Origin of the sequence: Flavobacterium xanthum (assembly GCF_900142695.1) — a bacterium.
Taxonomy (GTDB): Bacteria; Bacteroidota; Bacteroidia; order Flavobacteriales; family Flavobacteriaceae; genus Flavobacterium; species Flavobacterium xanthum.
In genome coordinates, this window is the sequence record NZ_FRBU01000013.1 from 1 (window position 1) to 57,671 (window position 57,671).

Annotated in this window: 62 protein-coding genes (1 of these 62 running past the window's edge); 30 read left to right on the forward strand and 32 right to left on the reverse strand. The window is 33.7% G+C overall.

Translation table 11 applies throughout. The annotated features are described in order from the left end of the window. Positions 1-230 precede the first annotated feature (230 nt). The gene (locus BUC11_RS07165) at positions 231-1,118 is read left to right on the forward strand and encodes a carbon-nitrogen hydrolase (RefSeq protein WP_073352980.1); all 888 of its coding nucleotides are present in this window, start codon (positions 231-233) and stop codon (positions 1,116-1,118) included. 78 nt (positions 1,119-1,196) lie between these two features. On the opposite strand, the gene BUC11_RS07170 is transcribed toward BUC11_RS07165, so the two are convergent. Then, positions 1,197-2,723, reverse strand: coding sequence for a choice-of-anchor I family protein (locus BUC11_RS07170; protein WP_073352981.1), 1,527 nt, complete (start codon positions 2,721-2,723; stop codon positions 1,197-1,199). Positions 2,724-2,908: 185 nt separating this feature from the next. On the opposite strand from BUC11_RS07170, the gene BUC11_RS07175 reads away from it, so the two are divergent. Further along, entirely contained in the window at positions 2,909-3,949 is a 1,041-nt protein-coding gene (locus tag BUC11_RS07175; RefSeq protein WP_073352982.1) for an agmatine deiminase family protein, read from the forward strand. An 81-nt stretch (positions 3,950-4,030) separates the two neighbouring features. Here the strand turns inward: BUC11_RS07175 and BUC11_RS07180 are convergent, their stop codons facing one another. Then, the gene (locus BUC11_RS07180; RefSeq protein ID WP_073352983.1) at positions 4,031-6,301 is read right to left on the reverse strand and encodes a M1 family metallopeptidase; all 2,271 of its coding nucleotides are present in this window, start codon (positions 6,299-6,301) and stop codon (positions 4,031-4,033) included. A gap of 170 nt (positions 6,302-6,471) precedes the next feature. Here BUC11_RS07180 and BUC11_RS07185 point away from each other — a divergent pair, with 170 nt between their 5' ends. The 3 genes from BUC11_RS07185 to BUC11_RS07195 all read left to right on the forward strand — a co-directional run bounded on the left by BUC11_RS07185 (position 6,472) and on the right by BUC11_RS07195 (position 8,573). Next, entirely contained in the window at positions 6,472-7,323 is an 852-nt protein-coding gene (locus BUC11_RS07185; protein WP_073352984.1) for an aldose 1-epimerase family protein, read from the forward strand. Positions 7,324-7,337: 14 nt separating this feature from the next. Next, complete coding sequence (locus tag BUC11_RS07190; RefSeq protein WP_073352985.1) at positions 7,338-7,886, forward strand: GNAT family N-acetyltransferase; 549 nt, start codon at positions 7,338-7,340, stop codon at positions 7,884-7,886. Positions 7,887-8,021: 135 nt separating this feature from the next. After that, on the forward strand, positions 8,022-8,573 hold the full coding sequence (locus BUC11_RS07195) for a DUF3575 domain-containing protein (protein ID WP_073352986.1): 552 nt from the start codon (positions 8,022-8,024) through the stop codon (positions 8,571-8,573). On the opposite strand, the gene BUC11_RS07200 is transcribed toward BUC11_RS07195, so the two are convergent. Beyond that, positions 8,570-8,806, reverse strand: a complete 237-nt coding sequence (locus BUC11_RS07200) for a VF530 family protein (protein WP_073352987.1) — start codon at positions 8,804-8,806, stop codon at positions 8,570-8,572. The genes BUC11_RS07195 and BUC11_RS07200 overlap by 4 nt on opposite strands. A 49-nt stretch (positions 8,807-8,855) precedes the next feature. On the opposite strand from BUC11_RS07200, the gene BUC11_RS07205 reads away from it, so the two are divergent. Continuing rightward, positions 8,856-9,293, forward strand: coding sequence for a phosphoglycerate mutase family protein (locus BUC11_RS07205; RefSeq protein ID WP_084129558.1), 438 nt, complete (start codon positions 8,856-8,858; stop codon positions 9,291-9,293). A 136-nt stretch (positions 9,294-9,429) separates the two neighbouring features. On the opposite strand, the gene BUC11_RS07210 is transcribed toward BUC11_RS07205, so the two are convergent. Continuing rightward, positions 9,430-10,113 (reverse strand): OmpW/AlkL family protein, encoded by a 684-nt coding sequence (locus BUC11_RS07210; RefSeq protein ID WP_073352988.1) that lies wholly within the window; start codon positions 10,111-10,113, stop codon positions 9,430-9,432. 145 nt (positions 10,114-10,258) lie between these two features. Here BUC11_RS07210 and smpB point away from each other — a divergent pair, with 145 nt between their 5' ends. Together smpB and BUC11_RS07220 are read left to right on the forward strand one after the other, a co-directional pair. After that, positions 10,259-10,711 (forward strand): SsrA-binding protein SmpB, encoded by a 453-nt coding sequence (gene smpB / locus BUC11_RS07215; protein ID WP_066076948.1) that lies wholly within the window; start codon positions 10,259-10,261, stop codon positions 10,709-10,711. Positions 10,712-10,789: 78 nt separating this feature from the next. Beyond that, the gene (locus BUC11_RS07220; RefSeq protein ID WP_073352989.1) at positions 10,790-11,839 is read left to right on the forward strand and encodes a Fic family protein; all 1,050 of its coding nucleotides are present in this window, start codon (positions 10,790-10,792) and stop codon (positions 11,837-11,839) included. Between the two features lie 49 nt (positions 11,840-11,888). Here BUC11_RS07220 and BUC11_RS07225 read toward each other — a convergent pair whose 3' ends face one another. Then, complete coding sequence (locus BUC11_RS07225) at positions 11,889-12,530, reverse strand: protein-L-isoaspartate(D-aspartate) O-methyltransferase (protein ID WP_073353052.1); 642 nt, start codon at positions 12,528-12,530, stop codon at positions 11,889-11,891. A 155-nt stretch (positions 12,531-12,685) separates the two neighbouring features. Between BUC11_RS07225 and BUC11_RS07230 the strand changes: the two genes are divergently transcribed. The 8 genes from BUC11_RS07230 to BUC11_RS07265 all read left to right on the forward strand — a co-directional run bounded on the left by BUC11_RS07230 (position 12,686) and on the right by BUC11_RS07265 (position 20,938). Continuing rightward, on the forward strand, positions 12,686-13,651 hold the full coding sequence (locus BUC11_RS07230) for a Gfo/Idh/MocA family protein (protein ID WP_073352990.1): 966 nt from the start codon (positions 12,686-12,688) through the stop codon (positions 13,649-13,651). Positions 13,652-13,759: 108 nt separating this feature from the next. Then, on the forward strand, positions 13,760-14,647 hold the full coding sequence (locus BUC11_RS07235; RefSeq protein ID WP_073352991.1) for a 3-hydroxyacyl-CoA dehydrogenase family protein: 888 nt from the start codon (positions 13,760-13,762) through the stop codon (positions 14,645-14,647). 184 nt (positions 14,648-14,831) lie between these two features. Beyond that, positions 14,832-16,052 (forward strand): DUF1015 domain-containing protein, encoded by a 1,221-nt coding sequence (locus BUC11_RS07240; RefSeq protein WP_073352992.1) that lies wholly within the window; start codon positions 14,832-14,834, stop codon positions 16,050-16,052. Between the two features lie 37 nt (positions 16,053-16,089). Then, the gene (locus tag BUC11_RS07245; RefSeq protein WP_073352993.1) at positions 16,090-16,743 is read left to right on the forward strand and encodes a YggS family pyridoxal phosphate-dependent enzyme; all 654 of its coding nucleotides are present in this window, start codon (positions 16,090-16,092) and stop codon (positions 16,741-16,743) included. A 108-nt stretch (positions 16,744-16,851) separates the two neighbouring features. Next, on the forward strand, positions 16,852-18,213 hold the full coding sequence (locus BUC11_RS07250) for an exonuclease domain-containing protein (protein WP_073352994.1): 1,362 nt from the start codon (positions 16,852-16,854) through the stop codon (positions 18,211-18,213). A gap of 24 nt (positions 18,214-18,237) precedes the next feature. Then, positions 18,238-19,068: an ion transporter gene (locus BUC11_RS07255; RefSeq protein WP_073352995.1), complete on the forward strand. Its 831-nt coding sequence runs from the start codon at positions 18,238-18,240 to the stop codon at positions 19,066-19,068. 160 nt (positions 19,069-19,228) lie between these two features. Next, a complete protein-coding gene (gene miaA, locus BUC11_RS07260) occupies positions 19,229-20,146 on the forward strand; it encodes a tRNA (adenosine(37)-N6)-dimethylallyltransferase MiaA (protein WP_073352996.1) in 918 nt (305 codons plus the stop codon). A gap of 51 nt (positions 20,147-20,197) precedes the next feature. Beyond that, complete coding sequence (locus BUC11_RS07265) at positions 20,198-20,938, forward strand: acyl-[acyl-carrier-protein] thioesterase (RefSeq protein WP_073352997.1); 741 nt, start codon at positions 20,198-20,200, stop codon at positions 20,936-20,938. A gap of 188 nt (positions 20,939-21,126) precedes the next feature. Here the strand turns inward: BUC11_RS07265 and BUC11_RS07270 are convergent, their stop codons facing one another. From BUC11_RS07270 to BUC11_RS07330, 13 genes are all read right to left on the reverse strand, one after another. Beyond that, the gene (locus BUC11_RS07270; RefSeq protein WP_073352998.1) at positions 21,127-21,843 is read right to left on the reverse strand and encodes a response regulator transcription factor; all 717 of its coding nucleotides are present in this window, start codon (positions 21,841-21,843) and stop codon (positions 21,127-21,129) included. Positions 21,844-21,846: 3 nt separating this feature from the next. Beyond that, positions 21,847-23,430, reverse strand: coding sequence for a sensor histidine kinase (locus BUC11_RS07275; protein WP_073352999.1), 1,584 nt, complete (start codon positions 23,428-23,430; stop codon positions 21,847-21,849). 59 nt (positions 23,431-23,489) lie between these two features. Then, positions 23,490-24,086 carry a dephospho-CoA kinase gene (gene coaE, locus BUC11_RS07280; RefSeq protein ID WP_073353000.1) on the reverse strand — a complete coding sequence of 199 codons (597 nt, stop codon included), beginning with the start codon at positions 24,084-24,086 and terminating at the stop codon, positions 23,490-23,492. Position 24,087: 1 nt separating this feature from the next. Next, a complete protein-coding gene (locus BUC11_RS07285; RefSeq protein WP_073353001.1) occupies positions 24,088-25,089 on the reverse strand; it encodes a glycosyltransferase family 2 protein in 1,002 nt (333 codons plus the stop codon). Positions 25,090-25,241: 152 nt separating this feature from the next. Beyond that, positions 25,242-26,432 carry an enoyl-ACP reductase FabV gene (gene fabV, locus BUC11_RS07290; RefSeq protein ID WP_073353002.1) on the reverse strand — a complete coding sequence of 397 codons (1,191 nt, stop codon included), beginning with the start codon at positions 26,430-26,432 and terminating at the stop codon, positions 25,242-25,244. Positions 26,433-26,498: 66 nt separating this feature from the next. Beyond that, the gene (locus BUC11_RS07295) at positions 26,499-27,206 is read right to left on the reverse strand and encodes a hypothetical protein (protein ID WP_073353003.1); all 708 of its coding nucleotides are present in this window, start codon (positions 27,204-27,206) and stop codon (positions 26,499-26,501) included. Between the two features lie 78 nt (positions 27,207-27,284). Further along, a complete protein-coding gene (recN, locus tag BUC11_RS07300) occupies positions 27,285-28,937 on the reverse strand; it encodes a DNA repair protein RecN (RefSeq protein ID WP_073353004.1) in 1,653 nt (550 codons plus the stop codon). 53 nt (positions 28,938-28,990) lie between these two features. Continuing rightward, on the reverse strand, positions 28,991-29,875 hold the full coding sequence (porD, locus tag BUC11_RS07305) for a type IX secretion system protein PorD (protein ID WP_073353005.1): 885 nt from the start codon (positions 29,873-29,875) through the stop codon (positions 28,991-28,993). A 66-nt stretch (positions 29,876-29,941) separates the two neighbouring features. Continuing rightward, positions 29,942-31,159, reverse strand: a complete 1,218-nt coding sequence (gene coaBC, locus BUC11_RS07310) for a bifunctional phosphopantothenoylcysteine decarboxylase/phosphopantothenate--cysteine ligase CoaBC (RefSeq protein WP_073353053.1) — start codon at positions 31,157-31,159, stop codon at positions 29,942-29,944. A 7-nt stretch (positions 31,160-31,166) separates the two neighbouring features. Continuing rightward, positions 31,167-31,484, reverse strand: coding sequence for a DNA-directed RNA polymerase subunit omega (locus BUC11_RS07315; RefSeq protein ID WP_035671643.1), 318 nt, complete (start codon positions 31,482-31,484; stop codon positions 31,167-31,169). 8 nt (positions 31,485-31,492) lie between these two features. Next, complete coding sequence (locus tag BUC11_RS07320) at positions 31,493-32,287, reverse strand: outer membrane protein assembly factor BamD (protein WP_073353006.1); 795 nt, start codon at positions 32,285-32,287, stop codon at positions 31,493-31,495. Between the two features lie 128 nt (positions 32,288-32,415). Beyond that, entirely contained in the window at positions 32,416-33,303 is an 888-nt protein-coding gene (dapA, locus tag BUC11_RS07325) for a 4-hydroxy-tetrahydrodipicolinate synthase (protein ID WP_073353007.1), read from the reverse strand. 8 nt (positions 33,304-33,311) lie between these two features. After that, complete coding sequence (locus BUC11_RS07330) at positions 33,312-33,830, reverse strand: DUF6913 domain-containing protein (RefSeq protein ID WP_073353008.1); 519 nt, start codon at positions 33,828-33,830, stop codon at positions 33,312-33,314. A 47-nt stretch (positions 33,831-33,877) separates the two neighbouring features. Between BUC11_RS07330 and BUC11_RS07335 the strand changes: the two genes are divergently transcribed. Then, positions 33,878-34,657 (forward strand): 5'-nucleotidase C-terminal domain-containing protein, encoded by a 780-nt coding sequence (locus BUC11_RS07335; RefSeq protein ID WP_073353009.1) that lies wholly within the window; start codon positions 33,878-33,880, stop codon positions 34,655-34,657. A gap of 128 nt (positions 34,658-34,785) precedes the next feature. Further along, positions 34,786-35,697 carry a bifunctional metallophosphatase/5'-nucleotidase gene (locus BUC11_RS07340; RefSeq protein WP_073353054.1) on the forward strand — a complete coding sequence of 304 codons (912 nt, stop codon included), beginning with the start codon at positions 34,786-34,788 and terminating at the stop codon, positions 35,695-35,697. Positions 35,698-35,743: 46 nt separating this feature from the next. On the opposite strand, the gene BUC11_RS07345 is transcribed toward BUC11_RS07340, so the two are convergent. The 6 genes from BUC11_RS07345 to rpsF all read right to left on the reverse strand — a co-directional run bounded on the left by BUC11_RS07345 (position 35,744) and on the right by rpsF (position 40,297). Further along, entirely contained in the window at positions 35,744-36,460 is a 717-nt protein-coding gene (locus tag BUC11_RS07345; RefSeq protein WP_073353010.1) for a hypothetical protein, read from the reverse strand. Next, positions 36,444-38,462 carry an NAD-dependent DNA ligase LigA gene (ligA, locus tag BUC11_RS07350; protein ID WP_073353011.1) on the reverse strand — a complete coding sequence of 673 codons (2,019 nt, stop codon included), beginning with the start codon at positions 38,460-38,462 and terminating at the stop codon, positions 36,444-36,446. Before ligA ends, BUC11_RS07345 begins: the two co-directional genes overlap by 17 nt. 75 nt (positions 38,463-38,537) lie before the next feature. Beyond that, positions 38,538-39,011 (reverse strand): DUF6495 family protein, encoded by a 474-nt coding sequence (locus BUC11_RS07355; protein WP_073353012.1) that lies wholly within the window; start codon positions 39,009-39,011, stop codon positions 38,538-38,540. A 136-nt stretch (positions 39,012-39,147) separates the two neighbouring features. Beyond that, positions 39,148-39,591, reverse strand: a complete 444-nt coding sequence (rplI, locus tag BUC11_RS07360; protein ID WP_066077027.1) for a 50S ribosomal protein L9 — start codon at positions 39,589-39,591, stop codon at positions 39,148-39,150. 65 nt (positions 39,592-39,656) lie between these two features. After that, positions 39,657-39,953: a 30S ribosomal protein S18 gene (gene rpsR / locus BUC11_RS07365; RefSeq protein ID WP_066077030.1), complete on the reverse strand. Its 297-nt coding sequence runs from the start codon at positions 39,951-39,953 to the stop codon at positions 39,657-39,659. Between the two features lie 2 nt (positions 39,954-39,955). Further along, a complete protein-coding gene (rpsF, locus tag BUC11_RS07370) occupies positions 39,956-40,297 on the reverse strand; it encodes a 30S ribosomal protein S6 (RefSeq protein ID WP_066077033.1) in 342 nt (113 codons plus the stop codon). 165 nt (positions 40,298-40,462) lie between these two features. Here rpsF and BUC11_RS07375 point away from each other — a divergent pair, with 165 nt between their 5' ends. Next, complete coding sequence (locus BUC11_RS07375) at positions 40,463-41,158, forward strand: LytR/AlgR family response regulator transcription factor (RefSeq protein ID WP_066077037.1); 696 nt, start codon at positions 40,463-40,465, stop codon at positions 41,156-41,158. A gap of 9 nt (positions 41,159-41,167) precedes the next feature. Here the strand turns inward: BUC11_RS07375 and priA are convergent, their stop codons facing one another. The 4 genes from priA to nadC all read right to left on the reverse strand — a co-directional run bounded on the left by priA (position 41,168) and on the right by nadC (position 46,139). After that, entirely contained in the window at positions 41,168-43,618 is a 2,451-nt protein-coding gene (priA, locus tag BUC11_RS07380; protein ID WP_073353013.1) for a replication restart helicase PriA, read from the reverse strand. A gap of 206 nt (positions 43,619-43,824) precedes the next feature. Continuing rightward, on the reverse strand, positions 43,825-44,253 hold the full coding sequence (locus tag BUC11_RS07390) for a DUF2147 domain-containing protein (protein WP_073353015.1): 429 nt from the start codon (positions 44,251-44,253) through the stop codon (positions 43,825-43,827). 123 nt (positions 44,254-44,376) lie between these two features. After that, positions 44,377-45,285 (reverse strand): YihY/virulence factor BrkB family protein, encoded by a 909-nt coding sequence (locus tag BUC11_RS07395; RefSeq protein WP_073353016.1) that lies wholly within the window; start codon positions 45,283-45,285, stop codon positions 44,377-44,379. Next, positions 45,282-46,139, reverse strand: coding sequence for a carboxylating nicotinate-nucleotide diphosphorylase (gene nadC / locus BUC11_RS07400; protein WP_073353017.1), 858 nt, complete (start codon positions 46,137-46,139; stop codon positions 45,282-45,284). The genes BUC11_RS07395 and nadC overlap by 4 nt, the downstream gene beginning before the upstream one ends. 287 nt (positions 46,140-46,426) lie before the next feature. Here nadC and BUC11_RS07405 point away from each other — a divergent pair, with 287 nt between their 5' ends. The 3 genes from BUC11_RS07405 to rlmH all read left to right on the forward strand — a co-directional run bounded on the left by BUC11_RS07405 (position 46,427) and on the right by rlmH (position 47,945). Continuing rightward, positions 46,427-46,864, forward strand: a complete 438-nt coding sequence (locus tag BUC11_RS07405; RefSeq protein ID WP_073353018.1) for a hypothetical protein — start codon at positions 46,427-46,429, stop codon at positions 46,862-46,864. Positions 46,865-46,896: 32 nt separating this feature from the next. Continuing rightward, positions 46,897-47,388, forward strand: a complete 492-nt coding sequence (locus BUC11_RS07410) for a CIA30 family protein (RefSeq protein WP_073353019.1) — start codon at positions 46,897-46,899, stop codon at positions 47,386-47,388. Positions 47,389-47,471: 83 nt separating this feature from the next. Beyond that, a complete protein-coding gene (rlmH, locus tag BUC11_RS07415) occupies positions 47,472-47,945 on the forward strand; it encodes a 23S rRNA (pseudouridine(1915)-N(3))-methyltransferase RlmH (protein ID WP_073353020.1) in 474 nt (157 codons plus the stop codon). A 40-nt stretch (positions 47,946-47,985) separates the two neighbouring features. Here rlmH and BUC11_RS07420 read toward each other — a convergent pair whose 3' ends face one another. Next, positions 47,986-48,606 (reverse strand): hypothetical protein, encoded by a 621-nt coding sequence (locus BUC11_RS07420; protein WP_073353021.1) that lies wholly within the window; start codon positions 48,604-48,606, stop codon positions 47,986-47,988. Between the two features lie 2 nt (positions 48,607-48,608). After that, on the reverse strand, positions 48,609-49,433 hold the full coding sequence (folP, locus tag BUC11_RS07425; protein WP_073353022.1) for a dihydropteroate synthase: 825 nt from the start codon (positions 49,431-49,433) through the stop codon (positions 48,609-48,611). 88 nt (positions 49,434-49,521) lie between these two features. On the opposite strand from folP, the gene BUC11_RS07430 reads away from it, so the two are divergent. The 4 genes from BUC11_RS07430 to tpiA all read left to right on the forward strand — a co-directional run bounded on the left by BUC11_RS07430 (position 49,522) and on the right by tpiA (position 52,876). After that, entirely contained in the window at positions 49,522-50,067 is a 546-nt protein-coding gene (locus BUC11_RS07430; protein WP_073353023.1) for a DUF1599 domain-containing protein, read from the forward strand. A 20-nt stretch (positions 50,068-50,087) separates the two neighbouring features. Further along, positions 50,088-51,188 (forward strand): BT_3928 family protein, encoded by a 1,101-nt coding sequence (locus BUC11_RS07435; RefSeq protein WP_073353024.1) that lies wholly within the window; start codon positions 50,088-50,090, stop codon positions 51,186-51,188. A 357-nt stretch (positions 51,189-51,545) separates the two neighbouring features. Then, on the forward strand, positions 51,546-52,040 hold the full coding sequence (locus BUC11_RS07440) for a TlpA family protein disulfide reductase (RefSeq protein WP_073353055.1): 495 nt from the start codon (positions 51,546-51,548) through the stop codon (positions 52,038-52,040). Between the two features lie 83 nt (positions 52,041-52,123). Then, positions 52,124-52,876: a triose-phosphate isomerase gene (gene tpiA / locus BUC11_RS07445; protein ID WP_073353025.1), complete on the forward strand. Its 753-nt coding sequence runs from the start codon at positions 52,124-52,126 to the stop codon at positions 52,874-52,876. A 54-nt stretch (positions 52,877-52,930) separates the two neighbouring features. Here tpiA and BUC11_RS07450 read toward each other — a convergent pair whose 3' ends face one another. Beyond that, entirely contained in the window at positions 52,931-54,154 is a 1,224-nt protein-coding gene (locus BUC11_RS07450; protein ID WP_073353026.1) for a porin, read from the reverse strand. A gap of 94 nt (positions 54,155-54,248) precedes the next feature. Here BUC11_RS07450 and prmA point away from each other — a divergent pair, with 94 nt between their 5' ends. From prmA to BUC11_RS07470, 4 genes are all read left to right on the forward strand, one after another. Next, entirely contained in the window at positions 54,249-55,109 is an 861-nt protein-coding gene (prmA, locus tag BUC11_RS07455) for a 50S ribosomal protein L11 methyltransferase (protein WP_073353027.1), read from the forward strand. 46 nt (positions 55,110-55,155) lie between these two features. Continuing rightward, a complete protein-coding gene (locus tag BUC11_RS07460; protein WP_066077086.1) occupies positions 55,156-55,431 on the forward strand; it encodes an ATP-dependent Clp protease adaptor ClpS in 276 nt (91 codons plus the stop codon). A 95-nt stretch (positions 55,432-55,526) separates the two neighbouring features. Then, positions 55,527-56,798, forward strand: coding sequence for a sterol desaturase family protein (locus tag BUC11_RS07465; RefSeq protein WP_073353028.1), 1,272 nt, complete (start codon positions 55,527-55,529; stop codon positions 56,796-56,798). A gap of 9 nt (positions 56,799-56,807) precedes the next feature. After that, positions 56,808-57,479 (forward strand): lysoplasmalogenase, encoded by a 672-nt coding sequence (locus BUC11_RS07470; protein ID WP_073353029.1) that lies wholly within the window; start codon positions 56,808-56,810, stop codon positions 57,477-57,479. Between the two features lie 44 nt (positions 57,480-57,523). Here BUC11_RS07470 and BUC11_RS07475 read toward each other — a convergent pair whose 3' ends face one another. After that, positions 57,524-57,671, reverse strand: the 3' end of a protein-coding gene (locus tag BUC11_RS07475; RefSeq protein WP_073353030.1) for a DUF6691 family protein. It continues 269 nt past the right edge of the window; the window shows 148 of its 417 coding nt (coding positions 270-417); the start codon falls outside the window, past its right edge; its stop codon occupies positions 57,524-57,526.

A 57,671-nucleotide genomic window follows, 5' to 3' on the forward strand; every position in this document is an offset into this window, starting at 1 on the left:
GTTATTTCCGATTTTAGCCTAGAAAATAGAAATGAAAACTTAAAAAACTATCTTAAGTTTCTAAAAAAGTTGCATCGCGAATAGGTCGCAGCATAAACATTCTTTTTAGAAAGGTAAAACTTGAAATTAGCATCGTAAAATAACAACTACCTATTTTTCAATTCATTTTCAATTTTACCATTTTCTACTCTTTATAAAATTCACTATTTTTGCAGTCTAAAAATTAGAGTATGCCAAATAAAAAATATAAGATTGCAGTTATTCAATTGAACCTTAACGATGTTGCCGAAAACAACTTAAAAAAGTGTATTAGTTGGGTTCGTGATGCTGCGAGTCAAGGTGCTGAAGTAATCTCTTTGCCGGAATTATACAGCAGTCATTATTTTTGTCAAAGTGAAGATGTAGATAATTTTGCTTTGGCAGAACCACTTTATAGTACTTCTTTTATTGCTTTTAGCGCTTTGGCAAAAGAATTAGGAGTGGTGATCATTGTTCCTTTCTTTGAAAAAAGAATGGCCGGAATCTACCATAACAGTGCTTACATCATCGATACAGACGGTTCAGAAGCAGGTTTGTATCGCAAAATGCACATTCCAGATGACCCTCACTTTTATGAAAAATTCTATTTCACGCCGGGTGATTTAGGGTTCAAAACAATTCCAACTAAAAAAGGAAAAGTAGGAACTTTAATTTGTTGGGATCAATGGTATCCGGAAGCCGCTCGTTTGACGGCTTTGCAAGGGGCTGAAGTGTTGTTTTACCCAACAGCAATTGGATGGCATCCACAAGAAAAAGAGCAATATGGTGAAAACCAACATGGCGCTTGGATGAGTGTTATGAAAGGTCACGCCGTTGCAAATGGTGTTTATGTTGCTGCAGCAAATAGAATTGGTTTAGAGCAATACTTGCCTGATACGGCGGGAATTCAGTTTTGGGGATCTTCGTTTATTGCGGGACCACAAGGCGAAATTTTGGCACAAGCCTCACACGATAAAGAAGAAATCCTAATTGCCGAAGTTGATTTAGACTTACAAGAAAATGTGCGTCAAAACTGGCCTTTCTTTAGAGATAGAAGAATAGACGCTTTTGGCGATATTACTAAAAGAGCGATTGACTGACGTACCTTTCGACAATAAAAAATCCCTGCTTAGAAAAAATTCTTAGCAGGGATTTTTATTTAAAGTAAACTTCTAAATCTAATTCAAATCCGGTTGAAATATTTTAACGACACCATCGCCTTCACTACTTACCACCACTAAACTTCTTTTGGTTGGACTTTTTGAGGCTGGAATAAAAAGCAATCCTTCTGGAGCATCACCAGTTTTGAAAATTTGCAAAAATTTTGGAGCAGCGGGATTAGATACATCATACACTACAACAGCATCTACTCGTTCCAAACCTACAAAAAGAATGGTTTTATTACCCATTTTAGTCACCACAACGGATTCTGGCTCTACTGATTTATCATCACTTCGATTGTCATCATAAATACCTAATTCCTGTGCTTTTTTGTCTAATTCATTTTTACTATCGAATACTAATTCTCCGGTATTTCCATTCCAAATCGAGAAAGAACGGGCTCCAAAAGAAACTAATTCGTCAAAATCACCATCGCCGTCTGTATCACCCATTTTGGTATTGATATTCAACCTTCCCATACTTGCTTCCGCTTTTAAAGCCGCCGCATTAGGAAATGCAATTGGATCAAGAACAACTGACGAACTGCTGATTCTTTTTACATCTACAAAAGCTGAATATTCTCTGGCATCTCCTTCATTTGCAGTAACAAAATAAGGGGTTTTATTGACTTCAAAATTAGTTATAGCATCTGGTTGAAACATTCCTTTTGCTTTCCAATTATTAGCAAAAACGCCACCATCTTTATCGCTGATATCGATAGCATTCTCAGCAAGATTATAGTCTTTATAACCTAATGGAAAAATATTCGTGATCGTTTTGGTTGTCAAATCAATTTTAGCCACGCCGTTATTTTCCTGTAAAGTTACCCAAGCCGTTTTAGAATCAGCAGAAATCGTGATGTATTCCGGTTCAATATCAGACGCAAAATTATTCGTTGGACTTGCAATTCTGAATCCTTTTGTTTTCAATGTACTCAATTGACTGCTTAAACTTGCGAAATTTAAAGTCGTCACCGCATAATTACTGTTCACTGCAATAATAGAAACAGAACCGTCCGGATCTATCGAATAGGTATCATTTGGTTCTCCTTCATTAGCAGTCATGATATAATTTCCGTCAGGAGAGAAAGTAATCATATCCGGTAAAGCACCAACCGTAATTTCTTTAATGACACTGTAATTAGCCGTATCAAAAACGACTACTTTTCCAGCATCTTGCTTATTTGGTTTTGCCTCTAAAGCTACTGCTAACTTTCCATTATACGTTGCCACGCTATTTGAAGCTCCATTAAATGGGGTTAAATCGATACTTGTTAGAAAAACCGGATTGGATGGATTCGATAAATCGATAACATCAATCCTATTTGTATTGCTATTGTTTACCGTAAATAATTTTTTAGAAACCTCGTCGTATGCGCTAATTTCAGCAGCTCCAGCGCCACCAATCGTTATGGAACCAATTTCTTTAAAAGTGGCAGCATTTTCATTAACAACCAACTCAGGAGATTCCTCTTTACTAGAGTCATTTTCGCAACTTGACAATACCAAAATTGCCGCTAATAGTGTAATACCGTATTTTTTCATAAGTATATTTTTAAATTTATTCAAAAATAACTAGCTGAAGCCCGACAAGAATTAACTAAATATTATATAATCATTACCAAAACTATTCTTATAAATTTATCAAATGTCTGAAATGAATGGTTGCGAACTATTTTAAAATCCTATTGAATGTTTATATTTGCAGTCTTTAAAATTAGATACGCTGTATGACGACAAATAACAGAAGATTCCCTGCAGAATGGGAAAAGCAACAAGGAATTTTACTTTGTTTTCCTCATAACGGAAAAGACTGGCCCGGAAAATACGAAGCTGTGCAGTGGGCTTTTGTGGAATTTATCAAAAAAGTGGCTACTTATGAAACCGTTTTCTTAGTAGTTGCCGATGAAATTAAAAAAGAAAAAGTCAATATCATGCTGGAAACGGCTCATGTTACGCTTCCAAATATTTCCTACATCATTCATAAAACCAATAGAAGTTGGATGCGTGATTCGGGTCCGATAATCGTTAAAAACGGAACCGAAAGAGAGGCACTAAACTTTAATTTTAATGGTTGGGCGAAATATAAAAACATTCAATTAGACAAATTCGTTCCTGCAAAAGTGGGCAAATTCTTGAATATTCCTGTGACTCAAGTCATGTACAAAGGAAAACCGGTAATTGTAGAAGGTGGTGCAATTGATACTAACGGAAGAGGTACTTTATTAACTTCAGAGGAATGCTTGATGCATCCTAATATTCAGGTTCGGAATCCCAATTTTACCAAAGCAGATTACGAAGCCGTTTTTAAGGAATATCTCGGCATCACCAATGTAATTTGGTTGGGAGACGGAATCGAAGGGGATGATACGCACGGTCACATTGATGATTTATGCCGCTTTGTAAATGAAGATACGATTGTAACTATTGTAGAAACAGATCAAACGGATAATAATTACAAACCGTTGCAAGACAATTTAAAACGCTTACAAAACGCCAAACTGGAAAATGGCAAATCGCCTATAATTGTAGCTTTACCAATGCCAAAACGTTTGGAATTTGATGGCTTACGATTGCCCGCTAGTTATGCTAATTTCTTAATTTTAAATCACTGTGTTTTGGTTCCTACTTTTAACGACCGTAATGACAGAGTCGCTTTAAACATCCTTTCAGAATGTTTTCCGGATAGAGAAGTCATCGGCATTAGTGCTACGGATTTTATTTGGGGATTTGGAACATTACATTGTTTGAGTCAACAAATTCCAGCGTAATTTTAGACTACCAAATAGAATAAAAAAAAGACTTGAAGAACAATTACTTCAAGTCTTTTTTATTTCTATTAAATAAAAACACTATTTATCTTTAGTAAATGGTATTTTTTGTCCATCAGGGGTCAACATTTCAAATCCATTTAAGCTATCATTAAATTCAAATTTAAGTCCTGCCAATTTAGATTCAAAAGTATTTTTCCCAATGGGTTCGACTGAAAAGCTTGGATAATTAGTTATCAAAACATTTAGCACGCCATTTTTCTCTGAAAAAGTAATTTTCAAAGGAGCCATTTTAGTGGAGTAAACCCCTAAATAACCATCCAAAATTATGTCTTTTTCAATCAAACCTTTACCTGAAGTCCAAATGTTATTGGTTGTATTGCTGTCTGGTAAAACATGATCTGGATCTAGCGTAATACTTTCTATTTCTTCGGTCGAATTATGTTTAAAAGACCATGCCTTGTTTTTTTGCCAAACTTCAACTGGTAATGTAACACGAGTTAGTTTTCCGCTTTTTGTTTTTACGTCTAAACTTACTGGCATTGCCATTTTTTCGAAGTTTTCAATTGATATAACAACGCCTAATTTTGGATCATTTTTTACATATTTAATTGAATTTATTCCTTGATCTAATCGCCAGTTGTATTGGAACCAACCTCTCCAAAACCAACTCAAATCTTCGCCAGCTACATTTTCAATTGTTCTAAAGAAATCATCTGGTTGTGGGTGTTTGTACGCCCAACGCTCAATATACGTTTTCAAAGCCAAGTCAAACCGTTCTTTACCAAGAACTTGTTCCCGTAAAATAACTAATCCGGAGCTAGGTTTAGAATAGGCCAAAAGACCAATATTAGCTTCTTTCATATTATCTGGAGAACTCATTATGGTCTCAAGATTAGGACTAGTGTACATTTCTGCTCTTTGATGCAAATCTGCCTTCGCTTCTTTGTATTCACCATTGTTAAAATCAGCTGAACTTAATGAATTAATAAAAGTATTAAAACCTTCGTCCATCCACGCAAACAATCTTTCATTGGAACCCACAATCATAGGAAACCAAATGTGGCCAAACTCATGATCTGTAACACCCCATAAATCAGCACCTTTAGACTCCCAACTGCAAAAAACAATACCTGGATATTCCATTCCACCTTCATTACCCGCAACATTTGTAGCTGCTGGATAGGGATATTCAAACCATCTTTTAGAATAGTTTTCAATCGATGCTTTTGTATATTCTGTGGAACGTCCCCACGCGTCATTTCCAGCACTTTCAACTGGATAAACGGAAATAGCTACTGATTTTTTTCCACTTGGTAAATTGATTTTTGCAGCATCTAAAATAAACGAGGCAGACGAAGACCAAGAAAAATCACGTGAATTTTTAATTTTATAATTCCAAGTTTTAGTAGTTGTAGCAGCAGTTTTAGATAAACTTGCCACTTCTTCAGCGGTACGAATAAAAACTGTTTTGTCACTTTGTTTGGCTTGAGCTAATCTACTTTGTTCCACCGTTGAATAAACAGCAGTAGGATTTAGTAATTCTCCAGAAGCAACCACAATATGATTAGAAGGCGCAGTAATGCTCACATCAAAATCACCGTATTCCAGGTAAAATTCAGCAGCTCCTAGATACGGATTTGTATTCCAACCTCTTACATCATCATAGACACACATGCGAGGATACCATTGTGCCATAGTAAATATTTTGCCGTTTTTAGTTTCTAAAACTCCCATTCGGTCAGAACCTTCAAAGGGCGCTATAAATGAAAAGTCGATTTTAATTTTTACGGAACCGCCTTTTGCATTTAATCCTTGTGGAAGAAAAACCTGCATTCTGGTATCAGTGATTACGTACTTTGATTCTGTTTCGGTTGCTTTTCCTTTCAAGGTAGTAATTACTTTTACCGATTTTATTTTATGCCCACCTTCAAAAATTTGGCCTTGAGCCCCATTTCTACTTCCAGTCATAGGAACTATAGCACTTCCGCGGGAATCTGCTTTGAATAAATTTTGGTCTAAGTTCATCCAAACAAAAGCCATTTTATCCGGACTGTTGTTCGTATAGGTAATGATTCCCGTTCCGGTAATCTCGTTGTTTTTTTCATCCAACTTAGCCGTTAATTTATAATCCGCACTATTTTGCCAATATTCAGCGCCTGGCTGACCACTTGCAGAACGCGTAGTTGTTCCATTTTTGGAGTAAAAAAACGGGGCAAAAGCATCATGATAATCGTACTTAGAATTGGCAGTACCAGATGCATTTCCAGGAGTTTGTTGTGCCGATAAAGAGCTAACTCCCAATAAGAATAAAGTTAAGTGGAGTACGACTCCGACGCGGATATTTTTCATTTTCTTGTAATTTATATCACAAATTAATGAAAAAAAAGAGAATTTTAAACTATTAAACCAAATTCATTCTGCTTTGAGACGTAAAATCATGGATTAAGCCAACAAGAATTAAAAATTATAAAATACATTTACACCAGAAACCTATTTTTAAATTAAACTGGAACAAAATTTTGACAACGACAATTAAAAACGTCACTCTTTCTGCTGAAATTAAACACTTTGGTGCTGAATTAATTTCGCTCAAAACGAATCAGAATAAAGAATATATTTGGGAAGGAAACCCTAAATTTTGGGGTAAGCATGCACCTATTTTATTTCCAATTGTAGGGACGTTAAAAAACAATTCTTTTCAATACGAAGGAACTGATTATTCCTTATTCAGACACGGATTCGCAAGAGATATGGCATTCGAATTAATCCATTCGACCGAGAACAGTGCTACTTTCACTCTACAATCTTCTGCTGACACCTTAAAAGTCTATCCTTTTGAATTTGAATTGCAAATTAGTTACACTTTAGAAGAAAACAACTTAACTATTGCATACCATGTGCGTAACAAGGGAAAATCTAAAATGCCATTTGCTATTGGAGCGCATCCCGCTTTTGCCTTACCAAATGAATTTGAAAATTATGCGATTGCTTTCGAAAAAGAAGAAGATTTGGAGTATTATATTTTAGAAAATGACTTGGTTTCAAATAAAACAGAAAGACTAAAAGTTGATGATAAAAAAATTCCACTAACTTATGATTTATTTAAAAATGATGCTTTGATTTTCAAAACACTACATTCCAAATCATTGACTATTTCAGAAAATGAAAATCCGGTATTGAAAGTACATTTTGAAGGTTTCCCGAGTTTAGGAATTTGGACAAAGATGAATGCACCTTTCATTTGTATCGAACCCTGGTTTGGCTATTCTGACACTACCGAAAGTACCGGCGATTTGTTCGAAAAAGAAGGCATTCAAATTTTAGAATCAAACGGCGAATTCCAATCAAAGTATAGCATTGAATTACTTTAATTAAAAAAATTAATATGTTAACAATCTCTTTCACCCCATTTCCAAATTTAGAAACCGAACGTTTGCTTTTAAGAAGAGTCGTTCCTACCGATGTAAAGGAAATTTTCGCATTGCGATCTAATCCGGAAACGATGAAATACATTCCAAGACCTTTATTAAAAACCGATGAAGATACCTTAGAACATGTTGCCATGATTGACAGTAAAATAGACACTAATGAGGGAATCAATTGGGCGATTACATTGAAAGACAATCCAAAACTAATTGGAATAATTGGTCACTATAGAATAAAACCGGAGCATTTTCGCGCCGAAATTGGTTACATGCTACTTCCTGAATATCATGGAAAAGGAATCATTTCTGAAGCGGTAAAAGAAGCCATACGTTATGGTTTTCAAGTGATGAAATTGCATTCCATCGAAGCTGTTATTGATCCTGAAAATCAAGCTTCAGCAAAGGTTTTAGAGAAAAATGGGTTTGTTAAAGAAGCTCATTTTAAAGAAAATGAATATTATGATGGCCGTTTTTGGGATAGTGTAGTTTATTCTCTGCTAGATACGTAGCATTCGAATTAGTGAGTACTGGAAAAGATACCTATTAAATTAATTTCAACAAAAAATAAACTATACAATTAATATTTATCTTTGCTTCGCTTAGTCCCCTACGCAATTAGTTCCAATAGATATAAAATTCTCTTCATGAAAAAATTATTCGTAGCCTCTTTTCTATTTTTCTCCGTATTATCACAAAGCCAAACTTACGTAAAAGTTAATGCTGTTTCAACTTTATTGACGGTTCCAAATGTGGGTATTGAAACTAGTATTGGAAAAAAATCGACTTTTCAATTTGACATTACAGCCTCTTTTTGGAAATCAATAAATGGCAAGCCAGCACAATTTTATATTTTTATACCTGAATACCGCTACCATTTCAGAGAAAAATATAATGGTTTTTATGTTGGAGCACATGTTGGAGGCACCTTGTACAATTTTCAAAAATGGAATTATCTTAATACAGACAACTATGAAAAAGGAGTTGGATACATGGTTGGTGCTACTGTAGGATATCAAAAAAAGATTAAAGAACGCTTTCTACTTGATTTTTTTATCGGCGGTGGTAACCATCAAGGATTTTATAAAGGATACCTTATTTCCACGAACGAGCGTGTGGATAGTGCCAAAAAATACAATAAAAGTGGTGAATGGTTGCCTTACCGCGGTGGCATTATGATTTCTTACCAATTAGACTAAACTTTATTTTCAAATTTAGGCAAGGATTGAACGTATAAGTCTTCCACTTGTTTTCTAGCCCAATCCGTTTTTCGTAGAAAGTTCAAACTAGATTTGACACTTGGATTATCCGTAAAACACTTTACTTTTATGAGCTCTCCCAGCGTATCAAATCCATAGTGATCTACTAATTGTTCTACTATTTTTTGAAGTGTAATTCCGTGAAGCGGATCTTTTGATTTTAATTTTTCCATTTTGCAAATATATAAAAACAGCAATTACTAATTTTTTAAATTCATTCTAATGAAAAAATTTCTCTTACTTTTTACATTTTTATTTTTAAATATCAGTTTTGGACAAAAAATAACAACAACCTACTACTTTATACGCCATGCTGAAAAAGTAGATAGTTCTAAAAATCCAGATTTATCACCAAGAGGTATGGAAAGAGCCGAACATTGGAACAAAATATTCGCAGAAGTAGATTTTGATTTAGTATACACTACTGATTTTAAAAGAACGGTTCAAACGGCAAGTCCAACTGCTAAAGCTAAAAAGAATACCGTCAAAATTTATGATCCTAAAAACATAGCAATTGAATCCTTCAAAAAGGAAACGTTAGGAAAAAAGGTTTTGATTGTTGGCCATAGTAATACCATACCAAATTTTGTAAATCAAATGATTAATGAAAAACATACGAAGACATTGGCGATTCAACGTTTGGGAATCTTTATATTGTGACACTAATAGGAGATGATATAAGTCACCAATTATTGAAATTAGAATAAGCTGAGTCAAAGCATAAAATAAAACTATAAAAAAGTCACTATCAAATAATAGTGACTTTTTTTGCTTTAATAAAATTAGAAATAAAATCTTAGAACTTCATTCCAATACCCATTCCCATGATTAGTGGATTAATTGTTACAGCAGCAGGCATCGCTAGTCCAGTTGCTAGATTAGAAGCATCCACAGTAACATCTGTTTTTAAAAATAATTTTTTAACATCAGCATTAATAAAAAAGGTTTCATTTAGCATCAAATCAAAACCTACTTGGAAAGCATAGCCGAAATTATTTTCATAGCTTACTTTTTTAACTGTATTTCCATCTTCTACATTATAGAAAATAGTGTAATTGACCCCAGCTCCCACATAAGGTTTAAATACCTTTTCAGCCAAGGGATAAAAGTGATACTGCGCCGTTAAAGTTGGCGGCAATAGCCAAACACTTCCTAAATCTATATTGGCATTATTGGGTCCACCAATGGCTGAAATATCAGAACCAACGGTATGAACCTCATGCTTAGTCGTTGCTAAAATTAACTCCGTTGCAAAATGTTTAGTAAAAAAATAAGTAAAGTCTAATTCTGGAACAAATGTATTTGAAATTGCAACATCACCTCCTATAACACCAATTTTGGCACTCTCGTAAGGGATCACAGCAATTCCTCTGATGCGAGCCTGCCACTTTTTGAAATCAGGAGTTTTGTTTTCTTCTTTTGTTTGTGCATTTAATGTCAAAAAGGACACTGCCATAAAGGCTAAGATAATTTTTTTCATTTTAACTTTGGTTTAAATTGTTGAACAAATGTATGCTGTAGAATTTCGTTTTTTACTGATATAAATCATAGTTTGAAGAATATTTATACTTATTTTACCAAGTAATACTGTATAAATTTTCAATTTTATTATACCTTTGCCTCCTATGCTAAAAACAATAAATATATTCAATAAAAGAGCGAAATTCGACTATGAAATAATCGAAACGTTTACTGCAGGAATCGTTTTGGCTGGCACCGAAATCAAATCCATTCGATTAGGTAAAGCGAACATCACCGAAAGTTTTTGCGAATTTAGCAATAACGAACTTTTTGCAATCAATACGTATATTGAAGAATATACCTTTGGGAATCAATTCAACCATAAAGCTAGAAGCGAGCGTAAATTACTTTTGAATAAGAAAGAATTAAAAGGTTTATTAAAGAGCGTGCAAGCCAAAGGATTAACAATAGTCCCTTTGAAATTGTTCACCAATGAAAAAGGAATGGCTAAACTACAAATTGGCCTATGCAAAGGAAAGAAAACCTATGACAAACGGGAATCTCTTAAAGAACAAGACACCAAACGCGACCTTGACAGAATAAAAAAATCGTTTTAAATTAAAATAAAATTGAAAAAATATTTTTAACTTTAAAAAATGACTAAATTTGTCAAGACAATTTAAAACATTTTAAAAATGAAAACACTACTCAAAAATGCAAGAGAACAAAAGGGACTCAAAACTAGAGAAGTGGCACAACTTTTAGGAATTGATCAAGCCTTAGTGAGTAAATTTGAAAGTGGTACTCGCAAACCCACCAGAGAGCAAGTTATAAAATTAGCGTCTTTACTAGAAATAGATTTAGAAACCATCATGGTCGCCTGGCTTAAAGAAAAAATTCTTTATGAAATTGGGCAGGATGAGTTTGCTTTAAAAGCATTATTGGTTGCGGAGCAAGAAATTAGATATCAAAGTAAATCTTCAAAGAAAAAAATATCTAGTACACTTCAAAAAATTTTAGATGAAATAGACATTCTCAAGATAAAACTGGATGGGTTTCGTCAGTTTGATAGTTACCGCATTGCACAAGCTTTGGAGCTAGAATATACTTTTGAAAGTAACCGTATCGAAGGAAATACCATGACGTTGCGTGAAACTGATTTGGTTATCAATGAAGGTCTAACTATTTCCGGGAAAAGTATGCGGGAACATCTTGAAGTAATAAATCATCAAGAAGCAATTGCCTACATTAAAGATTTAATGCAAAGAAACAGTTCCATAAATGAACGAGAAGTATTGTCTATTCATAATCTTATTTTAAGAGGAATTCAACCTGAAGATGCGGGTCGTTATAGAAAAGTTCAAGTAATGATTCAAGGAAGCAGCCACATGCCTCCACAACCTTTTTTAGTCGCTAAGGAAATGGAAGATTTTTTTATTTGGTACGAAACCAATAAATCAAGTCTTCATCCAATTGTTTTGGCTGCTGAAATGCACGAACGCTTGGTTACTATTCATCCATTTATTGATGGAAACGGTAGAACTTCGCGCTTAGTTATGAACTTAATTTTATTACAAAATGGCTACATTATCGCTAATATAAAAGGGGATTATGAAAGTAGAATGAAATATTATCAAACACTTGAAACAGCCCAAACTAAAAACAACAAAGAGGATTTTTTGCTGTTCATTGCACAGATAGAAAAAGAAAGCCTAGAACGGTATCTGCTTATAATTGGTCAATAAAAATTCATCTTCAGCTCCTTTTTCCATGGAAAGGGTTGGGGATGATATTTTAGTTTTTATCTTCTAATAATGGGACAAATCGAAACTCCCCAAATTCATGTTTCTCAAATTGAGTTTCGTTTTTCCTGATTAACAAAGTCATAATTTGTACCTCTTCGCCTAGCGGAATAACAAGCCTACCTCCTATTTTTAATTGTGACATCAAGGGTTGAGGAATAAACGGAGCACCTGCAGTTACAATTATACTGTCAAAGGGCGCATAGCTTGGTAATCCCTTGTAACCATCTCCAAAAGAGAGGTATTTGGGTCGGATGTTCAGTTTTGGAAATAATAAAGAGGTGGATTTAAACAATTCATTTTGTCGTTCTACACTAAATACTTTTGCTCCCATCATACAAAGTACCGCCGTTTGATAACCTGAACCCGTTCCTATTTCTAATATTTTATGTTCTTTTTTTACTTCTAATAATTGAGATTGAAAGGCAACAGTGTAAGGTTGCGAAATTGTTTGCCCAGCTCCAATAGGAAATGCTGTATCTTGATAGGCATAAGCGCCAAAACTAGAATCCAAAAATAAGTGCCTAGGCACTTTTTTTATCGCATCCAAAACACTTTTATCAGTAATTCCTTTTTGTTCTAAAACGCTTACTAATTGATTTCGAAGTCCTTGATGTTTGGCTGTATCTTTCAAAATTTGATATTTAATTTTGACAAAAATAGAGGGAAAAATACCAAAAACCAAATCCCACATTTTAAATCGATTTATTATTTTTCTCACTGGAATTTGGGATTTTAAAAATTGAATTTTAACCATTTTATTGCTATTTTTGTATAAATTAAATCATTATGCTGAAAATTGGAGTATTAGGTGCTGGTCATCTAGGAAAAATACATTTGCGTTTATTACAACAATCTGAAAAGTATGAATTAGTTGGTTTTTACGACCCAAACCAAGAAAATGCTGAAAAGGTTTCTAAAGAATTTGGTTACAAACATTTTAGTACAATCGCCACACTTATTCATGCAGTGGATGTAATTGATATTGTTACGCCTACCCTTTCCCATTATAAATGTGCCAAAGTCGCCATCAAATCTGGCAAACATGTTTTCATAGAAAAACCAATTTCAAATACCATTGAAGAGGCCGAAGAAATTATAGCTTTGGCAAACGAATATAAGGTCAAAGGCCAAGTTGGTCATGTAGAGCGTTTTAATCCAGCATTCATCGCGACTAAAAACATGATTGAAAACCCTATGTTTATTGAAGCCCATCGTCTTGCTGAATTCAATCCTCGTGGAACTGATGTTCCCGTCGTTTTGGATTTAATGATTCATGATATTGACGCCATTTTAAGTGTAGTCCAATCAAAAGTTAAAAATATTAGTGCTAGCGGCGTTTCTGTCATTAGTGACACTCCTGATATTGCTAATGCAAGAATCGAATTCGAAAATGGTTGTGTGGCTAATTTAACAGCCAGCAGAATTTCAATGAAAAACATGCGTAAATCTCGTTTTTTCCAAAAAGACGCTTACATCTCAGTAGATTTCTTAGAAAAGAAATGTGAGGTAGTAAAAATGAAAGATGCTCCAGAAGTTCCCGGCGACTTTGATATGATTTTACAAAATGCAGAAGGTGTAAAAAAACAAATCTATTTCTCCAATCCAGATGTAGAACAAAATAACGCCATTCTGGACGAATTGGAGTCTTTTGCAGATGCAATAAATACTGATTCAACTCCAGTTGTGACATTGGAACAAGCCACAGAAGCACTTCGAGTAGCTTATCAAATTATCGCTTGTTTTAAAAAGTAAATAAAAAATTTGTTTAAAGTTTAAGGTTTAAAGTTGCTCCAGCGCACTTTAAACTTTAAACTTTAAACTTTAAACTTTAAACTTTTAAACTTCAAACTAAAAAAATATATGAAAACAATAGCAGTAATCGGAGCAGGAACAATGGGTAATGGAATTGCTCATACATTTGCTCAAAGCGGTTTTACCGTAAAATTAATCGACGTTTCAGAGAAATCACTCGATAAAGGAATGGCAACTATTGCGACCAATTTAGACCGAATGGTTTCCAAAGGAACCATAACTGAAGAAGACAAAGCAAAAACCATTACCAATATAATCACTTACACTGATATTAAAGACGGCGTTGTTGGCGTTGATTTAGTTATTGAAGCAGCTACTGAAAATGTAGAATTAAAACTAAATATTTTCAAGCAATTGAACGAAGCATGTTCGCACAGTACAATTTTAGCAACTAATACCTCTTCAATTTCTATTACACAAATAGGTGCCGTGGTAGCACATCCTGAGCGTGTTATAGGGATGCATTTTATGAATCCAGTGCCCATTATGAAGCTTGTCGAAATCATTCGTGGTTATAATACTTCGGACGAAGTGACTAAAATCATAATGAATCTTTCGGAAAAATTAGGAAAAACTCCCGTTGAAGTCAATGATTACCCTGGATTTGTAGCCAATAGAATTTTGATGCCTATGATCAACGAAGCTATCGAAACATTATACAACAAAGTGGCCGGTGTTTATGAAATTGACACCGTGATGAAATTAGGGATGGGACACCCAATGGGACCTTTACAATTAGCTGATTTTATTGGACTTGACGTGTGTTTAGCCATTTTAAATGTAATGTATGATGGTTTCAAAAACCCAAAATATGCGCCTTGTCCCTTATTAGTTAACATGGTTCGGGCAGGAAAAATAGGCGTGAAATCCGGTGAAGGTTTCTATGATTATTCTGAAACTAAAAAAGCGGAGAAGATTGCTAAACAATTTGTTTAATTTTTTCTGAAGCAAATCACTTGTTTCTATAACCATTTTTGTCCCGCTTTCCGTTGCAATCTTTTTGTTCTTAAAGAAAGAACAAAAAAGGATTTCCACTTTAATCGGGGCTAATAATCAATTTTTGAATTCCATACTAGTTGGTTTCAAAGAAGCAAATCCTTAAACATTAAACTAAAATAGTTTGGCTAAAATAGTTCCTTTCAAAGCAGTTCGTCCCACTCGCGATAAAGTTTGTCTTGTTACCTGTCGCTCTTACGAAGAATATGTAAATGCTGAATTAGCGGCGCAATTGGACTTCAATCCATTGTCTTTTTTACATATTCTGAAACCCGCTTATACGAATCAGGAAACCGTTTCTTTTGAAAAAAGATACCGTCAAGTTCATCAAAAATATGAGGATTTCAAAAATGAAATTATTTTAGTAAAGGACAAAAAACCGGCAATATACATTCATAAAATTGTAACTAAAACGCAATCTTTTACCGGAATTATCGTTGGTACAAGTGTAGCTGATTATTGCAATAATATCATTAAAAAACACGAGGATATTATTGCATTTAGGGTCCGATTACTCAAAGATTACATGAAATATTCTGAGTTTAATACGGAACCGGTTTTGATGACTTATCCTGATAATAAAACCATTGAAAACTGGATATTTAACTGTATCCAAAAGTTAGCCGATTTTGAATTTTCGACTACAAAAAAAGAGATTCACTATCTGTGGAAAATTGAAGATGCCTTGGAAATAAATTGGCTTCAGAATATTTTCGAAAAAACGCAAAGCCTTTACATAGCAGACGGTCATCATCGAACTGAAGCGCTTAAATTATTATCCGAAGAAAATGACAACCCAGGAAATACGGCTAAAAATCACATCCTTAGTTACTTAATTTCTGAAAACAACATTAAAATATACGAATTCAATCGTTTGGTAAAGGATTTGAACGGATTCACTAAAGAAGCCTTTTTACAAGAACTGCAAAAGGATTTTATTATAGAAAATAAATTCCAACAAGCATTTCAACCTTCCCGAAAACATGAATTCGGAATGTATTTAGACCATTCTTTTTATAGTCTAAATTTGCGAAATGAAGATGAATTTTTTGAGACTGCCTTGGATAGTTTAGACACACAAATTTTGTACAAAAAAGTGTTATTACCCATTTTAGCCATTGAAGATTTACGCAATGATGAACGTATAGAATACCTTTCAGGAAAACAATCCGTACTAGAACTACAAAATAAAATCGATCAGGAGGAATTTGAAATTGGTTTTATTCTATTTCCATCAAATATTGGAGAAATAAAAGCATTGGCTGACGCTGATCTCATTATGCCGCCTAAAAGTACGTATATAGAACCTAAATTCAGAAGCGGTTTAGTTGTCTATGAACTCTAGGTCAAATCAAAAGTTTAAAAATTAAAAGATTTAAAAAATGTCAATAGCCGAAAATATACTTTCCATACAATCCACTTTACCAGCGCAAGTAACCTTAGTCGCCGTTTCTAAAACCAAACCAATTGCAGCTCTTATGGAAGCCTATGATGCAGGCCAACGTATTTTTGGAGAAAATAAAATCCAAGAAATGGCAGAGAAATGCGAGGCAATGCCAAAAGACATTCAATGGCACATGATAGGACACGTGCAAACCAATAAAGTCAAATTTATGGCTCCATTTGTGAATTTGATTCATGGAGTAGATAGCTTGAAGTTAGTACAGGAAATCAATAAACAAGCCGCAAAAGCAGATAGAGTCATCGATTGCTTATTGCAAATACACATTGCGGAAGAAGAAACTAAATTTGGTCTTGACGAGCAAGAACTTACTTCACTGCTATCATCAAGCGAATTTAAAGAAATGAGGAACATACGTATTGTTGGTTTAATGGGAATGGCAACCTTTACGGACAACAAAGACCAAATAAAAAAAGAATTTACCCATTTGAAATCGATTTTTGATTCATTTGCAGTTCACAACCATCAATTTACAGTTCTTTCCATGGGAATGTCCGGAGATTACCAACTCGCAATCGAATGTGGAAGCACAATGGTTCGAATAGGAAGTAGTATCTTTGGAGGAAGAAATTGATTTTCAATTTTCGATTTTTAATTGACGATTTTTGACCTGAGCAATAGCGAACTGGCGAAGCATTTCAGCTGTTTCATAATTTGTAACATTAAACATTAAATAAAAAATTTGTACGCAATATTAGACATAGAAACTACTGGAGGACAATTCAACGAAGAGGGAATTACTGAAATCGCTATCTATAAATTTGATGGCCATGAAGTGGTCGATCAATTCATCAGTTTGGTAAATCCTGAAATTCCTATTCAACCGTTTGTTGTTAAACTTACTGGTATCAATAATGCTATGTTGCGCTCAGCTCCTAAGTTTTTTGAAGTTGCCAAACGCATTATTGAAATGACAGCAGATTGTGTAATCGTGGCTCATAATGCCTCCTTTGATTACAGAATCCTACGAACTGAATTTCGCCGTTTAGGTTACGATTTTGAATCCCAAACACTTTGCACCGTCGAATTATCGAAAAAACTATTACCTGAGCAACCTTCTCACAGTCTAGGAAAGCTTGTGCGTGCCCTTGGTATCCCAATGGCAGACCGTCACAGAGCCAGTGGTGATGCTTTAGCAACGGTTAAATTATTTAAAATTCTGCTAGAAAAAGATTTGGAAAAAGAAATCGTAAAAGATTTTATTAAACTGGAAATCCAAAAAGGTATTGCACCAAAATTATTAGATATTGTTTCTAAATTACCAGCTAAAACTGGAGTGTATTACATTCATAATGAAAAAGGAAATCTAATTTACATTGGCAAAAGCCGAAATATAAAAAAACGAATCAACCAGCATTTTACAGGAATAACTACTAAATGCAAAAAAATTCAAGCCGAAGTTTTCACCGTGACCTATGATGAAACTGGAAGTGAGCTTGTCGCTTTATTGAAAGAAAGCGAAGAAATAAAAATCAATAAACCCATATACAATAGAGCTCAACGAAAAAGTATTTTCCAGCTGGCTCTGTATGCTGAAAAAGATGAAAAAGGATACATCAACTTAAAACTACAAAAAGCTGACGGTCGTAAAAAAGAAATTACCTCTTTCACTTCCATTCAAGAAGGAAAAAATGCTTTGTTTAGAATCACCTCTCACTACCATTTATGCCAAAAATTAACAGGATTGTATAGCACTAAAACGAACTGTTTTCAATACAGCATAAAAGAATGTGACGGAGCGTGCTTAGGCGCTATCTCTCCAGAAGAATACAATACAAGAGTTCAAGAATTTATCGAAAAAAATAGTTTCGAAAATCAAAATATGGTGTTGATTGATAAAGGAAGATCGATCAGCGAAAGATCAGCAGTTTTGATAGAAAATGGCATATATAAAGGTTATGCTTTTTATGACTTGAACTACCAAATACACAATATTGAAATCTTGAGAAACATTATTATTCCAATGCAAAACAACCGTGATACCAAAAGCATTATTCAGGGGCATATTAGAAAAAATAAAACGTTAAAAACAATACGATTCTAAACGCATGTTAATCCCTATTTAAGTATGCAAAGAATAAAGTCAAAATTTGACACCTTCAGACAAAAAACAAATATTGTAATTTACGGGACAAATACTGCTTCAGGGCGTTTATTTGATCTGGTACTTTTAGGCGTAATACTGACAAGCGTCATCATCGTAATGCTGGAAACAGTCAAAGGTTTTGACCTAAAATACCATCAAGAACTCATTGTTCTAGAATGGATTATCACCATTTTCTTTACCCTAGAATACTTGCTTCGCATTATTTCCATAAATAAACCGTTAAAATATATTTTTAGTTTTTATGGAGTTGTTGATTTGATTGCGACATTACCCATGTATTTGTCGCTATTTTTTGTAGGAACCAGTGTTTTGACGATATTTCGAGCTTTTAGACTTTTACGACTATTTAAGATCCTAAAACATCCTCAATTCTCTAGCCAATCCGTTCATTTAAGGGAGGCCTTAATTGCCAGCAAAGGTAAAATTCTTATTTTCATCTACTTCATGCTAATTAGTAGCATTATAATAGGTTCAATCATGTATGTAGTCGAAGGAAAAGAAGGTGGCTTCACCAGTATTCCCATCAGTATTTACTGGACTATAGTAACGCTAACAACGGTTGGATATGGTGATATTTCACCTATTACACCGCTAGGACAAGCCATAGCCTCCCTAGTGATGATTATGGGATACGGAATAATCGCCGTCCCTACTGGCATCGTTTCTGCTGAATTTGCAAACACCAATCGTAAAAAAGCATTGGTCCAAAGGGTTAATCCATGCTCAAGTTGCGGAACCGAAGGCCATGAATCTAATGCCAAATACTGTTTTCATTGTGGAACTGAACTATAATTTATTAACTTGAAGCCAATCCAGCTGTGCATTGCAACTCCTCGTTATTCCAGTTGTTTTTCTAAAGCATAAAAGGAGCTTCTTCCAGTCGCTCTTTTACACCAAGAAAAACTAACTTCTATAACTGCGGGGTTTCCGTTTCCATCTGGGCTAAAAAAATATGAAATACCTAATCACCATTATTGGACCTACCGCTATAGGAAAAACCTCCTTAAGTATTGTATTGGCCAATTACTTCAAATGCGACATAATTTCCTGTGACAGCCGACAGTTTTTCAAGGAAATGACTATTGGAACTGCAGTTCCCAGCAAATTAGAATTGGCTGCAACCAACCACCATTTTATCCAAAACAAATCTATTTTAGAAAATTATACCGTAGGTGATTTCGAGAAAGAAGCTATCATAAAACTAGATGAGCTTTTTTTAACTAACGATTACGCCATTTTAGTAGGTGGATCGGGGTTGTATGTTGACGCCATTCTAAAGGGTTTCGATGAATTTCCCGAAATTGATCCTACGATTCGTTCAGATATAAATGCGAATTATGAAAAACTGGGAATCGGATATTTACAACAAAAACTCGAAGTTTTAGATCCTGATTATTATAAAACGCTATCCATCGAAAATCCACAAACCCTACAAAATCCGCAACGAATGATGCGTTTTGTAGAAGTTTGCATTGGTTCTGGAAAACCATATTCTTCTTTTTTAAACCAGAAAAAAAACAGTCGCAACTTCACTCCCATTTTAATAGGTTTGGAAGCCGATAGAAAAATCATTTACAACCGCATCAATCAACGTGTGGACATAATGATGAACGAAGGTCTTCTGGCTGAGGCCAAAGATTTGTTTGCTCACAAAGAGTTGAATGCATTGCAAACTGTGGGTTACAGAGAGTTATTCAGTTATTTTGATAGAGAAATTACACTGGAACTTGCCATCGAAGAAATAAAGAAAAATACTAGACGCTTCTCCAAACGCCAACTCACTTGGTTTAAAAGAAATGAAATCACCAAATGGTTTGATTTTGAAACTCCCTATGAAAAAATAGTTGAATACATAAATTCTAAGAAATAGTGCCCGTCAATTGACGCACAAAATTCACATATAACACGATTTAAATCAGCTATGTCTATATCTCCAAACTTTACCTCTGTTCTCAGCAAAGACTGGGAAATCAATTTTACGCAATGTGCTCCAAATGGCTTTTTAAAGTATACTGATTTATGCAATATTCTGCAACTAACCGCTGCAGCCCATTCTGAAGTTGGCGGAATCAGTTTTACGGACATGCAGGAGTTCGATCAAGCTTGGGTTTTAAGCAGGATGCGTGTTGAAATCTCTAAATTACCAAAATGGGGAGATACCGTTACGGTAAAAACATGGATTAATTCACTGGAAAACTCCCGTTCTGTACGGGCGTTAGAAATGCATGTTAACGGAGAAAAAATTGTAGGTTCTGAGACTTTTTGGGCTGTTTTCAATACTAAAAAGCGTCGTCCTGAAGGTTTAGCTTTACCGTTTAATCATTTTGAACTCTATCCTAATACCAAAGCTACAGTACATGGATTTTCAAAAATTAATTTAGATCATGACAAAGAAATAGTTTTTGAAAAAACAGTATTCTTATCCGATTTAGATATTGTAAATCATGTCAATAATGTCAAATATCTAGAGTGGTGCTTGGATTTAGCAAACGAAAACTTAATCCTTAACCAAAAAATTGAAAGTTTTGAGATGAATTTCTTAAAAGAATTATCTTTGAAGGATAAGGTTCAAATACACGAAACTAATTCCGAGAGTACAACGGTGTTTAGCATTACCAAGGATGAAAAAACAAGTTTTGCTTTACAACTGAATTGGAAATAACGCGTATTTGTTGCCATTTTTAGAAAAATTTTCCGATATAAAATAAACACATCTACTCATTCTAAACCCTAGCCCTGATAGCAATGGAAATCCTTTATTCTCGTTTCTTTAACGAGAATAAAGATTGCAATGGATAGCAGGAATTAGCTCCAAAAAAAAAGGCTCCAATTTCTTGAAGCCTCTTTACTTTATTCTACTACTTTATTTTTGACAACTAATCTAAATCCTTCTCCGTGGATGTTTAAAATTTCAACATTTTCATCCAATTTCAGGTATTTTCTGAGTTTAGCGATGTACACATCCATACTTCTTGAAGTAAAATAGTTATCATCTCTCCAGATTTTTGTCAAGGCTAATTCTCTTGGCATTAAATCATTTTCATGAAGAATCAGCATTTTCAATAATTCGTTCTCTTTTGGAGATAATTTAATCGGCTCTTCATTATTAAACGTTAAAAAACGTAGTTTAGAATTCAGATGGAATTTACCAATATTGAACTCAAACTGTATTTGTTCTGCTTTAGTATCTGAAGATTTTCTTTGTATTATCGCCTTGATTTTCATCAACAAAACTTCAGAATCAAAAGGTTTATTTAAGTAATCATCAGCGCCCGCTTTATATCCCTTCAGCACATCTTCTTTCATCGATTTGGCTGTCAAGAAAATAATAGGCACTTCATTATTTTTTTCTCTGATTTCCTTAGCTAAAGTATAACCATCTTTATAAGGCATCATGACATCTAGAATACATAAGTCGAAAGTGTCTTTTTTGAATTTTTCAAATCCTTCCATTCCGTTCTTAGCTAGGGTCACGTCAAAATCATTTAACATTAAATAATCTTTTAAAACCGCTCCAAAATTAAGGTCATCTTCAACTAAAAGTATTTTTTTATTTACATTTTCCATATTCTAATTTATTAATGGTAATTTTATTATGAAGGTACTCCCTTTTCCCTTTTCACTTTCTACATAAACTTGACCGTTATGGTCGTCCACAATTCTCTTTACATACGCTAGACCTAAACCATGACCTTTTACGTTATGGATGTCACCTGTATGTTCTCTATAAAACTTCTCGAAAATTCTTTTTTGAGCAATTTTACTCATTCCTAAACCTTTGTCTTTTATCTTGATAATGATCATGTCCTTGATGTTTTCTGTAAAAACCTCAATTTCTGGTACATTTGGAGAATATTTTATGGCGTTCTCTAAAATATTTACAATCACATTGGTAAAATGAACATCATTGATTAACACCGTAGTTCGTAGTGCATTAAAATGACTAACGATCGTTCCTTCCCTATCTTCTAATATTAAATTTACGTGTTCTATTGCGTCATTTATAATATCATGAATGTTATGAGATTCTTTGATAATATTTAATTCTTTTTTTTCTAATTTAGAAATACGAAGCACATTTTCTACTTGCGCATGCATCCTTTTATTCTCGTCTTTTATCATTTGGAGGTACCTAAGAACCTTCTCTTTATCATCAATTATCTTTGGATTTCTAATGGCATCCAGGGCTAAATTAATTGTTGCAATTGGCGTTTTAAACTCATGCGTCATGTTATTGATAAAATCATTTTTGATTTCAGATATTTGACGTTGACGAATCAATTGATTTAAAGCACTAGAGTAAGCAATTAAAATAATAAGCGTAAAAATGATCGACAATACAGTAACACTAACCAATTCAGACAATAAAAATTTCTTTTTATGAGGAAAAGTAACCAGTAATTGGTATTTACTATTGCCTTCGTTATCTGAAAATATCGGAATAGAATAGGTTGCCTCCTTGTCATATTTAAAATCAGTAGATTTTACTTTAGTGGCTAAATTATTACTGTATACACTAAATTCAAATTTAGTATTAACGCCATATTCTTCTAATTCTTTTTTGATCAGTTTACTCAAGGTTTCTTTTGAAACTCTTTCCTGAATAGGCAGCACCGAAGCAAAATCTTTATAATAAATCTCAAAAGAAGCGTTGTCTAAAACGTCTAAATTTCCTATTTTCTCAATTCTAATATCAGGTATTAAACTTTTATTTACGGTTGATTTATCAATTGAATTATCGTTATATACCTCAGTAACCCGTTTAGAGCTAAAACTCTTAAACTTTTCACTATCAAATTTTTTATCAAAGAACGTTGGTGATATATTGTAATCTTCTGAAATTATACTATTTGAATATATAATTGTTTTATTTGTTCTAGGATTTTTTTGAACATAATAAAATTCCAGTATGTCGTCCTTCTTAGGCACTTTTCCGGTGCTGTCTTTATAATGATTTATTTTGTCATAAAAGTTATACGCTTCCTGCTTTTGAATTTTATCAGCCACATTACCAATAACTTGCTTAACATGAAATTTAAACTGCTCATCATTATTTTTGAAAGAGGTATTGAACCAATACACCTGTACAAGAATAATCCCAATAAGGGATAAGCTCATCAATAAAACAAGTAATCTAAAAAAAAGTTTGTTCATCGAAACAAATTTAGTATTTTAACAATATATTAAATAATAGATTAACCAAACATTAACACCTATGTGTGTTTTTGTTTAATCTTTAAAATTTTAAGAATTTGATCCACTTCGCGTTTGGCAATTTCGATCGTACTATTTTCTACAACAAAATCACTTTTTGAAGTTCGTTTTTCATCGCTCCATTGTGCGTCCATTCTTTTTAAAATCGCTTCGCGAGTCGTTTTGTCTCGCTCAAGGATACGCTGAATTCTAGTTTCTACAGGGGCTGTGATGGTTATGATTAAATCACAGTCTTTATAACTTCCACTTTCAAACAAGATGGCTGTTTCATAAATGATATATGCAGCTGCTTTATTCTCCACTAGCCATTGTTTAAAATGTCTTTTTACTGCTGGATGAACAATCGCATTTAGTTGTGCTAATCTAGCAGGTTCATTAAACACAATTTTAGCGAGTTTTTCTCTATTTATATTCCCATTCTCAAAAACAATATCGCCAAATGTATTTTTAATAGCAGCTACAATTTCTGATGATTGCATTAATTTTCTCGCCTCATCATCAGCAATATAGATTGGAATCCCGCACGAATGAAAATACTTAGCAATGGTCGTTTTTCCGCTTCCAATGCCACCCGTTAATCCAATAATTTTTGTCATATTATATTTTGAAAAATAATTCAGGAAAAGCTTCTTGGGGTTTTTGCTTTAAAATTATCACTTTAAAATAGGATTTTATAAAACCTAAACCATACCCATAAAATTGTTTCCAAACAGCTATTAAAGATAAATAACCAATTTTAATACTCTTATTCTGGTAAGAAGACACCAAAAACAGTACCAAAAAGTACACAAAATACAATTGAAGTAGCGAATCAAAATTAAAAACTAACATCAATAAAAAGGAGATAAAAAATCCAATAATAAAAATGGAAGGAAAGAAAAAAGTCAATTTACTGTATTTTGGATACCAGCTATTTAAAATAGGTCTTGCTTTGCCAAATTTATTTACCTGAACGGAAAACTTATCCCAGTCTATTCTTCGTTTATGATAGACGTAAGCATTTGGGAAAAGTTTAGTTTCAAATCCTAAATTCCACAAACGAATCGATAAATCCGGATCTTCACCAGGATGAATGTTTCCAAAACCTTTGGATGCTTCAAACCCTTTACGAGACAATCCCATATTAAAACTTCTAGGTTGAAACTTCCCTATTTTCTCCGAACCACCTCTTATCCCACCCGTTGTAAGAAAGGAAGTCATAGCAAAATTGATTGCTTTTTGTATGTCAGAGAAACTGTCTAAAGCTTGGTCTGGTCCACCAAAGCAATCTACATAGTCTTGCTTTAAAGCGGTGTCAACGACTGATAAATATTCTTTTGGAATAATACAATCCGAATCAAAAATGATAAAATAATCTCCTCTAGCCTTTTTCATACCGTAATTTCTAGAATCACCAGGACCAGAGTTGTCTTTATAATAATATGAAATATCAAGTCTATCACCATACTTTTGCGCCACTTCCTTACAAACTAAACTAGAACCATCTTCTACAAGTACAATTTCAAATATCTCTTTATAGGTGGAATGAGTTAAGCTTTCTAAGAGTTCGTCCACTTCATCTGGACGATTATAAACTGGAATTATTAAGGAAAATAGCATAAATTATAATGTCGTATTAGTATTGTATTTTGGAATTTGAAAATTTTAACAAATATAATCTTTCTCCATAAAAAAACCACCAACTTACAGTTGATGGTTTAAAAATAGTTTCTATTTTATTCCTCTATTTCCAGTTGTAGAGATGCTTCTAATTAAGCAATACTTTCGATATTTACTACTTCGTTTGTTTCCGCTTTATAATCTACACCTGCTACATCAAATCCAAATAAATTATAAAAATCTTTTCTGTATCCTTCTAAATCCCCTATTTCAGCTAAGTTTTCAGTTACGGCCTGAATCCACAATTTAGCTACTTTTTCCTGAACATCCGAACGCATTTCTAAGTCATCAATCCGAATTCTGCCGCTATCATCAACAGGAACTTCATTTCCTGTGTACAATCTCTCTTGATACAAACGTTGAATTTGTTCAATACATCCTTCATGAATTCCTTCTTCTTTCATTATTTTGTAAAGCAAGGAAATATACAATGGAATAACTGGAATTGCAGAACTAGCCTGCGTTACTAATGCTTTATTAACGGAAACATATGCTTTTCCATTTATGCTAGCTAAACGATCAGTGATAGCAAAAGCCGTCGCTTCAAGATGGTCTTTAGCACGACCGATAGTCCCTTTTCTATAAACTGCTTCGGTCAATGAGGGACCAATATAAGAATACGCAACCGTTGTTGCTCCAGGAGCTAATAAATTTTCAGCTTTTAAAGCATCAATCCACATCGACCAATCCTCACCACCCATTACGGCAACTGTATTTTCAATATCGTCACCACTGCATGGTTCGATAGAAATCTCTGATACTTTTCCAGAGTGAAAATCAACGGTTTTATTTGTAAAGGTACTTCCTATAGGTTTCAAAACAGAACGGTGCAACACCCCTGTTGTAGGATGCATGCGAACTGGGGACGCTAAACTATAGATAATTAAATCTACCTGACCTAAATCCGCTTTAATAAGATCTATTGTTTGTTTTTTGATTTCATTAGAAAATGCATCTCCATTAATGCTTTTTGCATACAATCCAGCAGTATGTGCTTCGGTTTCGAAAGCGGCTGAATTATACCAACCAGGCGAAGCCGTTTTTCCTTCAGAAGGTGCTTTTTCAAAAAACACACCAATAGTTGCTGCGTCACATCCAAAAGCACTTGTAATTCTGGAAGCCAAACCAAAACCAGTAGAAGCACCAATCACTAAGACTTTTTTTGCTCCATTAACAGCTCCCTTAGATTTTATGTATTCTATCTGATTTTTAACATTTTGTGCGCATCCTTCTGGGTGTGATGTCGTACAAATAAATCCTCTCATTCTTGGTTCAATAATCATAACTGTCTTTTATTTCCGTTTTATATTGTTCAGTTTGTTCCTCTTTTGATTTAAAAAACAAATTTCTTATTTAATAATTTTATTAATGTTTTCTCTTACCGTTACGATATCTATTTTTTTGTTTTTGCATTTTAGGTTTTCCGCTTGATAAATTGTTAAAAATTCATTGAAATCTTTACAATCTTTTAAAACATTAAACTCTTTTTTAACGACATCAAATACAATCCCCTTTAATCGATTCATGGAAGATCCTATTGCACCTCCAACAGCTCCACCGCTTCCATAAGCAAATCCCTTTGACCAGCTATTAGCAAGTTCCGCTTCTAAATAGAAAAACCTTCCCGCTTGCAACACTCTATGGTACGAGTTTGGGTTATTTCCTTCTTCATTTTTATCTCCTTTTACCGCATACTTACGGAAATTTTTTTGTTGTATGTAAAGATTTCCTTCTAGCGAAACAGCAAAAACTCCCGTCAGTTTCATTTGATCAGCTACCGTATAAAGAAACACATGATCTACAATAACGTCTTTAGGTATTACTTTTTTTTCAAATCCAACAATCGCTCTGCGTTCAACCGGATTACGTTTGGTCTTTTTTTTGTTTATAAAATCTTCTAAAGTAACATAAAATCCATCTGAATAATCACTAACAGCAAACATAGACGTATTGCTAGGGTCTAAACCTACAGCATTAGTTGTTGTCATAGTTTGCCCAAAAGAAGTATTAAAAAAAGAAATACAGATTACGCTAAATATTCCGATTGATTTATTCATAGTTCTATTTTACTTTATAATCACATTAGTAAATTAATTGAGTCCTTCTTTTTTTAGCGACAAATATAATTTAAAATATTAGTTCAACAAGGCTTTCGCGTGATTTAAGGCTGATTCAGAAACAATAGTTCCGGATAACATTTGCGCAATTTCCACCACTCTATCTTGGTCATTTAACAACTTTAGCTCCGATTGTGTATCGTCACCAACAGTCGATTTAAATACTTTAAAGTGTGCATTCCCTTTTGCGGCAATTTGAGGCAAATGCGTGATGGCAAAAACTTGCATCTTTTGACTCATCTCTTTCATAATTTCGCCCATTCTAATAGCAATTTCACCCGACACACCCGTGTCAATTTCATCAAAAATCAGTGTTGGTAGTTTTGAATATTGTGCCAAAATTGCTTTAACAGCCAACATAATTCTCGACATTTCACCGCCAGAAGCTACTTTTTTCAATAAACCAAAATCAGTTCCTTTGTTGGCCGAAAACAAAAACTGAAGGATATCTTTCCCATTTGGGAAATACGTTTCCACCGAATTAATTTCTATTTTGAAACGAACATTTGGCATTCCTAAAGTTTCTAAAATCACAATCAACTTTTGAGATAAAACCGGAATAGACTCTACTCTTTTATCATGAATGGCCGCAGACATCACATCTAAAGTTGCAGTCTTTTGCTCTATTGAATCCGTCAATACTGCAATTTCTTCTTCAATGTTCCCTAATTCTAAAACTAAATTTTCTAATTTACTTTGAATTTGCAATAGTTCTTCCACCGTACTAACCTGATGTTTCTTTTGCAAACTAAAAATAACTTGTAGCTTTTGACTAATTAAATCCAATTGCTCTGGATCATTTACCAATTTTTCTGAACTGCGACTAATCTCTTCTGAAATATCATCAAATTCTATCGTTACGCTTGCAATTCTGTCTAATAAAGATTGATAATCAGCTGAAAAAGGAGCAATTTTCTGTAAAGCCACTTTAATTTCTTTCAAATTATTCATCACACCTATTTGTTCGTCATTGGCAATAGCCAAAGCCTTATCAATAGATTCTTTTATAATTTCAACATTATTTAATTTCTCAAAATCAGCTTCTAGCGTTTCTTGTTCACCAGATTTTAGATGAGCTGCTACTAATTCATCTAACAAAAATGTATTGTATTCCTGCTCTTTTTTAGATTCAGTTTGTGTTTTTAACAGTGCGTTTAATTTAGATTTATCTGCTTTATAATTTTTTAAAAGTACTTGATATTCTAAAATAACTTCCTTATTACCAGCAATAGCGTCAATAATGTTAAACTGAACATTTTCTTCTGAAAGTTCTTGTGTTTGCTGTTGCGAATGAATATCTATCAAAAACAAACTCAATTCCTGAAGTTCCTGAAGATTCACAGGACTATCATTAATAAAAGCTCTAGATTTCCCTGATGGGAGAATCTCCCGTCTAATTATAGTTTCGTTTTCATAATCTAAATCATTAGCTTCAAAAAAAGGCAACAAATTATACTTTGAAATTTCAAAATGAGCTTCAATAATACACTTTTCTTCTTTATTTTTCAAGGAAGTTAAATCTGCTCTTTTTCCTAAAACAAGTCCTAAAGCACCTAAAATAATAGACTTACCAGCACCAGTTTCTCCAGTTATTGTTGAAAAACCCTTGGAAAAATCAATAGTCAATTTTTCTATTAAAGCATAGTTTTTTATCGAAAGTGACGTTATCATTTATATTTATTTTAGGAATGAGAGACTAGAATTAAACTAAAGAATGAAAAAAACTACTGTTTAATTGATATCCATTTACTCGAGTTCAAAGGGGAAATTTTATTAAGATTATCGACTAAGTCAGAAACAGTAATGCTTGGACCTCCTGAAAAAACAGAAACGATCTCATCTGATTTAGCATCAAAAAAGACACGCGTTAGAAAGGCGTTTGGTCTTGAAGCATTCAATTTTGATAAATTCATCACTGCTGCTTTAATTTTTTCTTTAGCAATCTTTACATCTTTAGTCATTAAATCTAAACCAGTGTGATAATCAAATAGCGTTTGTCTGATTTGTTTAAAAGTTGGTGATAGCATATCATTTATTAAAAAAAAACGCGTTTGGTTGCCATCCGCTTGACTCCAACCTTTTGAGCCTCCTTGTTGTGCCACATTTGAAATGTTTTGAGCAATTTCAAAATTAGGGTTACCAGATTCCAAAACAAAGGTATCTGCATCCATTGCTAAAATCATATAGCTGTAATAGGCAAGAACTGAAACTAAATTAGAATCAAATGTAGTTGGGCTAAATATAAGATTTTCAAACTCCGTGTACCTAAAATTAAAATCTTTATCATTATAATTCAATACTGGAGAAGAATAGGAGGAATTAAAAATAGGTCTTGATGACTGCACTTGAATGGTAGCTGTGAATTGATCCGAACTATTCGACGAAATCGTAAGGTACATCGAACAATTAATTTTTTCGTTCTGCTTCACCGCGACACCCGTCCAATCTGTTTTATTTACAAACTCAGTTATAGCAGTTTCTAAAGATTTAAAGACTTGTTGATTGGTCGCGCTCAATCTTTGTGAATCAACCGTAACGGTACAATTCAACTGTTGCGCTTGGGCAATTCCAAGAATAAAAAGCAGCAAAAAAGTAAATATTTTATTCATTTGTAGATTTCTATTTTAAGGATTTTGTCAAATTAACAACTTGTATTATGGTGTAATTTTGGCCTACTATTGTTGTATTCCAAAGTGCATTATTATTTTATTTAGGATATCCTCTGCTACTGCTTCTTTTGACTTTAATTCCATTGGTTCAATATGAAAAAATTTATCAATAAAAGTAACTTTATTGGTCGCCTTGCCGAAACCTGCACCTTCATCCTGAAGTGAATTCAAAACAATCAAATCTAAGTTTTTTTTCTGAATTTTTAACTTTGCATTTTCAATTTCATTTTCTGTTTCTAAAGCGAAACCAATCAAATATTGATTTTTCTTTAGCAAACCTAGTGAAGCTAATATATCTTTTGTTTTTTCGAGTTCGATTACAAAATTAGAAGCGGCTTTCTTAATTTTCTGTTGAGCAACATGCTTAGGCTTATAATCTGCCACTGCTGCTGCTGCCACAACTACATCTACATCTGGATAAAACTGATGACAAGCCAAATACATTTCTTCTGCACAAACAACTGGGATCACCTGTATGAATGGACTAGAAACAGTGCAATTTGTAGGTCCGGAGATTAAAATCACGGAAGCACCTAAATTTGCAGCACTACTTGCGATATCAAAACCCATTTTACCGGAAGAATGATTTCCTATAAAACGTACAGGATCTATTGCTTCGTAAGTTGGACCGGCAGTAATCAATATTTTTTTGCCCTTAAGTGGAAGTTTACTATTTAAATCATCTTTTATAAAAGCAACGATGTGTTCTGGTTCAGCCATTCTGCCTTCTCCAGATAACCCACTTGCCAATTCACCACTTTCGGCAGGAATTATTGTGTTTCCAAATTGTTTAAGAAAAGTAAAATTCGCTAAAGTAGAAGGATGTTTGTACATGTCTAAATCCATTGCAGGAGCAAAATATACAGGACATTTTGCTGATAAATACGCGGCAATCAAAAGATTATCACACGTTCCATTGGCCATTTTAGACACTGTATTAGCCGTCGCTGGAGCAATAATCATTAAATCAGCCCAAAGTGCCAATTCTACATGATTATTCCATTTTTCATTCTCATCATCTTGGTTGTAAAAACTAGAATATACAGGATTTTTAGATAACGTAGATAACGTCAGTGGAGTAATAAAATCCTTAGAAGCAGGTGTCATTATCACTTGGACATGTGTACCTGCTTTTATGAAAAGTCGTACTAAAGATGCTGTTTTATACGCTGCAATTCCACCAGAAATTCCTAGTAAAATTTTCTTCCCGTTTAAAACTGACATCGTACTATTATTTATTTGAATCTCTGTGGTAAATTTTACCATCTAACCATTCTTGAACTGCTAAAGCGTGTGGCTTTGGCAATTTTTCATAAAATTTTGAAACCTCGATTTGTTCTTTATTTTCAAAAACTTCTTCAAGACTATCATTATATGTCGCAAACTCTTCTAATTTCTCTGTCAACTCTTTTTTGATTTCAGAATTGATTTGGTTTGCTCTTTTAGCCATAATGGTTATTGCTTCATACACATTACCAGTAGGTTCTTCAATAACATTTTTGTTGTATGTTATTGTATTTACTGGAGCATTCGTCTTTTTTAAATCCATGACTTTATTTATTTAGTAAATTTTTGTAAATCTTTCTCTATTCGTGCTAACATTTCGGTAGCTACTTTTTTATACTTTGTTTCGGCGTTAAATTTCATCAAATTTAATTGGGCAGTTTTAGCCACAATTAAACGATCTTGCATTTTTGCAGGAACGCTATTAATAGCCAATTGATAAGCTGAATCAAACTTGTAATACAAAGCATCTTCTTTAAATGGTGTTCCAGGATAATCTGCAACAAAATTATCTAAAGCAACAATTGCCGATTTAAAATCTGAAATTGTATTGTATCCCTTCGCATTTTCATATACTTTTTTCTCGATTTTTTCACTCAGTACTTTTACAGCACTGTTAGCCTCTGCTGCATAGTCAGAGTTTGGATACGTATCAATAAAGGATTGCAATTTGTCTAATGCTTTGTTCGTATCTGTTTGATCTAAACTGAATACTGGAGACAACATGGAATAACTTTTGGCTCCCAAATATGCTGCTTCTTGCAATTTTTCACTTTTAGGATAACTTGAAACAAAACTTTCAAATTGATAGCCTGATAATGTATATTGTTTTGTTTTGTAGTAGGATTGCGAAAACATATAAAACAATTTTTCTGCTTGAGGTTTTCCTCTATAAGCAGGAGCAATTTGTTCAAAAATACGGATTGCTTTAGAGTATTTTCCAGCCTCATATAATTTAGTAGCCATATCAAATTTAACAGCAACATCTTCGGATTTTAATGCTTTTTGGTATTCGTTACAAGAACTAAATACAGCGACAAGAAGCAGTAGAGATAGTAGTTTTTTCATTTTTTTACTTTTTTTATGATTTCTTGGTTGAAACAGCCTACGAAATCATACCGAAGTTTCGGTGGCAAATTTAGTTATTAATTTAGCGACTTCAAAATATATTTTTTGTTTAAAATAAAACTCCTTTTTTAGGCTTGTTTGTTGATTTTTTTTACAAATTGATCAATTCTGCTGGCCAATTCATCATCTACTTTTACTAATGGCAAACGAACGGTGTTTTCTGATATTCCCTGTGATAGAAACACTTGCTTGATTCCAGCTGGATTTCCTTGCTCAAAAATCATATCAATACAATCCGATAATAAGTACTGACATTTAAAGGCTTCATCCACTTTTCTATTCAGACCTAAACGAATCATCTCAGAAAATTCCTTAGGAAAGCCTTGACCAATAACTGAAATCACGCCAGCTCCACCCGCCAAAACTATTGGTAAAGCAATCATATCATCACCTGAAATTACCAAAAAATCTTTTGGTTTGTCTTTTAAAAGTTGCATCGCTTGAACAAGATCACCTGCTGCTTCCTTTATAGCAACAACATTTTTGAATTCATTAGCCAAACGCACAACCGTTGAAGGCAACATATTACTCGCTGTCCTTCCTGGAACATTATATAAAATGACAGGAATTGGAGCCGCTTCCGCAACCGCTTTAAAATGTTGGTAAATCCCTTCCTGTGTCGGTTTATTATAGTATGGAGAAACAGAAAGTATCGCCGCAAACGCTGATAAATCTCTTGTTTTCAACTCTTCGACAACTTTCGCAGTATTGTTACCTCCTACTCCCAACACTAAAGGCAGCACTCCATTATTGGCTTCGATTACAGTTTGAATAACTATTTCTTTTTCCTCTGATGATAAAGTAGCATTTTCGGCTGTTGTTCCCAATACTACCAGATACTCAATTCCTCCGTCTATAGAAAAATTAACAATTCTTTTTAATGCTTCAGTATCAATTGAAAAATCTTGTTTAAATGGAGTTACAAGAGCAACACCTGTTCCTATTAATGATTGCATAACTTATATTATATTTTGTTTAATAATTTTAAATATTTAAATAATTCACTTACAAAAACAGTGTAAGCAGTTATTGTCGTTTTAATCATAAAATGATTTAATCTTTTATCTATTGACGAGAATCCCACTTTAAATTGGGCTTTTGAATGGTGCGTAATTTGCATTAAAATAGCGTTCTCTTTTTCATAATAACTAATTAAAAGATCAAACTTTTCAGCACAGAACGCAACAACATCGTCATTTGAAATTTGGCCGTTCCATTTAAGATCCCCAGCATCAAATGTAGTATAAAGGTTCTTTTGGTTATTGCTAAATTTATTGTGAAATGCCAACACTTTCAAATTATCCGCTGCTATTCCGTTAGCCGTTAAAGCTTCAATTAACAGATCCGTTTGTTCAAAATCAGTTGCATCAATCAATAAACCAACGCTTTGTATTGTACCAACAGCATTTATGTTTTTCAAATTTTTCAAGGTATTTTTAAGTGATTTTTTTACAAAAAAATCCTTTATATAATTTAAAAACATATTACTTTTACTTAGTTACAAAATTAATTAATTAAGTCGCATTTAAAATGGTAAATCTAAAAAAGTATAATGACGTTTCTAAACTTTTTGTTATATTCTTAACATTTTTTTTAGTTGTCTCTTGCAGCAAACAAAATTATTACGTTACTAAAATTGAAGGAAAACGAATTCCTATTACAGAAAAAGAAAACCAAGTTCCAGCAATTGAAAATTTCATAAGACCGTATCGGGAACACATCAACAAGGATTTAGATAGTGTATTAGCGTATTGTCCGGAAACATTGGATAAAAGCACGGGTAAATGGCAAACAACGATTGGTAATTTGATGGCTGATGTTACTTTAATGAGAGGCAACCTTGTATTTCAAGCTAGAGAAAAAAAGAATATTGATATTTGTTTACTCAACAGCGGGGGGATCCGTTCTATACTTCCAAAAGGAAATGTAACTGCCAGAACGGCTTTTGAAATCATGCCTTTTGAAAATAGTTTAGTTGTTATTGCATTAAAAGGTGAGCAAATTCTTGAAATGGTCGACTTTTTTATTGCTGAAAAGAAACCACATCCATTAGCTGGAGTAACATTTACAATTGATAAAAATAATATTGCGAAAAATATTTTAGTTCAAGGGAAACCTGTTCAAAAAGAGACCATTTATTATGTAGGAACCAATGATTATTTATCTAATGGCGGAGATAATATGAATTTCTTCAAAAAAGGAGTTAATAAATTTGATTTAGAATACAAACTTCGAAATATCCTTATTGATTATTTTAAAGAAGTGGATACTATTCCTGTAATAAAGGATGTTAGAATTACGGTTGAATAAGTAATTCGAATTTAAAGAACAAATAGTTTTAGAAAACAGAAAGCCCTAGCCCCGATTAAAGCGGCATCCCACGCTTTTTTTTGCGTGGATATAGCGTAAAGCGGGAAATAGCTTCAAAAAAATATAAAATGAAAAGAAGAGAATTTATAGAGAAAACAGCTGCTAGTTCAGCTTTATTGAGTTTAGGTGTGTCTTTAAGCAGTTTTGAGACCTCAAAAACCAGACAATTGACAGTTTTACACACGAATGATGTTCACAGTTATATTGATCCATTTCCAGCAGATCATCCCAGAAATGCAAATATGGGTGGCGTGGCGCGAAGAGCTGCATTGATTGAAACAATACGAAAAGAAAATCCAAACGTTTTACTATTAGATGCAGGCGATATTTTCCAAGGAACGCCTTATTTTAATTATTACGGGGGAGAATTAGAGTTCAAATTGATGAGTATGATGCAGTATGATGCATCTACAATAGGAAATCACGATTTTGATAACGGTGTGGAAGGTTTGCACGCGCAAATGCCACACGCTAAATTTGAGTTCATTTCTGCCAATTACGATTTTAAAAACACCGTGATGGATGGTTTTGTAAAGCCGTATAAAATATTCAACAAAAACGGAATTAAAGTGGGAGTTTTTGGACTTGGAATTGAACTTGCGGGACTTGTGGACAAAGGAATGTATAAGGAAACAGTTTATAATGATCCTCTTGAAACGGCACAAGATATGGTTCGGATTTTAAAGAAAGAACAGCAATGCGATATTGTAATTTGTTTATCACATTTAGGATACAAATACAGAGACGAGCCTACTAAAATTTGTGATTTAAAATTAGCCGAACTAACTCAGGATATTGACTTAATTATTGGTGGTCACACTCATACTTTTCTAGATAAACCCACGGTAGTAAAAAACGTTGCAGGAAAAGACGTTTTAGTAAATCAGGTGGGTTGCTACGGCATTAATTTAGGAAGAATAGACTTTTATTTAGACAACAATAAAGCCAAAGCTTTTGAAGGAAAATCGATTATAGTTTAACTGTAATCGATTTTTTTATCGGTACGTTAAAAAAAAATAAGATACGTTACGCGGTACTTTCAAGTAAGTCGGCATTTAAACGTTCGGTATTAATCACAAATTTATAAAGAGCATAATAACTAGTAGCAAACAAAATCATTCCTAATGGTCTAAAATAAGTTGGAGGCAAATTGGATAAAAAACATTTTTCAATAAAAACAATAAAATAAAGTCCTGTCGATAAAAGTCCAAAAATAGACAACCAAGGCTTATTGTTATTTTCATTCATAAAATAATTAGACAAGATCACCCCTGCAAGAATTGATACTAAAATGTTTTGTACTACCAAAGGATAATAACTGATTTCCGGGATTTCATCTGAAATAGAGAGTAAATAAGAAAAAACAAAAATAAAAGGAATAACTGCAATCAATATGGGCACAAAATCCTTGATATTATTCAACTTTATGCTGTATAATATTACTAGCAATCTGTGAATAGCAATACCCGCTAATCCTAACATCAAAAAAACCAAGGATTCCGAAAGTATAAAAATGCTGGTAAGTAGCAAAAAAAACAATGTTGTGAAAAAAAGTAAACTTCTCTCTATGGAGGTGATCCAATAGAGATACATGATCAAAATTATAACAAAAGGTCTGAAAGCAAACAAGATTACTCTAAATGAAAATAACTCAGCACTAACCTCCAGAAAAACGAAAGAAAATAACAAGAGGCTGATTCCGCTTTCCTTTAAAGAACCAAACTTACTAGTCTTTACCTGCATCTATGTTACTGATTAAATTGATAAAATCATCTTCGGAAATTATTGAAATCTTAAGTTTATTCGCTTTATCTAATTTTGCAGGTCCCATATTATCCCCTGCGACAACGTAATCCGTTTTGGCAGAAATAGAACTCCCTACTTTTCCGCCATTATCTTCGATTGCTTTTTTCAAGTCATCTCTAGAGAATTTAGCAAAAACACCTGAAACTACAAATGTTTTACCAGCAAGTTTATTAGTTGCATTGAGATTAATTTTTTCGGTAATTTCAAACTGTATCCCGTACTCTTTTAATCTGTCAATTATAATTGTATTTTCCTGATTTTGAAAAAAATCAATAACACTTTGCGCAATTCGGTCTCCAATTTCATCTACTAAAACCAAATCTATTAAAGTTGCATTTCGTAATGCATCGATATTTTTATAATGCTTGGCTAATTTTTTAGCGACCGTTTCCCCCACAAAGCGGATTCCAAGTGCAAATAAAACACTTTCGAAGGGAATACTTTTAGAATTCGCAACCCCTTTTACCAAATTTTCAGCCGATTTTTGAGCCATTCTTTCCAAAGGAAGAATCTGTTCCACTGTTAATTCATACAAATCGGCATAATTATGCACTAATCCATTATTGAACAGTAAAGTGACTGTTTCACCTCCCAAACCTTCAATATCCATTGCTTTCCTTGAAATAAAATGCTGAATTCTGCCTATAATTTGTGGTGGACAACCGTAAAAATTAGGGCAATAATGGTTTGCTTCTCCTTCACCACGAACTAATTCTGTTTGACATTCTGGGCAATGTGTAATGTACTTTGTAGGTTCTGAATTTAAGGGACGTTTACTCCAATCAACAGCAATGATTTTTGGAATAATCTCTCCGCCTTTTTCAACAAAAACAGTATCTCCAATACGAATATCAAGTTTCTCAATTTGATCCGCATTATGCAAAGAAGCACGTTTAACAATAGTTCCTGCCAATTGCACCGGTTCTAAATTAGCCACTGGTGTAATTGCTCCAGTTCTTCCCACTTGGTAGGAAATGGAATTTAATTTAGTTGCAACTTGTTCAGATTTGAATTTATAGGCGATTGCCCATCGAGGTGATTTTGCAGTAAACCCTAATTCATCCTGATAATGAAACGAATTTACTTTTACCACCACGCCATCCGTTTCATAAGGTAGGTTATGTCTATGAATGTCCCAATAATCGATAAATTCAAAAACTTCTTCTAAACTACGCGCTAATTTGGTTTCCTTAGGGGCTTTAAATCCCCAATTTCTGGCCGTTTCTAATCCTTCAAATTGAGACTGGAATGGAAGATCGTTCCCTATTAAAAAATACAATAAACAATCTAGCGGACGCTTGGCTACTTCAGCACTATCCTGTAATTTCAAACTACCCGATGCAGTATTTCTAGGATTTGAATAGGGTAATTCTCCAATTTCTATTAAATCCTGATTCATTTTTTCGAAACCAGCAAAAGGTAAAATAATCTCACCACGGACATCAAATGTAGCAGGAAAATTTCCTTTTAATTGTAATGGAATGGATTTTATCGTTTTAATATTATTAGTCACATCGTCACCCTGAAAACCATCGCCACGAGTAACAGCACGTTTTAACTTTCCGTTTTCATAAGTAATGCTAATGGATGCACCATCATATTTAAGTTCACAAGTATATTCTAATGAAACCTCACCTAGAACTTTTTGAATTCGTTTTTCCCAGTCGATAAGTTCCTCTTTAGAATAGGAATTATCAAGCGAATACATTCGGTGTTGATGCGGAACGGTTTGGAAATTTTTTGTAATTGCACCACCTACTCGTTGCGTAGGAGAATTTTCATCAAAAAATTCCGGATGCTCATTTTCAAGGTCTTGAAGCTGTTTTAATTTCGAATCAAAATCGTAGTCGGAAATTATTGGCGTATCCAACACATAATAATTATAATTATGCTGATTTAGTTCGGCTCTCAAAGTTTGAATCGTATTCTGAATATCCATATAAAATAAAATTGGCTATTTTAGTTTTTGTATAAGCGTACTAAAATAACCAATTTAAAAGAGAAAACAACAAAATTACGACTCAATAATCGAATTAATTTGTTTGTATAAGAGACCATCGCTCAAAAAAGCACCTTGTTGTATTAAAGCAAAAATAGAAGTATTGCGGTCTTCGGTGAATTCTTTTTTACCAATTTTCATTTCTATAGTATCGGTAAACATATTATCGCTAAGCCATTGCAAACCTTCGCGAGTCAAAAAATCAGTTTCTGGAACTACTGATTTTAAAACAATGGAATGAACATAGGTATCAAAGCACTGAAAAAGGAAAATATGATTTTTAGAGAAATGTTCTAAAAAAACTGCCTTTGTAAGAACGCCTTCCCAAACCAAATCAGAGAAAACATCTAATTCTTGTTCAGCAACTTCTGGTCTTTCTGCTTTAATTTTATCCCACTCTGCTTTGTCAATAGTTTGAGTTGCTAAAAAAGTACTGAATTCCTGATTCAATTCCTCAAATTGTTCTTTTGTTAATCGAGAGTATTTCATTTGTGATGAATTTATTTCTGCACCTTAAAATTTAAGATGCTCTTTATTTATAACTTAAAGAATCTGAAACGAGTTCAGATTAAACAAAAAAAAATCCCGACTTCCATCGGGATTTAAATATATAAATTTAAAAAATTTATGCTTTTTCTGCAACAATTTCATAATCCAATTCAACGATAACATCTCTGTGTAGACGAACACTAGCAGTATATTTACCAGTACGTTTAACGATTCCGCTTGTGATGAATTTTCTTTCGATTTGTTGACCACCTTTAGCTAAAGATTCAGCGATATCAATATTCGTGATTGAACCGAATAATTTTTCACCACCTGCTTTTGCAAAGATTTTAATTTCAATAGCTTTCAAAGCTTCTGCCAATGCTTTAGCATCTGCTACTACTTTAGCTTCTTTGTGCGCTCTTTGTTTTAGGTTTTCAGCTAATACTTTCTTTGCAGAAGAAGTAGCTAAATGTGCTTGACCTGTTGGGATCAAAAAGTTACGACCAAAACCGTTTTTTACTGTAACGATATCGTCTTTAAATCCTAAATTTTGAACGTCTTGTCTTAAAATAAGTTCCATGTTGTTGTCCTTTGTTATAGAAGTTAGGTTTCATGTTTCAGAAAACCAACAACTGAGTTAAATTATTATTTTAGTAAATCCGCTACATAAGGCATCAAAGCTAAGTGACGCGCTCTTTTCACAGCAACTGATACTTTTCTTTGGTACTTTAACGAAGTTCCTGTTAAACGACGAGGAAGAATTTTACCTTGTTCGTTTACGAATTTTAATAAGAAATCAGCATCTTTATAATCAATATATTTGATACCTGATTTTTTGAAACGACAATACTTTTTTTGTTTGTTTGTTTCTATGTTCAAAGGCGTTAGATATCTGATATCTCCGTCTTTTTTTCCTGAAGCCGATTGTTGTAGTGTAGCCATGATTACGCTTTTGTTGCTTTTAATTTAGTTCTTCTTCTTTCAGCCCAAGAAATAGCGTGTTTGTCAAGACTTACAGTCAAGAAACGCATTACTCTTTCGTCACGTCTAAATTCAGTTTCAAAGGCAATAAGAACTTCTCCAGCTACTTTGAATTCGAATAAATGGTAAAAACCAGATTTTTTGTTTTGAATTTCGTAAGCCATTTTTTTAAGGCCCCAGTCTTCTTTCGACACCATTTCTGCTCCTCTACTAGTAAGAAAATCTTCAAATTTGCTTACTGTTTCCTTTACCTGAACTTCAGATAAAACGGGATTTAAAATGAAAACAGTTTCATAATGATTCATAAATATATATTTATTTGTTATTTTGGGTGCAAAAGTAAGCAATAATTCTTAGCAAACAAGTGTTATTCCGTTTTATTCGACGTATGACAAAAAAAAACCGTTCAATTATTTTTTTTTAATAAAAAAGTAGTATGTTTACGTAGCCAAATCTTTAAATACATTACTATGAAACTAAACTGTGTCGTGGTGGATGATAGTTCTATTCAGAGAATGATTATCGCTAAATTAGTTAATAATCATCAAAATTTACATCTAATAGGCGATTTTTCTAATGCAATCGAAGCAAAAAGCTGTATGTCTATTCACAATGTGGATCTCATTTTTCTTGATATAGAGATGCCAGTGATTAGTGGTTTTGATTTCCTTGATGGTTTAAAAATTAAACCCCAAATTATTTTTATTACTTCTAAGGCTGAATATGCAATGAAAGCTTTCGATTACGATGCAACGGACTATTTACAAAAACCAATTGCGATTGATCGATTTAATGCGTCAGTAAAAAGAGCTATCGATTTTCATTTATTAAAAAAGGACAATAAAGAAGAAGAAGGCGAACATATTTTCATTAAAAGTAATTTGAAAAAACTCAAAATTTTCACTTCGAAAATAAAATGGATTGAGGCCTTTGGTGATTATGTAAGAGTGGTGACGGAGGAAGACAGTAATTTAGTACTTTCTACAATGAAATCTTTTGAGAATGATTTATCCAAAGAAAAATTTGTTAGAGTACATAAATCATACATTATCAACATTGACAAAGTAGAGCGATTCAATAGTAAATACGCTGAAATTGGAATGACAAAAATTCCTTTGAGCCGACACAAAAAAGAAGATTTAGTGCGGGCACTTTCTTTCTCTTAAACTATTACGTTAATAGAAATCTACATTTAACGAAACTTTTACGGCTCTAAACTGAGCAACAGCTTCAAAACTATTCAGTATTTTTTGAATGGTTTTCTTTGTGTTTCCAATAGACACATTGTGCGGTATTTTAATAATAATTGTACGAATGTATTCATTTCTAATGCGGCTAATAGCAGGCTCCTCAGGCCCTAAAACCGGCATATTCAGGTTTTGACTCATCACTTGGTACAACCACATCGATCCTTCCTTCAATTTATCAAAATCACGCTGTTTCAGCGTAAGTTTTATAATTCTGAAATAAGGAGGGTATTTGTAAATTTGTCGGTCATATAACTGTTCCTTATACATTCCAAGATAATTATTAGTAGTGACTTGTTGAATCGTATTGTGATTGGGATTATAGGTTTGTATGATTACTTTTCCTTGCTTTTCAGAACGTCCAGCTCTACCAGCAACCTGAGTCATCATTTGAAAACTTCTTTCGAAAGCCCTAAAATCAGGATGATACAACATATTATCAGCATTCATGATCCCCACTAAACTTACGTTATCAAAATCCAATCCTTTAGCAAGCATTTGAGTTCCAACTAGGATATCCATTTCTCGGTTTTTAAAACCATCAATAATTTTTTCGAAACCAAATTTACCTCGGGTCGTATCTTGGTCCATTCGTCCTATTTTTGAATTTGGAAAAATCGAAAGTAGTTCTTGTTCAATTTGTTCGGTTCCAAAGCCTTTTGTAGTCAAATCAATACTAGAGCAGGCATGACAATGAGTTGGTTTAGCCATGGTATAACCACAATAATGGCATCGCAATTGGTTTTTTTGTTTATGATAGGTCAAACTCACATCACATTGTTGGCATTGTGGTACGTGACCACAAGTAATACACTCTACTACAGGAGAATATCCTCGTCTGTTTTGAAATAAAATTACTTGTTCCCCTAAAGACAATGCACTAGTTATTTCTGCAATCAAAACATCGCTGAAATGTCCTGTCATTTTCTTCCGAAAGTATTTATCTTTCAAATCCACCAATTCGATATTTGGCATCATTACATTTCCATACCGTTTTGAAATCTCGACCAAACCAAATTTGTCGGATGTAGCGTTATAATAGGTTTCAATGCTAGGTGTTGCCGAGCCTAAGAGCACTTTAGCCTTGTGGGAATGAGCCAAAACAATTGCTGCGTCTCGCGCATGATAACGCGGAGCGGGATCTACTTGCTTAAATGTTTGTTCGTGTTCCTCATCAACGATTATAAATCCCAAATTATCAAAGGGCAAAAACAAAGCGGACCTAGCTCCTATTATTACTTGTGCTTTCTGGGAGTTTTGTAGTACTTGATTCCAAACTTCGATTCGTTCATTATTATTGTATTTCGAATGAAAAACAGCCACTTTGTTGCCAAAATAAGTTCTTAATCGGCCTACTAATTGCGTGGTTAAAGCAATTTCAGGAAGTAAATACAAAATTTGTTTTCCAGCTTCCAGATATTCTTCAATCAGTTTAATATAAATTTCAGTTTTTCCGCTAGACGTTACACCATGAAGCAAACAGACCTCTTTTTGAACAAAACTAGCTTTTATGGCTACAAAAGCGTCCTGCTGAGCAGCACTCAATATCAATTCTTGTTCATTTATTTCTCCATTGAATAGCACTCTGTCTTCCTGCAAAAAAAAATCTTGTAAAATTTCTTTTTCGATTAAGGCTTTTACAATCGCCGAAGAAGAATTAGCTTCCTCAACGAGTTTTTTTACAGTAATTGGTTTCTTTTCCATAGCGCTCAACTGGAAATAACGCATTACGATTTCCTTTTGTTTGTGAGCACTTTTCAAAATTTCCAATAATTCGCTTAATCCTTGATTGCTGTCGTATTTAGGATGCAAACGCACATAGCGCACTAACTTCGGTTTATAGCTTTCTTGAATTTCTTCTTGAAGTACTAAGATGTTTTTATCAATTAACTTTTGGATAACAGGAAAAATATTTTTCTTGTTCAAGATTGCAATAATATCCTGAACTTTTAAACTGTTTTGTTGTTGCAAAGCTTCATAAACCAGAAACTCATCATCTGTGAGAAGGCTAGTATCGATAATCGCATTGGTTTTTTGAGAAATCAGGGTTTCGCTTTCCAGCAAAAGTGCACTAGGCATAGCGCCTCGATACACATCCCCTATCGCACACATGTAATAGGAAGCTATCCATTGCCAATGTGCAATTTGGATTTCGGTTACAATAGGGAATTCATCGAGAATTTGGTGAATCTCCTTAGCTTCATATAGAGCGGGCTTGTTTTGATGAATTTCTATGACTAAAGCCGTGTAAATTTTACTTTTTCCAAAAGGGACTGCCACTCTCATCCCTATTTGAATGTAATGAAACTCTGCCTCAGAAATACTGTAGGTAAATGTTTTAGCTAGGGAAAGTGGTAAAATTACTTCTACAAAATGCATTGATTTTCGGTTATCGGTTGTCGGTTATCGGTTATCTGTTATCGGTTGTCCGTTTTCCGTTATCGGTTGTCGGTTATCGGTTATTGGTTGTCGGTTGTCAGTTATCGGTTATCGGTTATTGGTTGTCTGTTATCGGTTATAGGTTGTCCGTTATCGTTATCAAGTTTGAACAGCGGACAAAGGAATAAAGAACTTAAACAAAAAAATTATTTTACTCTATTCCAGGTCTGTGTTCTTCCAAATAAAGCAACGCCAATGTAACCGCGTACTTTCAATTTGTCATTTCCGTCCAAAGCCAAAAAGCATTTGTATTGTTTCCCTGTAGTTGGATCAAGAATTTTGCCTGAATTGTATTCTTTACCATCTTTTTTGAGACCTTTAATAATAACAAGTCCCATCACTGGTTTATTTTTTTCTTCGCCTGAACATTCGGTACACACGCTTTTTTTCTTATCCACATCGATGATGTCAATTATTTTTCCGTAGATTTTTCCAGAACGCTCGTAGATTTCGACTATAGATTTAGCTTTACCCGTTTCGTCATCAATAGTTTTCCATTTTCCGAGGACGCTGTGACTTTGACCATAAAAAGCCATTGAAATAAATAAGGCAAGCATTGTAATAGTGTTTTTCATTTTTTTATTTTTTAGCCCTGATAGCAGTGAAAATCCTTTTTTCTCGTTTCTTTAACGAGAAAAAAGATTGTAACGAATAGCAGGAAATAGCTCCAAAAAGTAAAACTATTTTGATTTAATTAATTATTCATTTTTTGCTTTTAACTTGTTTACTGAGGCATTCAGTTCAAAACCCAACAGTAATATCATGCAGTTAATCCAAATATAAAACATCAAGACCAATAATGTCCCTATTGAACCATATAATTCATTGTATTGTGAAAACTTTGTGACCCAAATCCCAAAAAAATACGAATCCAAAACAATCAAAATGGTTGTAAATACGGACCCTATGGAAATGAAAGCTCTATTTTTGTCGTGTTTGGTACCAAATTTAAAAAGTATAGAGGTTGTGATTAGAATCATCGCAATAACGAATGCGTACCGCCCTAGAACGACCAGTTGAACTTGGTCACTAAATACTGTTTTTTGTATAATAACCTCAAAAACAACGATTATCGATACGGTTACGATTAGTAAAAGCGATAATAATAAGGACATGCCTAATGCTACTAAATACTGGCGTATAAAACCCCTTTTTATAAGCACATGTCTAGAGGTTTCAAATCCTCCTAGGATTCCATTCAATCCATTGGCCATCAAAAAGATGGACAATATAAATCCAGAAGACAATAAACCTGAATCACTATTATTAAGAATATCGGTAATGATTTTATAAATAGCATCATAAGTATTAGGAGGCACTCCATCCTTGACAAACATCAAAAAATCTTCCTGAAAACCCACAATAGGTATAAATGGAATTAGATTTAAGATAAAAAGAGCAAACGGAAACAACGCCATAAAGAAACTAAATGCAATGGCGCTCGCATGATAGGTCAAAGCGCTTTCTACGATTCCTAGACCATACAATTCCAACAAATCATAGAGAGATAACCCTTTTAACCACGGAAGCTTTATCTTTTTTAGACCATAGACGAGATTCCGTACAACTGGAATTCTTAGCAGTTTTGCTTCAATTTCTCTACTCATATTGCTTTTAAGCTCAAATCCATGTTATAAACAGAATGTGTTAAGGCTCCAGAGGAAATAAAATCTACTCCGCAATCCGCATAGCTGCGAATCGTATTTTCGTTGATATTTCCCGAAGATTCCGTTAGGGATTTATTTCCGATCAAAGTTACTGCTTTTTTAGTATCCTCAAAATTGAAATTGTCTATCAAAATTCTGTAAACACCTTCGCTTTTCAAAATTTCATTGATTTCGTCTAAATTTCTGGCTTCAACAATGATTTTAAGATCCAGATTTTTTTCCTTGAGATACGCTTTTGTTTTGGCTATAGCCAAAGTGATTCCGCCGGCAAAATCATTATGGTTATCCTTGAGCATTATCATGTCGTACAATGCAAACCGATGATTTTCACCTCCACCAATTTTTACTGCCCATTTCTCACAAGCTCTAAAACCCGGAGTAGTTTTACGTGTATCGAGAATTTTAGTACTTGTTCCTTCTAATAAACGAACGTATTCTTTGGTTTTAGTAGCAATTGCTGACATTCTTTGCATTGAATTCAAAACTACCCGTTCTGATTTTAGAATCGATTGTGAACTTCCTGAAACATGAAAAACGATATCGCCTTTTTGTACTGGAGTTCCGTCCTGAATAAAAGTTTCAATTTGCAATGTAGGATCTACATATTCAAAAACCATTTTAGCAAAAGCTACGCCGGCAATAATACCGTCTTCCTTCACCAATAACTTTGCTTTTCCAGTTGCAGAAGCCGGAATACAAGCCAATGAACTGTAATCGCCAGGACCAACATCTTCTCGAATGGCGTTTTGTATGAGTATGTCTAACTCGTTTTTAAACTGTATGTCGCTAATCATTTTATAGGAAATTTATCGAATGCTAAAGTAAGATATATTTTGTGGATTTGAAAATTTGAAGGTCGCGTTCTTTGGAAAAAAGATAAAAATGAATGTACTTTATTTAGAGATAACTCCTCAATTAGCAGAAAATTAAATAAAATTACAGAGTTGAATCTTATAATAATCCTCTTAAATAACTGACTACAATTGACGTATAAAATTCAACCTTTAGAATCCTACTATTTTATGTAGTGCAATCCTATTTAAAATCTTATATTTGAATTTAGTAATTAAAAACACTGTGTATGAAATCTTTTTTAAGCTTACTTTTTGCAGCCTCTTTAGTTTTTACTTCTTGTAAAAAGGAGGCAGAAACCCAAAATACCACTCCAACAAACGTTGTTCCGTTTACGGAAGTTGGCAGACAAATGAAAACTGAAACTGCTACAGCAAGCCAACAACAAAATACAACTGCGCAACCAACAACCGCCGCCGCTACTGCAAATCCGGCGCATGGTCAGCCAGGTCACCGCTGTGATATTGCAGTGGGAGCTCCATTAAATACTCCAGTTGCAACAGCAACACAAACAACACCGCAACAAACTGCAACCGCTCCTGCCCCAACAGTAACTACCACTGCAGTTCCAGTAGAAACAACTCCAACACCAGAAGGAATGAATCCGCCACACGGGCAAACCAACCATCGATGTGACATAGCTGTAGGCGCACCATTACCAAAATAAGACTGTAAAAATTTATTTTTAAACTAAGAAAAATGAATCGAAAACTAATTTTTGAATTTAATGCCGACAGTGATTTAAGTCATTGGAAAGTAGTCAATGATGCAGTGATGGGCGGAAAATCAAAAAGTCAATTCCACCTTAATACTGAAGGAAATGGCACATTTGAAGGTGCTGTTTCTTTAGAAAATAATGGGGGATTTTGTTCCGTTAAATATGTCTTTGAACCCATTACTTTAGAAAAAAGCACGTTCATTTCCATCCGTTTAAAAGGAGATGGCAAAAAATATCAATTTAGAGTAAAATCCAACACCAGTGATTCCCATTCTTATGTTTATCACTTTCAAACTAACACTGACTGGCAAACAATAGAAATTCCTATCATCGAATTGTATCCTGCTTTTAGAGGACAAAAATTAAATATCCCCAATTACAATGGTTCTAATTTAGAAGAAATAGCTTTCTTGATTGGGAATAAAAAAGAGGAACAATTTCAATTGGTTTTGGATCGAATTGAGGCCAAGTAGCTACTTTTTGACAGATTCAAACCATAATAATTGATACAAAAGTTTCAATTTCTCTATCTTTGCAGTCCCGAAACGTAATAAAAATGAACATCAAACTGATTGCTATTGGTAAAACCGATAATAAGGCACTACAAACTTTAATAGACGATTATACAAAGCGTTTGTCTTTTTATATCAAATTTGATTTGGATATTATCCCTGATATCAAGAACGTAAAAAACTTATCGGAAAGTCAACAAAAAGAGAAAGAAGGCGAATTGATTTTATCGAAAATTACGCCTACCGATCAATTGATTTTATTAGATGAAAACGGTAAAAATTTTTCCAGCGTAGGTTTTTCAGAGGAATTACAAAAGAAAATGAACTCCGGAATAAAAACTTTGGTATTTGTAATTGGCGGCCCTTATGGTTTTTCGGATACGGTTTATGCCAAAGCACAAGGCAAAATTTCACTATCGTTAATGACATTTTCGCATCAAATGGTCCGCTTATTTTTTATCGAACAAGTGTATCGTGGCTTCACGATTTTAAAAAACGAACCGTATCATCATCAATAAAGACTGTTCCATATTCAGTCGCAGTTTTCAGTTGATTTGATTAATGAACATATTCCTCCTTGCTTTTTAAATCTAAATTTAAGCTTTCTATAAAAATTTTATTTTGTAAATAACTTCCAAAACTAAGATCTTTATTAAAGCTCAAAGTAAAATTATTGGATTGTTCTTTTGATAAAATTTGGATCAATACTTCTTTGACTTTTTCTTTTTTGACAATTGTATTTTCAATTAAAATCTCATTATTCTTATTGAAAAATAGGATGGTTCCAGTAGGTTTCTCCATTTTGTAATACACATTTGTAAAAGGGATAAAAGCTAAATTTTTTCCAATCGTATCTGCGTAAGAATAATAATTTTCGGCCTTTTCATTCTTGTGTGCTTTTTCTTCACGCTTCTTTTGTTGCAACTTAATCACTTCAGGAATAACTAGTCGCAATGGCAACCGTTTGTCAATATTTAAAATCCAATTAGTAGAAATAATGCTGTTTTTTCGGTTTACCTCTGCCATTGTATCTTTATCTTTTGTTCTGAAAAAAATATAAATAGGCGAATGATCTTGTACATCGGCTACAACCGTAACAGCTGATTTTGGCAGTAAGATATCTTCTTTGTTTCCACAAGAAAAAAGTACAAAAAGAACAATTAGTGTAAAATATTTCATCTTTATAAATTAATTTTATTAAACAAGGTAATACATTCCATAGCTTCTTTGACATCATGCACCCGAAGAATTTTAGCCCCTTTGGTCAATGCCAAAGTATTTAAAATGGTTGTTCCGTTTAAAGCCTTTTCTATTGAGGTGTCAAGCGTTTTATAGATCATCGATTTTCTGGAAACTCCAATAAGTAATGGTAATTCTAACATTTTAAACAATTCCATTTTTTGAAAAACCTCAAAATTTTGGTCGGTCGTTTTAGCAAAGCCAAAGCCTGGATCTAAGATTAAGTCATTGATTCCAAAACGTCTCGCTTCTGCTACTCGTTCTGAAAAATAAAACAGCATTTCTTTAACAATATCATCGTAATTTGTAAGGCTTTGCATGGTTTGCGGATTGCCTCGCAGGTGCATCATAATATAAGGAACGTTGTATTTTCCTATTACTTCAAACATTTTATCATCTAGTTTTCCTGCAGAAATATCATTTATGATTGCGGCACCAATGTCAATAGTCGCTTTAGCAACTTCACTTCTAAAGGTATCAATGGACAGCAGTGTTTCTGGAAATTGTTTTAGAATTAAATCGACTACTGGAACAATTCTTGAAATTTCTTCTTTTTCAGACACAAATTCTGCATTGGGTTTACTTGAATAAGCACCAATATCTATAAAAGCAGCGCCATCAAGTAGCATTTTCTCGACTTGGGAAAGGATTTCAGTTTCATTTTTATACTTTCCTCCATCAAAAAAGGAGTTTGGCGTCACATTCAAAATTCCCATTACTTTGGGCGTTGCTAAGTCAATGAGTATTCCTTTACAGTTAATGGTCATGCGTTTATGGTTTTAAAGACTTCAAAATTCTGCATTCAAAAAAAATATCTTATTTTTGAAAAAATTTGAATACAAATATACACCAATAATGAAGAATACTTCAAAGGAATATGACACCGTTATTGCAACATGTCGCGCGCTGTTTGTCAACAAAATGAAAGATTACGGCTGTGCTTGGCGCATTTTAAGATTGCCCTCGCTTACCGACCAAATCTACATTAAAGCCCAAAGAATTAGGAGCTTACAAGAAAACGAAGTTCGTAAAATTGAAGAAGATGAAACAGGCGAATTTATAGGAATCATCAATTATTCCATTATGGCGTTGATTCAACTGGAATTAGGCGTTGCTGACCAACCTGAATTAAGTGTTGGAAAGGCGACTGAATTATACGATTCCAAGGTAAAACTGACCAAAGATTTAATGGAAAATAAAAATCATGATTATGGCGAAGCTTGGCGCGAAATGCGTGTGAGCTCGCTAACCGATTTGATTTTACAAAAATTACTTCGCGTCAAACAAATTGAAGACAATAAAGGAAAAACTATAGTTTCTGAAGGAATCGATGCTAATTATCAGGATATGATTAATTATTCGGTTTTCGCGTTGATTTTAATGGGTTTTGGAAATAAATAATATAAGCAATCAAAAAAAAAATGAAAAATATAATTACTCAATTTTCTAGAATTTTCGTTGGAATACTGTTCATAATTTCGGGATTAATTAAATTAAATGACCCTATTGGTTTCTCCTATAAACTGGCAGAATATTTCAGTGAACCTGTTTTCAATATGCCTTTTTTCGTACCGTTTGCATTAGCAATCGCGTTGTTTTTAGTAATTTTAGAAGTAGTTTTAGGAATTATGCTTCTTATTGGATATAAAACTAAATTTACTGTTTGGAGTTTATTACTCTTAATCGTGATGTTCACTTTCCTAACTTTTTATTCTGCTTATTTTAATGTGGTGAAAGATTGTGGTTGTTTTGGCGATGCTTTGAAACTGACGCCTTGGCAATCCTTCACAAAGGATATTGTCCTGTTATTTTTTATCATTATATTGTATTTTAATAGAAAATTGATCCAGCCATTGTTTAACAATAACGTTCAAAATATTGTTATTTATGCCAGTATCGTTTTATCATCCTTACTGGGAGTATTGGTTTTGAATCACCTACCACTAATCGATTTTAGACCTTTCAAAGTGGGAAATAATATCCAAAAAGGCATGCGTATTCCTGACGGTGCGGAAAAATCAGTGGTTGAAATGGTTTTTATTTACAAAGTGGGTGGTGTTGATAAAGAATTCACTGAAAAAGACTTAATGAATATTCCAGAAGGAGCCGTATTTGTAGACCGAAAAGACAAAGTTATTACGGAAGGTTATGTACCCCCTATTCATGATTTTACTATGGAAAAAGAGGGTTCAGACTATAAAGAAGAATTTTTAGAATCACCAAAAGTGATGCTAATTGTGGCCTACGATTTAGTACATGCAGATGAAGATGGCTTAGCCAAAATGGAAAAGCTACATACAGATGCTAAAGCAAAAGGATACCAAGTAATTGGGATGACCGCTTCCTCACCAGAAGAAATAGCGACAGCAAAAAAGCAATTCGGAATGACCTTTGATTTCTATTTCTGTGATGCGATCACCTTGAAAACCATTGAAAGAGCTAATCCTAGTATCGTCATTCTAGATAAAGGAACAATACTGCAAAAAGTGCATCACAATGATCTCGCAGATTTGAAATTATAGACGAAATTTCAGTTAGTATTCAAGTAAGAGAAACTAAGAATACTTTTATGTTACTATTATTTTTTATAAAATTAGGATGGGAACTTCAAGCACTTTTTAGGAGTGCTGGCAGGTTCCCATCCTTTTTATATTGGACCTATCAGTGAACTGTAAGACAAGAAATAGTAGGATAAAAAGCATTATTTTTTAGTCTAAAAAACAAAAGGCATGCTACTGATTTGAAATTTTTTTTTATCCTAATTATTTATCAACTACAACGATATCATTACGTATTATTAAAGTTCAACTTCCAAAAAAGAGCATTCTATGGGAATGGTTCAAATTGTTTTATTAACTTTGTTAGAAAACAATTTGATAATGAAAAAAATAATACTACTACTAATTACAGCTGTAACATTTTCGTGTTCTAAACCTCAAAAAACAGAATTCTCCAAAGCTGCTTTATCAGAAACCCTTTTAGCCACGGATGGAAGTCAAGTCGCTTTTAAAGATATCTTGGAAAAACATAAAGGAAAAACTGTAGTCATTGAAGTCTGGGCCTCTTGGTGCGGTGATTGCGTAAAAGCAATGCCAAAACTAAAAGAACTACAAGCTAAAAATCCTGATGTTTCGTACCTGTTTATTTCAATGGACAAAACCGCTGATAAATGGAAAATTGGAATTGAAAAACACGATTTAAAAGGAGATCATTTCATGGCAAATGACCAGATGAAGGGCGTTTTTGCCACAGCTGTGGATGTAGATTGGATTCCGAGATACATAGTCGTTGACAAAAACGGAAAAATCGCTTTGTACCGTGCTATTGAAACTGATTTTGATCAAATCAACGAGACCTTGGAAAGTTTAAGATAAAATTTCTAAAACAAAGAGAAAGGGAATTCTATTGAAAGAACTTTCAAAAATTTAAAACCAAAACTAAAAATAACACAACTAAGATGAGAAAAAAAATTGTTGCAGGAAACTGGAAAATGCATAAAAATGCAGAACAAACAGAAGATTTATTGAATGAATTAATAGCAAAAATCCCAACTGAGACGATAGTACAAGTTATTGTAGCTCCTACTTTTGTAAACTTGGCTTCTGCTGTTGATCATTTAGAATTTACTAATATTGAGGTTGCTGCGCAAAATGTTCATCAAGCAGAAAGTGGTGCTTTTACTGGCGAAATCTCCGCTGATATGTTGAAAAGTGTAGGTGTGGATACTGTAATTCTGGGACATTCAGAACGCAGGGCTATTTTCCATGAAACAGACGCATTAATAGCGAATAAAGTAAATACCGCATTGGAACATGACATGAGAGTTATCTTTTGCTTTGGAGAAGAATTAAAGGACCGTCAATCTAAAAATCATTTTAATGTCGTTGAAAATCAATTAAGAGATGGTATATTTCACATTGAAACTAAGGACTGGGAAAGTATTGTTTTGGCCTACGAGCCAGTTTGGGCAATAGGAACTGGAGAGACAGCTTCTCCAGAACAAGCACAAGAAATGCATGAGTTTATCAGAGAAACAGTTCGCAAAGCTTTTGGAAGTGCTATTGCTGAAAACGTATCTATCCTTTATGGTGGAAGCGTAAAACCGGACAATGCAAAAGAAATTTTCTCAAAACCAGATGTTGACGGAGGTCTTATTGGTGGTGCCGCACTCAAAGCAGACGATTTTGTTGCCATCGTAAACGCATTATAAAAGTTTATTAAAAAACATAAAAAAAGCGGTGATTTTCTCTATCACCGCTTTTTTTTATATGCCTATCTCCACCTGAAAACGCACATACCAATTATTTTTTATACTTCCATCAAAATAATTTAAAGTATCAAAAGTTAATTCACTTTGAAGTTTGAAACTGTGCTCCCAAATATATTTAGTTAAGCCCACCGTATATTGTTTGGAATTTGGGGCTAACGCCTGAATATCTTTCCCTAGTTTTTGTGTTGAATATCGCCCAATGACCTCATAATTTGAAGGAAAATTATAACTCAACTGATAATCAAATCCACTACCAACATAAGCGAAATTTGATTGTGAACTATCCTCTGGATTTACTGTCACAGCATTTCTTGACGTAACCCTAGACATGTAACTTGACATTGCAGCCCATCCATTGTATTTTAACATGGCATCTAACATTACTGATTTCATCGTGCGCTCTTCAAATAAATCATTTCCTAATTGCCCTTGTGTCCTTTTGGCGTGATTATTTTGTTGAAAAGCTCCAGAAAGTAATAATTTAGGTCTTTTTTCTCTGATGATATCCCCTTCAAAATAAGTTCCGTCTTTAGCAAAAGATCCAAAAGGCAAAAGTTCCACTTTACCAGTCACTGCGACTCCGGCATCCGAATTTCCGGTGATGTTGCGTCCTTCACCACTAGAAATAGCCGTTTTAAAATTATATGAAAATTTATCTTTAAATTCATTCATATTATGGACTTGAAAACCAAAATCCCTATCAATCGTAAAGCGGGCATTATTAATAGAGCGATCCGTTAATTGCAACCCCCCAGATGAATTAACACGCTGACGATTTCCAGGTAATTTAGTTTGTCCAAAACTAATATTCCAATGTTTGTTGGGTCTGTAAAAAACAACTGCGTCCCGAATAATATTTAAATTTTCCCCTTCTTTAATTTCTCCCACATCACCTGGGGCAAAAGATAATTGAATGGCATACAAGAATTTTGGCGTTCCTACATATCCATCCAATCGCAAACGCAAGCGTCTAATTTGTCCATCGTAAGCTCCATCTTCCCCATCATTCTCTAGATAAGTTACTCTGTTTTGCATCCGAAACCGAATATTCAATTGGTATAAACTGTCCGGAGAAGTAATTCCAATTCCTTTTCCAAAGCTGTAGTACGGAAGTGCCGATAATTTTAAATCGTTATCCTGTTTCGTTTGTTTGATGTTTTCTTGCGCAGTTCCTAAAAAACTGTACAAAAACACCAAAAAAAGTGTCGTTTTTTTCATTGTTAGTAGTGTGTTCCTTTTGCAAATGTAAAATAAAAATTGATTTCCAAATGCGATTTAAATAGTGATTGTTACCTTTGCAAAAAAAAGAAGCATGTCAAACATATATATTGGATATCATTTTACTATTGAATCAAAAGACCAAAGCGATAGCGAACAAGCGAAACAATTAGGTTCTGAAATATTAATCGCCGAGTTAGGAGAAAAAGCGTTTGAGAGTTTTACCGAAACGCAAGCGGGAATTTCCGCTTTTGTTCAAAAGGATTTATGGGACGAAACTATTTTAGAAGACATTCATATTTTGCAGTCGGAAGAGTTTACAATCACGTATACTTTTGAAGAGATAGCACAAGTCAATTGGAATGAAGAATGGGAAAAGAATTTTGATGCCATAGATGTCGATGGAAATTGCCATGTCCGTGCGCCTTTTCACCCAAAAACAGATGCCGAATTTGATATTGTAATCGAGCCAAAAATGAGTTTTGGAACGGGTCACCATGAAACAACGCACATGATGATTCAACATTTACTAGAAATGGATGTTACCGGACAAAAAACGCTCGACATGGGCTGTGGAACTGCAATTTTAGCAATCCTTGCTGAGATGAAAGGAGCACAACCTATCGATGCCATTGATATTGACAACTGGTGTTACCTAAACTCTATTGAAAATGCAGAACGCAATAACTGCAAACACATTACCGTTTATGAAGGAGAAGCTGCTTTATTGGCAGGCAAAAAATACGATTTGATTATTGCCAACATCAACAGAAATATTTTGTTGAACGATATGCAAAGTTATGTTGACAGCTTAAATCCAGATGGAACATTGCTTTTAAGCGGTTTCTACCAAGAGGATATTCCATTCATAGACGCTTCTTGCACGGAGAAAGGATTAACTTATGTTAAAAAACTAGAAAGAAACAATTGGGTATCTTTAAAATATGTAAATTAGTAGTGATGTTTTTTTATTAATTACGAAAGTACAAAAACCTACAAAAATGAGTACTAAAGAAAAAGTAAGAGAAAGAGTAAGTGTCAAAGAAGCAATACAATTAGACCATGAAATTGTAGTTTACAACGATGATGTAAATACTTTTGACCATGTTATTGAAACTTTAATTCGCGTTTGTGATCACACGCCTGAACAAGCAGAACAATGCTCCTTGATTGTGCATTATAACGGAAAGTGTACCGTAAAAACAGGTTCTTACGAAAAATTGAAACCACAATGCACCCAATTATTGGAAGCAGGTTTAAATGCAGAGATCATTTAAAGAATAGTAGAAACTTCCCAGAGAGAAATAAAGTACTGTGCATCATTTAAAAACATTTTCTTTTATTCTATATTTGAATATTAAAAATAGTTTTTATGGAAGAATATGGTAAAATTTTAGTTTTTGTAATGCCCATTTTTTTAATTTTAATTATCCTTGAAAAAATATATGGGCATTACAAAGGAGAAGATACATCCCCCAATATGGACTCTGTTTCGAGTGTTAGCTCTGGAATGGTTAATTCCTTAAAAGATGTATTGGGACTCAGTATCACGCTAGTTTCCTATGATTGGATTGCCTCTAAAATAGCTTTATTTGAATTAGAGGCAACTGTTTTAACTTATGTTATTGGATTCATTGCTATCGATTTTTATGGCTATTGGAGCCATCGATTGTCTCACCAAATTAATTTCCTATGGAATAAACATGCCATTCATCATAGTAGTGAGGAATTCAACTTGGCATGCGCCTTGCGTCAACCCATTTCAAGTTTTGTCAACTTGTTTACCTTTTTATTGATTCCAGCAGCCCTATTAGGAGTTCCCTCCAAAGTGATTGCGATTACCTTACCCATCCATTTATTCCTGCAATTCTGGTACCATACTAAGCACATTAAAAAAATTGGTTTTCTAGAACAAATATTGGTTTCTCCCTCACATCATCGGGTACATCATGCCATAAATCCCGAATATATGGATAAAAATCATTCCCAAATATTTATAATTTGGGACAAATTGTTTGGCACTTTTCAAGCAGAATTAGCAGCGGTTCCGCCCGTTTTCGGCATAACGAGACCAGCACGAACATGGAATCCAATCCGCATTAATTTCCAACATTTGTCATTGCTAATTACAGATGCTTGGCGCGCCGAAAACTGGAAAGATAAGTTTACAATTTGGTTCAAACCTACAGGTTGGCGTCCAGAAAATTTTGAAGAAAAATATCCAGTAACGAAAATCACCAATGTATATAACTTTGAAAAATATGGAACTCTACATTCCAAAAAACTGATGTATTGGTCCATTTTTCAGGCAATTGTTACTTTATTATTAATTAGCTATCTGTACAACTCCATTGCAATAATAGGCTTACCAAATGTATTTATTTACGGTGCTTTTATTTTTTTGACCGTTTATAGTTACACGGAATTAATGGATACGCGCAAAATTTCTATACTATGGGAAAGTATTCGTTTTGTGGTTGGTATTGGATTAATTTTCTATTTTGGAGATTGGTTTGGAATGAACCAACTTTTTCCTTTTGCCAGTTACATTATTGCGGGTTACCTTCTTTTATCTCTAGTAGTAACGCTCTATTTTGTAAAAAGTAATTTTGAAAAACAAACATTAATGGTACTTCAATTCTAAAATCAACTTATGAAAAGCAACATAATAGTAAAAAGTTTTATTGGTTTTAGTCTGGTTTATCTTTTGCTAATTCTATTGGGAAGAGAGGATATTGCATGGTTTTTAAAACCATTTTTATTGTCGTTTTTAATTCTGGCAGTTTATGCACATGAAAGATTCGTTACCAAAAAAATTCTATTAACCGCATTGACACTGTCTTGGATAGGTGATATGATCTTAATGTTTGCGGATCAAGGGAAGTTTTATTTTATCGCAGGATTAATTGCTTTTCTACTTTCGCATATTTTCTACATCCTGCTTTTTAGCAAACAATTAAAAATATATTTAAAGAAAAGTAAAATCATTTATTGGGTTGGAGTTACTGCTATCGCCTTTTATTTAATTGTGCTGCTGTTGCTTTTATTACCTACTTTGGGAGACTTAAAAATTCCAGTTATTATTTATGCACTGACAATTTCAATTATGCTATTATTTGCCTTGAAAGGCTTTTTGAACTGGCAAAAACCAGCTAATATCTATATTCTGATTGGAGCTATTGTTTTTGTAGCATCAGATAGTATTTTGGCATTGGACAAATTTTATACCCCATTGCAATACAGCTCCTTTTTAATTATGACAACTTACCTCATTGCGCAGTACTTGATTGTTAGGGGCATTTTGAAATTAAACCAAAAAAAGTAGTGTTTTCCATTGAAAACACTACTTCATCGATAGCTTTATTTTCATTAATGGGGCAATTTACTCTTTAATAATCCGTAGAGATAGGTTCCTACAAGTGCTCCAAAAAGCACAATTAATACAGTCCAAAAACCAGCACCAAGCAAAATGAATATAGGCCCTGGACAGGAACCCACTAGAGCCCAACCCAATCCA

Bases quoted from the DNA above. Each gene is read 5' to 3' on its own strand.
- BUC11_RS07265 (WP_073352997.1), top strand. From the start codon at position 20,198: ATGTCTATATCTCCAAACTTTACCTCTGTTCTCAGCAAAGACTGGGAA.
- prmA (WP_073353027.1), top strand. From the start codon at position 54,249: ATGTCAAACATATATATTGGATATCATTTTACTATTGAATCAAAAGAC.
- BUC11_RS07410 (WP_073353019.1), top strand. From the start codon at position 46,897: ATGAATCGAAAACTAATTTTTGAATTTAATGCCGACAGTGATTTAAGT.
- nadC (WP_073353017.1), bottom strand. From the start codon at position 46,139: ATGATTAGCGACATACAGTTTAAAAACGAGTTAGACATACTCATACAA.
- BUC11_RS07245 (WP_073352993.1), top strand. From the start codon at position 16,090: ATGTCAATAGCCGAAAATATACTTTCCATACAATCCACTTTACCAGCG.
- BUC11_RS07345 (WP_073353010.1), bottom strand. From the start codon at position 36,460: ATGCAGGTAAAGACTAGTAAGTTTGGTTCTTTAAAGGAAAGCGGAATC.
- BUC11_RS07460 (WP_066077086.1), top strand. From the start codon at position 55,156: ATGAGTACTAAAGAAAAAGTAAGAGAAAGAGTAAGTGTCAAAGAAGCA.
- BUC11_RS07405 (WP_073353018.1), top strand. From the start codon at position 46,427: ATGAAATCTTTTTTAAGCTTACTTTTTGCAGCCTCTTTAGTTTTTACT.
- BUC11_RS07170 (WP_073352981.1), bottom strand. From the start codon at position 2,723: ATGAAAAAATACGGTATTACACTATTAGCGGCAATTTTGGTATTGTCA.
- BUC11_RS07235 (WP_073352991.1), top strand. From the start codon at position 13,760: ATGAAAACAATAGCAGTAATCGGAGCAGGAACAATGGGTAATGGAATT.
- BUC11_RS07315 (WP_035671643.1), bottom strand. From the start codon at position 31,484: ATGGATTTAAAAAAGACGAATGCTCCAGTAAATACAATAACATACAAC.
- priA (WP_073353013.1), bottom strand. From the start codon at position 43,618: ATGCATTTTGTAGAAGTAATTTTACCACTTTCCCTAGCTAAAACATTT.
- BUC11_RS07220 (WP_073352989.1), top strand. From the start codon at position 10,790: ATGAAAACACTACTCAAAAATGCAAGAGAACAAAAGGGACTCAAAACT.
- BUC11_RS07230 (WP_073352990.1), top strand. From the start codon at position 12,686: ATGCTGAAAATTGGAGTATTAGGTGCTGGTCATCTAGGAAAAATACAT.
- BUC11_RS07190 (WP_073352985.1), top strand. From the start codon at position 7,338: ATGTTAACAATCTCTTTCACCCCATTTCCAAATTTAGAAACCGAACGT.
- BUC11_RS07270 (WP_073352998.1), bottom strand. From the start codon at position 21,843: ATGGAAAATGTAAATAAAAAAATACTTTTAGTTGAAGATGACCTTAAT.
- BUC11_RS07430 (WP_073353023.1), top strand. From the start codon at position 49,522: ATGAAGAATACTTCAAAGGAATATGACACCGTTATTGCAACATGTCGC.
- rlmH (WP_073353020.1), top strand. From the start codon at position 47,472: ATGAACATCAAACTGATTGCTATTGGTAAAACCGATAATAAGGCACTA.
- dapA (WP_073353007.1), bottom strand. From the start codon at position 33,303: ATGCAATCATTAATAGGAACAGGTGTTGCTCTTGTAACTCCATTTAAA.
- BUC11_RS07335 (WP_073353009.1), top strand. From the start codon at position 33,878: ATGGTAAATCTAAAAAAGTATAATGACGTTTCTAAACTTTTTGTTATA.
- BUC11_RS07195 (WP_073352986.1), top strand. From the start codon at position 8,022: ATGAAAAAATTATTCGTAGCCTCTTTTCTATTTTTCTCCGTATTATCA.
- BUC11_RS07165 (WP_073352980.1), top strand. From the start codon at position 231: ATGCCAAATAAAAAATATAAGATTGCAGTTATTCAATTGAACCTTAAC.
- BUC11_RS07275 (WP_073352999.1), bottom strand. From the start codon at position 23,430: ATGAACAAACTTTTTTTTAGATTACTTGTTTTATTGATGAGCTTATCC.
- coaBC (WP_073353053.1), bottom strand. From the start codon at position 31,159: ATGTCAGTTTTAAACGGGAAGAAAATTTTACTAGGAATTTCTGGTGGA.
- BUC11_RS07295 (WP_073353003.1), bottom strand. From the start codon at position 27,206: ATGAATAAATCAATCGGAATATTTAGCGTAATCTGTATTTCTTTTTTT.
- BUC11_RS07255 (WP_073352995.1), top strand. From the start codon at position 18,238: ATGCAAAGAATAAAGTCAAAATTTGACACCTTCAGACAAAAAACAAAT.
- tpiA (WP_073353025.1), top strand. From the start codon at position 52,124: ATGAGAAAAAAAATTGTTGCAGGAAACTGGAAAATGCATAAAAATGCA.
- BUC11_RS07465 (WP_073353028.1), top strand. From the start codon at position 55,527: ATGGAAGAATATGGTAAAATTTTAGTTTTTGTAATGCCCATTTTTTTA.
- recN (WP_073353004.1), bottom strand. From the start codon at position 28,937: ATGATAACGTCACTTTCGATAAAAAACTATGCTTTAATAGAAAAATTG.
- folP (WP_073353022.1), bottom strand. From the start codon at position 49,433: ATGACCATTAACTGTAAAGGAATACTCATTGACTTAGCAACGCCCAAA.
- BUC11_RS07205 (WP_084129558.1), top strand. From the start codon at position 8,856: ATGAAAAAATTTCTCTTACTTTTTACATTTTTATTTTTAAATATCAGT.
- BUC11_RS07420 (WP_073353021.1), bottom strand. From the start codon at position 48,606: ATGAAATATTTTACACTAATTGTTCTTTTTGTACTTTTTTCTTGTGGA.
- BUC11_RS07200 (WP_073352987.1), bottom strand. From the start codon at position 8,806: ATGGAAAAATTAAAATCAAAAGATCCGCTTCACGGAATTACACTTCAA.
- BUC11_RS07395 (WP_073353016.1), bottom strand. From the start codon at position 45,285: ATGAGTAGAGAAATTGAAGCAAAACTGCTAAGAATTCCAGTTGTACGG.
- smpB (WP_066076948.1), top strand. From the start codon at position 10,259: ATGCTAAAAACAATAAATATATTCAATAAAAGAGCGAAATTCGACTAT.
- BUC11_RS07340 (WP_073353054.1), top strand. From the start codon at position 34,786: ATGAAAAGAAGAGAATTTATAGAGAAAACAGCTGCTAGTTCAGCTTTA.
- BUC11_RS07440 (WP_073353055.1), top strand. From the start codon at position 51,546: ATGAAAAAAATAATACTACTACTAATTACAGCTGTAACATTTTCGTGT.
- BUC11_RS07355 (WP_073353012.1), bottom strand. From the start codon at position 39,011: ATGAAATACTCTCGATTAACAAAAGAACAATTTGAGGAATTGAATCAG.
- BUC11_RS07180 (WP_073352983.1), bottom strand. From the start codon at position 6,301: ATGAAAAATATCCGCGTCGGAGTCGTACTCCACTTAACTTTATTCTTA.
- BUC11_RS07375 (WP_066077037.1), top strand. From the start codon at position 40,463: ATGAAACTAAACTGTGTCGTGGTGGATGATAGTTCTATTCAGAGAATG.
- fabV (WP_073353002.1), bottom strand. From the start codon at position 26,432: ATGATTATTGAACCAAGAATGAGAGGATTTATTTGTACGACATCACAC.
- BUC11_RS07285 (WP_073353001.1), bottom strand. From the start codon at position 25,089: ATGCTATTTTCCTTAATAATTCCAGTTTATAATCGTCCAGATGAAGTG.
- BUC11_RS07210 (WP_073352988.1), bottom strand. From the start codon at position 10,113: ATGAAAAAAATTATCTTAGCCTTTATGGCAGTGTCCTTTTTGACATTA.
- BUC11_RS07450 (WP_073353026.1), bottom strand. From the start codon at position 54,154: ATGAAAAAAACGACACTTTTTTTGGTGTTTTTGTACAGTTTTTTAGGA.
- BUC11_RS07470 (WP_073353029.1), top strand. From the start codon at position 56,808: ATGAAAAGCAACATAATAGTAAAAAGTTTTATTGGTTTTAGTCTGGTT.
- rplI (WP_066077027.1), bottom strand. From the start codon at position 39,591: ATGGAACTTATTTTAAGACAAGACGTTCAAAATTTAGGATTTAAAGAC.
- miaA (WP_073352996.1), top strand. From the start codon at position 19,229: ATGAAATACCTAATCACCATTATTGGACCTACCGCTATAGGAAAAACC.
- BUC11_RS07435 (WP_073353024.1), top strand. From the start codon at position 50,088: ATGAAAAATATAATTACTCAATTTTCTAGAATTTTCGTTGGAATACTG.
- coaE (WP_073353000.1), bottom strand. From the start codon at position 24,086: ATGACAAAAATTATTGGATTAACGGGTGGCATTGGAAGCGGAAAAACG.
- BUC11_RS07390 (WP_073353015.1), bottom strand. From the start codon at position 44,253: ATGAAAAACACTATTACAATGCTTGCCTTATTTATTTCAATGGCTTTT.
- rpsR (WP_066077030.1), bottom strand. From the start codon at position 39,953: ATGGCTACACTACAACAATCGGCTTCAGGAAAAAAAGACGGAGATATC.
- porD (WP_073353005.1), bottom strand. From the start codon at position 29,875: ATGAATAAAATATTTACTTTTTTGCTGCTTTTTATTCTTGGAATTGCC.
- BUC11_RS07175 (WP_073352982.1), top strand. From the start codon at position 2,909: ATGACGACAAATAACAGAAGATTCCCTGCAGAATGGGAAAAGCAACAA.
- ligA (WP_073353011.1), bottom strand. From the start codon at position 38,462: ATGGATATTCAGAATACGATTCAAACTTTGAGAGCCGAACTAAATCAG.
- BUC11_RS07320 (WP_073353006.1), bottom strand. From the start codon at position 32,287: ATGAAAAAACTACTATCTCTACTGCTTCTTGTCGCTGTATTTAGTTCT.
- BUC11_RS07330 (WP_073353008.1), bottom strand. From the start codon at position 33,830: ATGTTTTTAAATTATATAAAGGATTTTTTTGTAAAAAAATCACTTAAA.
- rpsF (WP_066077033.1), bottom strand. From the start codon at position 40,297: ATGAATCATTATGAAACTGTTTTCATTTTAAATCCCGTTTTATCTGAA.